The organism is Nocardioides ultimimeridianus (genome assembly GCF_054777895.1).
Genome location: NZ_BAAHAB010000004.1, coordinates 1 through 56184, shown reverse-complemented (window position 1 = coordinate 56184; position 56184 = coordinate 1). Strand labels below are relative to the sequence as shown.

Here is a 56184-nt window from a genome sequence, read left to right as displayed (position 1 = left end):
GGGGTCATCGAGATCCGCTGAGGTCAGCCGGCCGTGGTGATCGAGTCGTCGGTGATGCCTGCTGCGCGGCGGGCTGCCAGGCGCCGCTTCTGCGGCTCGACGGTGTAGCGCGGGTCCTTCGCGGAGTGCAGGCCGGCCTCGAACACCCCGAACCGGGTGAACGCCGAGGCGGTCATCAGCGCGAGCCCCGAGGCCACCGCGACGGGCCGCGACCGTCCGGCGAACAGCGAGCCGACGCCGCCGGCGATCGCCAGCCGCTCCGACCACTTCAACAGCCTTCCGGGCGTGCCGTGGTGCAGGGGCTCGAGCAGCACCGGGTCCATCCGGCTCTCCATGTACTTCATGGCGATGATGTCGCCGACGACGCCGAGCTGCGCCAGCCGACGGGCCGGGCCGGTCTCGGCGACCGGCGTGGTGATCATGGCCAGACCGCCGGAGGCCAGCGACGCCGAGCTGATGAAGACGAACGGCAGGTCGCGGTGCGCACCGTTCCAGGTCGGTACGGCGGTGTCGGCGAGCAGCACGGCCGTGTACCCGGCCAAGGGCGGACCGAACAGCCCCGCCTCCAGGCCGGCCGGGCCCTCGATGATCCGCAGCAGCCTGCGCAGCGGGCCGAGCGGCAGCCGCTCCCCCATCATCCGGTCGACCTCGTTCGCCACGGCCCCGCTGAGGCCGAGGCTGAACGCGGTCAGGATCCAGGACCCGACGCTCATCGGCGAGGTGACCTTGAAGGTGCGCAGCATGTTGTAGAACCGCGAGGGCTTGCCCAGGTCGGCGACCAGGGCCGCTCCGGAGATGCCGACGGCGGTCATCGCGCCGAGCCGGGCGTTGCGGCGCAGGGTCTCGCGTCCCGTCAGCTGCGCACCGGCGGCGATGACGCCCGAGCCGCCGGCGACGCCACCGACGAACAGATAGAGCGCCACCGGCCACTCCCACGGCGGCGGCTTGACGATGTTGTGCCCGTAGTAGGAGCTGAACTCGACGGGCGGGACCATCGACTCCTCGTGGTTGCCGTTGCCGCCGGAGCGGAGGCCGGCGGCCCGCTTGCGCATGCCGCCGCGCCGCTTGCGCGGCATCTCCGGCGGGCGGACGCTGTCGTACGGCGAGGTGCTCATCGGCGGCCCTTGAGGAAGGAGAGGGTGGCTGCTCCGACCATGCCCAGCATCGCCATCCCGGCACGCTTGTACATGGTCGTCAGGTCGGCGGTGCAGACGCGCGGGTCCGGCGGCAGACCGTAGACCTCCGGCTCGTCGAGGAGCAGGAAGACCGAGCCGATGCCGCCGACGCCGTCGAGCTCGTTGGCGCCGTACAGGCGGGCCTCGGTCATGCCCTGCGCGTGCAGCTCGGCCACGCGCTCGCGGGCCTGGGCGACCATGTCGTCGTGGTCGCCGAACTTGATGGAGGTGGTCGGACAGGTCTTCGCGCACGCCGGCGTCTCGTCGTCGAGCAGCCGGTCGTAGCACAGCGTGCACTTCTGGGCGACGCCTCGCTTGGGGACGTCGGGCTGCTCGCCCTTGCGCTGGCCCTCGCGGGTCGTCGGCGCCGCCGTACCGTCGCTGCGTCGCTCCACGACACCGAAGGGACACCCGCCCACGCACGTCCCGCAGCCGTTGCAGACGTCGGCCTGGACGACGACGGTGCCGAACTCGGTGCGGAACAGCGCTCCCGTCGGGCACACGTCCAGGCAGCCGGCGTGCGTGCAGTGCTTGCACACGTCGGAGGCCATCAACCAGCGGAACTCCGGGGTGTCGGGCACGTACGGCTCGGAGCCCGCCTCGGTCGGCGTCCGTGCGCCCGCGCCGTCGGCGGCGCGCAGGGTGGGCATCCCCAGCTCGACCAGCGCCCGCCCCGACGCCTTCGCCTCCGCGATCCGCTCGGCGCCCTGCTCGATGAACGCCACATGCCGCCACGTCGAGGCGCCCAGCGCCTGGGTGTTGTCGTAGGACCACCCGGTCAGCTCCAGGTCACCGTCGCGCGGGTTCTCATTCCACTGCTTGCAGGCGACCTCGCACGCCTTGCAGCCGATGCAGATGGAGGTGTCGGTGAAGAACCCCTTGCGCTGGTGGTGGGTGTGCCAGTCGACGTCGGCGATCGGGTCGGTCGGCCCCGCGAGCTGCCCCATCAGTCCTCCTGTTCGACGTGCTCGGCATGCCGCGTGATGCGGATGTTGTCGGTCTCGATGGTGACTCCCCCGCGCTCCTGGTAGGCCCGGACCAGCGCGAGCAGGTCGGCGCCCTGCGGCCGGCGGCCGGCGATGACGTCGCAGGAGCCGACCTTCGACTCCTGGATCTGGGTGTTCGGGTCGAGCGTGACGCCGATCAGGTCGTTGGCGGCGTCGCCCTCGACGACCGCGTCGCTGCCCTGGCCCCAGTGGTAGGGCAGGCCGACCTGCTGGACCTCACGGCCGTTGATCGTCAGGGTCTTGACCCGCTCGGTCACCAGGACCCGCGCCTCGATGGCGGCACGCGGGGAGATGATCGTGGCCCACCCGCCGTTCTCGAGACCGCGCTCGGCGGCCAGCTCCGGGGAGATCTCGCAGAACATCTCCGGCTGCAGCTCGGCGAGGTACGGCGACCAGCGGCTCATGCCACCGGCCGTGTGGTGCTCGGTGAGCCGATAGGTCGTGAACACGTACGGGTAGACGCCGGCACCCGGGTCGCCGAAGCTCGGCGCGTCCAGGTTGTCCTCGCGGGCGAACATGACGCGTGTGGGTGCCTGCTGCTGACCGTAGAGCGCGTTGCCGACCGGCGACTCCTGCGCCTCGAAGTGCGTCGGCAGCGGGCCGTCGACCAGGCCGTGCGGCGCGAACAGCCAGCCCTTCCCGTCGGCCTGCATGATGAACGGGTCGTCGCCGGCGAGCGCGGCGGCACCGCCCAGGTCCGGGTCCGGCCGGGCGTGCGGCGCCCGGTCCACCGGGAAGTCCGGTACGTCGGGCCCGACCCAGCGGCCCTGCTCCTCGTCCCACCACAGGTACTTCTTGCGCTCGCTCCACGGCTTGCCGTCGGGGTCCGCGGAGGCACGGTTGTAGAGGATCCGGCGGTCGGCCGGCCACACCCACCCCCACTCGGACTGGGTGATGCCCGGTCCGCCGCCCGGCGTACGGCGAGCGGCGTGGTTGGTCGCGTCGGCGTACACGCCGGTGTAGATCCAGCAGCCGCCGGCGGTGCTGCCGTCGGGGCGCATCTGGGTGTACGACGTCAGGTTCTTGCCCTTGTCGGGACCGTCGACGTAGTAGCCGTTGATCTCCGACAGGACCGCCTCGGGGTCCGGGTTGCCGTGCTCGTCGAGCGGGTAGTCCCAGGTGACGTCGAGCAGCGGTCGATCGCGCTCGTCGGTGGAGCCGGCCAGCCGCTCGCGGATCCTGAGCCCGAGCTCGTAGAAGAAGTCGAGCTCGCTCTGGGCCTGGCCCGGCGGCTGCACCGCCTGGTGGCGCCACTGGACCATCCGCTGGGTCTGGGTGAACGACCCCGCCTTCTCCACGTGCGTGGCGGCCGGCATGAAGAAGACCTCGGTGGCGATGTCCTCGGTGCGCAGCTCACCCGACGCGATCTCCGGGCCCTCCTTCCACCAGGTCGCGGACTCGATCATGTTGAGGTCGCGCACGACCAGCCACTTCAGGTGCGACATAGCCAGCCGCTGCTGGCGGCTGTTCGCCGAGCCGACCGCCGGGTTCTGGCCCAGGATGAAGTAGCCGTCGACCCTGTCCTCGAGCATGTCGATGCACGTCTGATAGGTGCTGTGCGGGCCGTTGAGCCGGGGCAGGTAGTCGAAGCACCAGTCGTTCTCGGCGGTGGCGGCGTCGCCGAAGTAGGCCTTGAGCAGGCTGACGGCGTAGCTCTCGGCGTCGGCCCAGTAGCCCTTCTGCTTCTTGGACGCGATGCCGTCGACCCAGTCGCGGAAGGTGTCGTGCAGCCCGGCGGACGGCATCGGGAGGTAGCCGGGCAGCAGGTTGAACAGCGTCGGGATGTCCGTGGAGCCCTGGATGCTGGCGTGGCCGCGCAGTGCCATGATCCCGCTGCCGGGACGGCCGACGTTGCCCATCAGCAGCTGCAGGATGGCGGCGGTGCGGATGAACTGGGCTCCCTGGGTGTGCTGGGTCCACCCCGTCGCGTAGCCGAAGCACGTGGTGCGCTCGCGCCCGGAGTTGGCGGCGATCGAGTCGGCCAGGTAGGCGAACTCGGCGCGGCTGATGCCGCACATGCTCTCGACCATCTCCGGGGTGTAGCGGGTGTAGTGCCGCTTGAGGATCTGGAACACCGACCGGGGATGCTCCAGGGTCTCGTCGCGCAGGACGTTCGCATGCTCGAGCGAGGGCCCTCCGGAGCCGTGCTCGTCCCCCGCGGCCCGCTCCCCCGCGCTGGCGCCGTGCTCGACGTCGGCTCCGTGGTCCCGGATCGCGTCGCCCTCGGTGTCGTAGGCCCAGGTCGACCGGTCGTAGGTGCCGGTCTCCGGGTCGAAGCCGGAGAAGAGGCCGTCCAGGTCCTCGGCGTCGCGGAACTCCTCGTTGATGAGCGTCGCCGCGTTCGTGTAGGCGACGACGTACTCGCGGAAGTACAGCTCGTTGCTGAGCATGTGGTTGATCAGCGCGCCGAGCAGCACGATGTCGGACCCGGCCCGGATCGCGATGTGGCGGTCAGCGACGGCACCGGTGCGGGTGAAGCGCGGATCCACGTGGATCAGGCGGGCGCCGCGCGCCTTCGCCTCCGTCACCCACTGGAAGCCCACGGGATGGGCCTCCGCCATGTTGCCGCCCATCAGGACGATGCAGTCCGCGTTGGCCATGTCCTGCAGGGACTGGGTGGCGCCTCCGCGGCCGAACGAGGCTCCCAGACTGGGAACCGTGGCGGAGTGTCAAATACGGGCCTGGTTCTCGATCTGGATCGCTCCCGCGGCGGTGAAGAGCTTCTTGATCAGGTAGTTCTCCTCGTTGTCGAGGGTGGCCCCGCCGAGCGACGCGATGCCCATCGTGCGCCGCAGCTTGCGACCCTTGTCGTCGAGGTCCTGCCAGCCGCGGCGCCGGGCCTCGACGAAGCGGTCGGCGATCATGTCGATCGCGACGTCGCGGTCCAGGTCCGTCCACTCGGTGGCGTACGGCGCGCGGTAGCGGATCGTGGTGGTGCGCAGCGGGTTGTTGACGAGCTGCGCGCTCGAGGAGCCCTTGGGGCAGAGCCGGCCGCGCGAGATCGGCGAGTCCGGGTCGCCCTCGATCTGGATGACCTTCTCGTCCTTGACGTAGACCTTCTGCCCGCACCCGACGGCGCAGAAGGGGCACACGCTCTGCACGACCCGGTCGGCCGTCGCGTTGCGTGACTCCGTCGCCTTCGTCCGGGCGGACTGCACCGCAGGCCCACGGCCGAAGCGGTCACCCGAGCGCAGCTGGCGCAGGACCGGCCATTCGAGGGGACTCATGGACGCCATGGTTCGACACTAGCCGCGGCACGGTGCCGTGCAGAAGAGCGCCGTGGCGGGTTTGTCCGCAGCATCAAAGGCGGTTGTGAGCCCGCCGGCCCCGCGCCATGTTCACGGCGTACGACGCCGCGGCGAGCTCGGCGAGGGCGAAGGCGTCCGAGGTCGAGCGACCCGTCAGCTCCTGGATGCGGCGCAGGCGGTAGCGGACCGTGTTGGCGTGGCAGTGCAGCACCGTCGCGGCGGCCTCGGCGGAGCCGGCGGCGTCGAGGTACGCCGACAGCGTGTCGAGCAGCGCGTCGCGGTCGTCCGCGGCGAGCGCCAGCACGCTCCCCAGCACCTCCTCGGCCAGCCGGTCGCCCTCGGACGGCGACTGGGCCATGAGCGCCGCGAGCGGGCTGTCGGCGAACATCGTCACCCCGGTCGACCCCGCCGGTCGCATGGTGAGGGCCGCGCGGGCGAGTTGGAGCGCTCGCGGCGAGCCGCCGATGGCGCGGTAGCGCGGACTGACGCCGACGCGTGTCCGGGCGACGGAGCCGAGGATCTCGAGCATCTCCTCGACCCGTTTCTCCTGCACGGCGACGATGCCGAGCTGCAGCGCGGGCGTCAGCCGCCAGGCCGAAGCGATGTTGGCCGCCCCCAGCGCCGCCTCGATGCCCGGCAGCGCCTCCTCGGCGAGCCGGCGGGTCTCGGCGGCGACCACGACCAGGTCCCCGTCCGGCGGCAGCCCGAGCAGGGCCGCCGCGTCCCACGGCCCCGCCTCCGACGCGGTCTGGCCGGTGAGCACCGCCTCGACCAGCGCGCCACGTCGCCGCTGCTGCTTGAGCATCAGCTCGGCGGTCGTCAGCCGATAGGCCTCGGTCACCGCCACCGCGTGCTCGTCGGTCACCTGCCACACCCGGCTCGCGGCATCGAGCAGCACCGACTCCGACGAGGCGACGTCGCCGGCCCGCGCGCGGGCGACCAGTGCGTCCCACAGCGTCGCGAAGCTGATCCGGTAGGCCTGCAGGACCTCGGGCAGCGGAGCACCGTGCTCGGCGCGCCGGCGGCCGGTCGCCCTCGGCACCTCGAAGTCCAGCGGAGCCTCGGGATCGGCGAGCGCCGTGACCATGAACCGCATGTTCTGGTTGACCGATCGGGCCAGCTCCGCGGCCGAGACCAGGTCGCCGCTCGCGTACAGCGGGATCCGCTCGCGCACGATCGCGCAGGCCTGCGCGACGAGGACGGGCAGCTCGTCCTCGGCCCAGGCCGCCAGCTCGGCCAGCACAGGCTCCCCGACAGCACCCATCAGGACCACCTGGCATCGCACCGCAGCATGGCCGCGAATGTACCGCGTGGCGGACCCCTCCTCGGCGTACGAGAGACGTCGATGCCGACAGCGTCGCTTGTCCTCCCCCACAGTCCTCGACCGCAGCGATTCCGGGGCGCATGCGGGCCGTGATATCCCGAGGACATGCCCGACCACCACGTCGACGCGTCCGACACCGCTGCCGCCATCGGGTCGGGAGACGTCTCGTGCCTGGGTACGCCGCGGCTGCTCGCCTGGTTCGAGGCCGCGACCTGCGACGTGTCCCAGGCGCTCCTCGACGAGAGCCAGACCACCGTGGGCACGGCGGTCGAGCTCGAGCACCTCGCACCGTCGCCGGTCGGCAGCGCGGTGAGCGTCACGGCGACGATCCGCGAGCAGACCGCCCGCTGGATCGACTACGACGTGACGGCCGTGGAGCCGGTCAGTGGCCGCCTCCTGGCACGCGGGACGGTCACCCGCGCGATCGTGGACCGCAGGACCTTCCTCGACCGGCTCGGCCAGGTGGCTACGGACGGGTCCGATCGCGGATCACGTAGGTGACGACGAAGCCGCAGAGGACCCCGAGCATGGTGCCCAGTGCGCGGGTCTCGATCAGCTCCCGCACGCCGATCGGCGCGGCCAGCTCGGTCATCAGCATGATCATCGGGGTGAAGAAGCCGAGCGCGAGCGTGTAGCTCGCCGCCATGAAGAGCTCGGCGGGGAACAGCAGGACCACGACGGCCACCGCGAGGGACCGCGGACCCAGGCCCGATGCGAGCAGCAGCGCGGTGATGCCCAGCCCCGCGACGGTGCCCACGATGCGTTGCACCCCTCGCCAGAACCGGCCGCGCGGGTCGGCCGCGGCCAGCGTCACCGCGGCACCGGCGATCGCCCAGTTGACATGGCTCAGCCCGACGACGAGCGCCAGGCAGCCGGCGAGCGCCACGGCCACGGCGTACCGGACGGCGTGCAGCAGGGCCGCGGGCCGCGCCCGGACCCGTTGCTGCCGGAACGCCTGCGTCACCGCGCGCGGCGTGACCGGGTTGGCGTCACCGCCGGTGAGGCCGATGCCGATGGCGATCGCCGCGGCGGCGGCGGCGATGAGCCAGGCCGCGACCGGGTCCAGCAACGTCGGTGGCACGCCGGCCAGGGCGCCGAGCGCGAAGATCCCGTAGAACGGGCCTTCCGGGCGCAGCGCGAAGAAGTCGGCGACCAGCGAGCCGACGACCGAGTAGGCGGCCGCCGCGACGATCACCGTCGGCGCTCCGGCATGGGCGTGGGCCAGCAGGATCCCGACCGCGGTCCCGGTCAGCAGCAGCAGCGCTCCCTGCGACTGGTGCAGCAGCCGGACGACCCGCGAGTCGGTCCGGCCGTACATCCCGGTGAACGATCCGAACACCGCGTAGATGATGAGTGCCGGGCGGTCGAGGGCGACGAGGAACAGACCAGGGACGACGAGCCCTGCGGCCACCCGCACAGCGTGGGCCCGGTCGCTGGCCGAGACCCCGGGCCGCAGGCGGACGGCGCTCGTCATTGTTCTCACACCTTCTCGCAGTGCGGCAGTGGCGCCGATAGTGCCGTACGCCGCCGGGTGTCCGCCACCTCGTTGGCGGGTCGGACAACCGCCGTTGTCCCGCTCCTCGCCCCGCCGCTCAGCGGACCGCCGCCACGCCCTCCCCGGTCAGACCGGCTGCAGCCCGGCGATCTTCCAGGTGTCGCCGGTGTGCTGCATGGTGACCTCGACCCGGCTCCCGGAGACCGACTGGCGCTGGGCCTTGTTCGTGGTGGTCTGGGTGAGGAAGACGAGCACCACGACCTCGTCCGCGTCGCCGGAGACGACGCCGGCGCTGGAGACCTCGGCGTCGGTGCTGATGCCGTTCCTGGTGGCGGTCGGCCGGACGACGCTGGAGAGGATCTTGGCGTAGTCGGCGGCGAAGCTGCCCGTGGTCTGCTGGTTGGCGACCGCGAGGTCGGACGCGAGGCTCTCGACGCGGTAGGACAGCAGGGCCGGCACCCGGGTCTTCGCCGCGGCGAGCGCGTCGGTGCGGGCATCGGCACTCGCCTGGGCACCGCGGGCGCCGAGGAACGTGATCACGACGGCGGCCAGGGCGAGCGCGAGGACGGCCGCGATGGCGGCCGCGCGGGTACGCGGGTTGCTCATGACACCAGCTCCAGTCCCGACACCAGCCAGGTGCCGTCGGTCTTCTGCAGGCTGACCTGCAGTCGGTAGTTGCGCGGCTGCGCGGCGGCCGTGCTCCTGTTCCTCACCGTGCCGGCAGCGGCGACGATGACGGTCGCCCGGTCGTCGCCGTACGACGCGATGCCGGCCGAGACCACCGAACCGGTCGCCGACACCTTGTTGCTGTCGAGTGCCTTCCGCAGCCTCTCGGACTGCTTGCCGAGCTGTGCCTTGAAGTCGGCGGTGGCGCGACCCAGGAGCGTGTCGATGTCGGCCTGCGAGGTGGAGGCGTTGATGCTGATCAGCCCGGTCACCTCGGCGGACGCCACCGTGATCGCCGCGGCCCGGTCGTCCTGCTGCCGGTCCAGGTGCCACCAGGCATACCCGCGCCAGCCGGCGATGGCGAGCAGCGCGACGGCGACGACGCCGGCCGCGGTCTCCCGCCAGCGGCCGCGAAGGCCGCGCGCGGCGTCGCTCGGATCGAGCGGCGCGGTGCTGGAGGTGGTGCTGGAGGTGGTGCTGGATTCGGTCATGGTGTCGCTCACGGGGTCAGTCCCAACGGTCCGAGGACGAGGATCTTCCAGCTGTTGCCGGAGGGGGTGGTCGAGGTGCCGCGGCCCAGGGCCAGGTCGTAGGCGGTGGTCGCGGACGGGGAGACGAGCTGGCGCGCCCCGCGGAACCGGATCCCGCACGAGGACGGGAGCGGGCCGCGGGACGAGGAGTTCGGGCACGGCAGGTTGCGTACGCCGCGCACGACCATCGGGTTCGACGACGCGACCGCGCAGTGGGCCAGCGTGTCGACCTTGCGGGTCTCGCGCGCGGCGGGGCTGCGGCGCTCGGCCGGCGGCAGGTAGCCCGTCGTACAGGTGGCCGGGTCGTCGAACGTGGTGCGGATGTCGAGCTGGACGTCACCCTCGGCGGCCCGCGGGTTCACCGAGGACTGCAGCCGGGCGATCGTCGCCGGGTAGACGACCAGCGTCTCCTTCAGCTCGGGGAGGTAGGTCCGCAGCACCGAGGCGTCGGTGGTCAGGTTCGTCAGCAGCGTGGGCAGGATCGGCTGCAGGCTGTCGATCGTCGAGCTGAGCGAGTCGAGGCCCGGCGCCCCGTTCGCCAGCAGCCCGCGCAGGTCGCCGTCGTGCGTGGCGACCGCCGTCGACAACGCGTCCAGCGAGCGGGCGTAGGCGCCGGTGTAGCGGCTCAGCGCGACCTGGGTGCCGAGCACCGGCTGCAGCGAGGCGATCAACGAGGTGGTCGCGTCGACCTGCTGCTGCGCGGCGGCGAGCAGGATGCTGGTGGAGTCGATGACACCGCCGAGGTCGCGACCGGTGCCGCCGAGTCCCTGGCCGACCTCGTCGAGCACCCGGGTCGTCTGCTGCTTCGGCACCGACCTCAGCAGCGTGTTGAGCTTGTCGAGGACCGGGGTGATCTGGGGCATCTCGATCGCGCGGTCGGGCGGGATCACGGCGCCGTCGGCGAGGTACCGGCCGCTCTCGGTGCCGGTGCCGGTGAGGTCGACGTACTGCTCGCCGATCGCGGAGGTGCTGTGCAGCTGGGCGATGGCGTCGGCCGGGATCCTGGTGCCGTTGTCGATGCGCAGGACGGCGACGGTGCCGGTCGGCGACAGCTCCAGGGAGGCGACCTGGCCGACCTTGACGCCCTCGTAGGTCACCAGCGCCTTGGGGTAGAGACCGCTGGCGTCGTTGAAGTCGACCGAGACGTTGTAGACGCCGACGCCGACCATGGCCGGGATCCGGGCGTAGACGAACACCGTCATCCCGATGGCGAACGCGGCCAGGACCGTGAAGATCCGCAGCTGGTTCTTGACGAGTCTGGTGAGGAGCATCAGCACAGTCCGATCAGCTGGAGGAGGCAGGACGAGCCCGCCGGGGTGCTCGGCGTCGTGCTCGGCCCAGGCGTGGCCGACGGCTGCGGGGAGCGGTGCTTCCCGGCCCCGCTCGCCGTGCTGCCGGAGCTCGTGCCTCCGCTGAGCGGAGCCTGCACCGGGTCGGTGAGCTGGTTCGCGATCGGCAGCCCGCCGAGGAGCCGGCCGACGTCGGGCAGGCTCCCGGTGCGCAGGTCGAGGGTGAGGAACAGGTTCGCGTAGTCGCCGCGGACCGCGTTCGCGGTGGTCATCGCCGGGAACGGGATGGTCAGCCCGATCTTCAGCGCATCCGGCAGCCGGCTGCTGGCCTTGCCGAGGTTGGTCAGGATCGGGACGAGCGCGTTCACGTTGCCGAGCAGCGCCTGCCGGCTCGCGCGGACGACGCCGACCGCGCGGACGCTCGCATGGCCGGCCGCCGTGAGCGCCCGGACCAGTCGCACCCGCTCCTGCTCGAGGACCTTCAGGCCGGGGGCGATCCGGTCGATCGCGGTGCCGATCCGGTCCCTGTCGTCGCGCAGGCTGCTGCTGAGCCGGTTGAGCGAGTCGAGGGCGGTGACGACGGCACCCTTGTTGCGGTCCAGTACGCCGAGCAGCCGGTTCGCGTCCCGCACGAAGGCCCTGGTGTCGGGCACCCGCTGGTGCAGCGCGGTCGAGAGCTGGCCGGTGATGGTGCTGATCTGGGACAGGCCGCCGTTGTTGAGCAGCAGCGCGACGCCGCCGAGGACCTGCTCGGTCGAGGGGTAGCTGCCGGTCTGCGAGGCGGGGACCACGGTGCCGTCGGCCAGCCGGGCCGCGGAGCGCGCCCCGACCGGGTCGGTGACATCGACGTACTGGGCGCCGAGGAGGGTCTTCTGACCGATCGAGAACATCACGTCCTTCGACAGGGGCACGTCCTTGCGCAGCCGCAGGGTGACGACCGCCTGCCAGTCCTCCTCGTCGATGGAGGCGACGGTGCCGATGGTGACGTCGTCCTTCTGGACCGTGGAGTTCGGCACCAGGTTCTCGACCTGGTTGAAGTGGACGGTCACGGTGTAGCCGTCGCTGCCCACCCCCACCTGCCCGGGCAGGGTGTTGTCGTTCGGCTGGATCTGGCAGCCCGAGGCGGTCAGCCCGACGAGCACGACGCCGGCGGCGGCCCTGCGGCGCCAGCCGCGGAGGCCCCTCATCACTGGCCTCATCGCTGGCCTCCCGTTCCGAGCAGGCCGGACAGCAGCCCGTCCAGGCCCTGGGTGGTGCCCTGGACCGTGCCCCCGAGCCCACCGGACCCGCCACCCTTCGCCGTGCCCGGCCCCGTCGCGGTCGTGCCGCCGTGCGGGATGCCGGGGACCGACAGGCTGGACAGGCCGAGCAGCTTCAGCAGCGGCTGGAGCGCCGCCGAGCACTGGGCGGCGGTGCCACCCGATCCCATGATCGAGCCGCAGATCAGCTGCGGCACATTGTCGAAGTTGGCGAGCGCGGCGCGGGCGGTGATCGCCTGGTTCTCGATGATGTTGGACAGGTCGACCAGCGAGTGCGGTGCGACGTGCAGCACCCCGGCGAGCTGATTGGACCGCGAGGCGATCGTCGCCGCCGTGGTGTTCAGGTCACCCAGCGAGCGGGTCAGCCGGGCGCGGTGGTGCCGGAAGAACGTCCTGGTCGTGCGCAGCACGGTGCCCAGGTCACGCATGACGCCGGTGAGGTTGCGCCGGTTGGCGGCCAGGACGCCGCTGGCGCCGGTGAGCTGCTGGGTGAAGCCGCGGACCGCCGCGTCGTTCAGCGCGAGGTTGCGGGTGAAGGTGTTGAGGTTGGCGATCGTCGAGAACAGGTCGCCGCGCCCGTTGGACAGCGAGCTCGCGGCGCCGCGCAGCTCGCGGATCGCGTTGCGCAGCTGGGTCGCGTTGCCGTGTCGCAGGCTGCGGTCGATCGCGTCGATGGCGGTGGCGAGGGCACCCTTCCTGCCGCCCTGCGGACCGAGTGCGGTGGTCAGGTCGGTCAGCTGCTGCTTGACGGCGTCGAAGCTGAGCGGCACCGCGGTGCGCGCCTCCGGGATGGAGTCGCCGTCGCCGAGCCTCGGTCCGCCGGCGTACGCCGGGGTGAGCTGGACGAAGCGGCCGCTGACCAGGCTGGGCGACACGATGGCCGCCCGGGCGTCCTCGGGGATCGGCTGGCCGGAGTCGACCGACAGGCTGACGACCACGCCGCCGTCGGTCGGCTCGAGGGCCGTCACCTTGCCGACCTTGACCCCGAGGACCTTGACGTCGTCGCCGACGTACAGACCCTCGCCGCTGGCGAACGTCACCTTGATCGTGGTGGAGCTGCCGTCATGCAGCAGCTTGAACCCGACCACCGCGACGAGCAGCACCGCGGTCAGAGCCACGATCCGGCGCGGGGAGAGGATCCGGGCGAGCGCGTTCACTGGGTCACTCCCGAGATGATCGGTGCCAGGGTTCCCGGCGAGGTGAGGTTCTGGACGTAGGCGTCGAACCAGGGCCCGCTGCCGATGGCCTCGCCGAACGCCGTCGCGTACCCGCGCAGCCCGGTGATGGTGGCCTGCAGGTTCTTCCGGTTCCTGTTCAGTACGCCGAGCAGCCGGTCGAGCTCATCGAGGGCCGGCCCGAGGCGGCCGTCGTTCTCGGCCAGCACCAGGCGCAGCTGGTTCGCGAGCCGGCGCCCGTCGCGCAGCAGCGCCACGACGACGGACTGGCGGGCGGTGAGCTCGGCGAGCAGCGCACGGCCGGAGGTCAGCAGCGGGGTGATCTCCCTGTTCCTGCTGGCCAGGACGGCGGTCACCCTGTTGGCGTGGCCGAGCAGCGAGCGCAGGTTCGCGTCGTTGCTGGAGATCGCCGAGGACAGCGAGACGATGCCGCGCAGCGCCGGGCCGACGGAGCTCTGCGAGGTGTCGAGCGTCGTCGACAGCTGCTCGAGCGCTCCCTTGAGCTGGGACTTGTCGATCGCGGAGGTCTTCACCGTGAGCTCGTTGAGCGCGCTGGTGATGTCGTACGGCGAGGACGTCCGCTCGACCGGGATGGTGTCACCGGCCTGCAGGTCACCGCTGCCCGCCGGGACCAGCTGCACGCCGGCCCGCCCGAGCAGGGTGATGGTGATGATCGCTGCCGTGGTCTCGTCGCCGAGACGGAGCTTGCTGTCGGTGATGACGGCGTCGGCGACCACGTGGGTGCCCTCGATCCGGATCGAGCGGACCTTCCCGACCTGTGCTCCGGAGACCAGCACCACGTCGCCGGCCTTGAGACCGCCGGCCTCGGCGAACTCCAGGTGGATCACGTCGTTGTTGCCGATCAGGGGCAGCTTGTTCAGGTTGAGGCTGGCGAGCACGACCAGCACGATGACGAGCGTGCCGAGGATGCCGCGGACGGCGAGGCTGCCGGGCGTCTTCATCGGGCACACCTCGCAGCTCCGGACGACGCGACCGGGATCGTGCCGGGGATGTCGGTGAGCACCTGGACCCCACAGAGGTAGAAGTTGAAGAAGCTGCCGAACGAGGCCGTGTCCTGGATCAGCGCGTAGTGCTTCGGCAGCTGAGCGAGGACCTGGTCGAGGGTCCCGGCGTTCTTGTTGACGCCGCGCGCGGCGACCGTGAGCCGGGTCAGGTCGGTGCCGAGCCCGGAGCGCGCCGACTGCAGCAGCGTCGCGGCCTCGTTCGCCAACGGGACGATCTGCGTCGCTGCGCCGATGACCTGCTTGTCCTGGTGCTGCAGGCCCACGACGAGCCGGGAGAGGTTCGTGATCAGCCGACCGAGGGCGCCGCGGCGCTGGTCGACGGTGCCGAGCACGGCGTTGAGGTTGCCGATCACCTGGCCGACGACCTGCTCGCGCGACCCGATGGCGGTGGTGAACGAGGCGACGTGCTGGATCAGCGTGCTCACGGCGGACTCCTGGCCCTGCAGCACCTGCACCAGCTCGCCGGACAGCTCGTTGATCTGAGCGGTGCTCAAGCCCGCGAACAGCGGCTTGAAGCCGTTGAGCAGGTCGTCGAGGTCGAGGGCCGGCTTGGTGCGGGAGACCGGGATGGTGCCGCCGACCGCGAGCGGCGGCGCGTTGCGGTTGCCGGTGGAGAGCTGCACGACCCGTTCCCCGATCAGGTTCTTGTACTGGATGGTCGCGTCGGTGGCGGTGTTCAGGCGCTGGTGGTCGGCCACGCTGAAGGTGACGTCGACGGAGTTGTCGGGCTGCACCTCGATGTCCTGCACCTTGCCGACGTCGACGCCGGCGACCCGGACCTCGTCGCCCACCTTCAGGCCGGAGACGTCGTCGAAGACCGCGTGGTAGGAGTTCCGGCTCCCCGGTCGGTACGACGCCGTGATGATGCCGACCCAGACGGTGAAGATCGCCGCGACGAGCAGGAAGATCGTGAACTTGATCAGGTCGGCGCGTTCGCGCTTGCGCAGTGCGCTGCTGCCCCTCATCGCGCGCTCCCGCCGGCGAGCTGGCCGAACAGCGCGGTCAGCGAGTCCTGCCTGGTCGCGGTCGACGTACCGGTGGCATAGGGGTTGGCGCCGGTGCGGAAGCTGGTTGCGGGCCGCGCCGCCTCGCCCGGGGTGACGTAGGGCAGGCCGTAGCAGGCCGGGCCGCGATCCTCGCCGAGCGTCGGCAGATTCCCCGGGTAGGTGTACGGGTCGCGTCCGGGCACCAACCGGCTGATCGTCGTGACGCCGGGGTTGGTGCCGCCGACGGCCGCCTCGGCGAGCCGGTTCACCGACGCCAGCCCGAGGATCGTGCAGGGCAGCTCGGGCGAGTAGCGGGCCAGGACGGCGGTCACCGGCCGCAGCGTGGTGAGGCTGGTGACGATGCCGTGCCGGGTGAGCCCGAGGAAGGTGTCCGCCTTGCCGCTGAAGGAGGTGAGGCTGAGCTCGAGCGCCTGGAGCGAGGCCTGCTGCTGCACGAGGGTCTGCGACGTCGTACCGAGGTTGGCGAAGGTGTTCACCAGGTCGTGCTCGGAGCGCGCATAGGTGTCGACGACGTCGTCGGTGCGACCGAGGTCGGAGCTCAGCGTCCGCAGCGACGGGTTGAGCGAGCGCAGGTAGGTGTCGGTCTGGGTGATCAGGCTGCCGATCAGCTCGCCACGGCCGTCGACGGCGCCCGCCACCGCCGAGAGGGCCTGGTTGACCTGTGCCGGGTGGGCCGCGTTCAGCACCGCGGTGAGGTTCTCGAAGGCGTCGTCGACCTCCACGGTCACGTGGGTCGCGTCGATGACGTCACCGGCCGCCATCCTGGCGGTGCCCGCGCCGGCCGCCGACGTGAGCTGCACGTACTTCCCGCCGAAGGCGGTGGGCGGCACGATCTGCGCGGTCACCGCCGCCGGCACCCGGGCGACGTCGCCGGAGTTCATCGCGAGGCGTACGTCGACGCTCCTGCCGTCGGTCGTGATCGTGTCGACGTGACCGACCTGCACGCCGCGGTACTTCACCGGTGCGCCGTGCGCGAGCGTGAGCCCGGCGCGGCCGGTGTGCACGTCGACGGGGACGGTGGACTGGAACACGCCCTTGTAGCTCGCGATGGTCGCGGCGATGACGCCGGCGATGAGCAGGACGAAGACGATCCCGTAGAGGGTCTTGCGGTCGAGGAGATGCATGTCGCTCACCCCGCGATGTGGACCGACGGACCGCCCCAGATGGCGATACCGAAGACCAGGTCGACGAACATGGAGCAGATCAGGGCCGAGCGGACGGCGCTGCCGACCGCGCGGCCGACTCCGGCGGGACCGCCGCTGGCCCGGAAGCCGTGGTAGCAGCAGATCGAGACGATGACGAGCGCCATGATCAGCACCTTCAGGATCGACAGGAAGAGGTCGCTGGGGATCAGGAACGTGTCGAAGTAGTGCTGGTAGGTCCCGGGCGGCTGGTGGTAGCCGACCGTCACCACGAGCCGGGTCGCGAGCCAGCAGGTCATCAGCGAGATGGTGAACAGCGGCACCACCGCGATCAGCCCGGCCAGGATCCGGGTCGTCACCAGGTACGGCACCGACGGGACGGCCATCACCTCGAGCGCGTCGATCTCCTCGCTCACCCGCATCGCGCCGATCTGGGCGGTGAAGCCCGCACCGACGGTCGCGGTGAGCGCGACGCCCGCGATGATCGGGGCCACCTCGCGGGTGTTGAAGTACGCCGAGAAGAACCCGCTCAGCGCCGAGACGCCGATGTTGTCGAAGGAGGTGTAGGCCTGCAGCCCGACCTCGACGCCGGCCGCGGCGGTCAGGAAGCCGACCACCAGGACGGTGCCGCCGATCATCGCCAGCGCACCGGAGCCGAGGGCGACCTCGGCGAGCAGCCGGACGATCTCCTTGGGGTAGTGCTTGATCACCATCGGGAAGTGGCTGTAGGAGCGGCCGTGGAACGCGAGCTGGTCACCGAGCTCGCGCAGCGCTCCGGCCGGCCTGCCGATCATCTTGAGGGCCTTGCCGCCCATCTCCTTGCCCAGGGCGTGGTCGGACATCTCAGGCTCCCAGCTTCAGCTGCAGGAACAGCGCGCTGAGCACGCTGTTGGTGGCGAACAGCTGCATGAACGCGAACACCACGGTCTGGTTCACCGCGTCGCCCACGCCCTTCGGCCCGCCCTTGGCGTTCAGGCCGAGGTAGCAGGCGGTCAGGCCGGCGAGCAGCCCGAAGGCAGCCGCCTTGATCTCGGCCTCGAGGAAGTCGGGCAGCTGCACGAGCAGGGTCAGGTCGTTGAGGTAGAGCCCGGGCGTCGCGCCCTGGAGCACCACCGAGAAGAAGTAGCCGCCGAGCAGGCCGACCACGGTCACCATGCCGTTCAGCGCCACGCCCAGCAGCGTGGACGCCACGACGCGGGGCACGACCAGGCGCTCGATCGGGTTGATCCCGAGGGTCACCATCGCGTCGATCTCCTCGCGGATCTTGCGCGACCCAAGGTCCGCGCAGATCGCGGTCGCTCCCGCACCCGCGACCACGAGGACCGAGACGATCGGCCCGATCTCGCGGACCACCGCGACGGCCGCTCCCGCGCCGGCCAGGTCGACCGCGCCGATCTGGATGAGCAGCTGGTTGACCTGGAAGATGATCACCACGCAGAACGGGATCGAGACCAGCAGGCCGGGCACCAGCGACACCGTCGTGATGAACCACGCCTGGGAGATGAACTCCTGGAAGTGGAACTTCGTGGTGAACAGCGTCTTGAAGGTCCTGCCCACGAAGCCGTAGAAGTCACCGAAGGTGCTGAAGGTCTTGAAGATCATCGTGCCCTGGAACGCGTCCTTCGCGATCGCGCGGGCACCCGGGGACATCCCGGCGGGTCCGGACCGGTCGGCGACCGGTGGCGTGGTGGCGGTCACGAGCAGGCTCCCCCGCCGATGACGGTGAGCGGGAGCCGCAGGGCCGCCGGCGCGGTGGGCGGTACGACGGGGAAGCTGGGGCTGACCGCGCGCACGTCGGCGTACGTCGCGCCCAGCTCGGGACGGGCGTCCGGCTCGCCGTGGTTCGGCCACAGCGCCATCGCCCGCTCCGCCTGGGCGGTGATGGTCAGGCTCGGGTTGACGCCGAGGTTCGCCGAGATCGCGGCGCCGTCGACCACGTGCAGGCCCGGCTGGCCGTAGACGCGGTGATAGGGGTCGATCACGCCGGTCTCGGCGGAGTCGCCGATCGGGCAGCCGCCGAGGAAGTGGGCGGTCATCGGGATGTTGAAGATCTCGCCGGTGGTGCCGTAGGAGCCGCCGTCGATCTTGGTGCTGATCGAGCGGACGACCTCGTTGCCGACGGGAATCCAGGTCGGGTTGGGCTCACCGTGACCCTGCTTCGACGTGAGGCTGATCCTCGAGAGCCGCCCGAGCCGGCGCCTCTTCGGGAACACCGTGATCGAGTTGTCGCTGGTCTGCATGACCAGCGCGATGATCGTGCGCTCCGGCCAGCTGCCGAGACCGCCGACCGTGGAGAGCAGCAGCAGCGGGTGGCGCAGCGCCTGCCCGACCCAGCGCAGCCAGCGCGGACCGCGGCCCTCGCCGTCGGTCATCAGCGTCAGCAGCAGACCCATCAGGCCCGAGCCGTGGCCGTAGCGGACCGGCTCGACGTGCGTGACGTCGTCGGGGTGGATCGAGGAGGTGATGGCGACACCGTGGTGGAAGTCGTACTTGTCCTTGTTCCGCATCTTCGTGCTCGACGCGCACAGCGCCTCGGAGTTGGTGCGCGTGAGGTGACCGAGCCGCGACGAGAGGTGCGGCAGGTCGCCCGACCGCGCGCCGCCGTGCAACAGCTCCTGGGTCCCCCAGGTGCCGGCGGCCAGGACCACCTGCGCGGCGGTGACCGTCGCCGTCGTGCGACGCACCGACGCGCCGCTGCGGTGCGTCACCACGTCGTAGCCGCCCCCGGGACGCGCCACGATCGCGTCGACCGTGGTGCGCTCGCGGATCTCGGCGCCGGCCTTCTCGGCGAGGTACAGGTAGTTCTTCAGCAGCGTGTTCTTGGCGTTGTGCCGGCAGCCGGTCATGCACTCGCCGCACTCGGTGCACCCGGTGCGCTCGGGTCCGGTGCCGCCGAAGAAGGGGTCGGCGAAGGACGTCCCGGGCTGCTTGGTCCCGTCCGGGCCGAAGAAGACTCCGATCGGGGTCGGGCGGTAGGTGTCCCCCACGCCCATCTCGTCGGCGACCTGCTTCATGATCTCGTCGGAGGCGGTGACGGTCGGGTTGGTGACGACGCCCAGCATCCGCTTGGCCTGGTCGTAGTACGGCGCCAGCTCCTGCTTCCAGTCGGTGATGTGGGCCCACTGCGGGTCGGTGTAGAAAGCGTCCGACTTCGGCTCGTAGAGGGTGTTGGCATAGACCAGGGAGCCGCCGCCCACGCCGGCACCCGCGAGCACGACGACGTCGCGCAGCAGCCGGATGCGCTGGATCCCGAAGCAGCCGAGGCGCGGTGCGTACAGGAACTTGCGCACGTCCCACGACGTCTTCGCGAACTCCTCGTCGGCGAACCGGCGGCCCGCCTCCAGGACCAGGACGCGGTAGCCCTTCTCGGTCAGCCGGAGGGCGGTGACCGAGCCGCCGAACCCGGACCCGATCACGACGACGTCGTACTCGTGCTTCGACATGGTGCCTCCTGGCTCGGGCGGTGCGGAGCAGTCATCCCACCAGTGACGGTCACCACACGGCTTGGGGTCAGCGGCCAAACATTCACCTCGGCGTTGTCGGCCTGCACAGACGGCGCGATCGGCCGCGACCGATCGCCCCGGGATCCCCACCATCGGCCGAGCGGAGCGGTAGCGTCGCGCGGGTGGTGAGCAACGACGCTGTGCCCAGTGGCCTCGAGCCGTGGCTGTTGTCCTACGTGGCCGAGCAGGCCCAGCCGGCCCAGGTCGACGCCTGGGTGGAGCGGGTCACCGGGGCGATCCTCGCGGAGATGCCGGAGATCCGGCGGGTCGAGGGCCTGGAGGAGCTGCTGAGGGTCACGGTGCGCGAGCACTGGGTGGCCTTCCTCGCCGACTTCGCCCAGCCGGCGCAGCACTTCCGGCTCGTCGACGCCGCGCAACGGCTCTCGGCGACGGTCGCCCAGCTGCAGTTCCCGCTGGAGAACCTCATCCAGATCTACCGGGTCGCGCAGCAGGAGGTCTGGCGCTACGTCATCGAGGTCATCAAGGAGCTCGAGCGCGGCGACTTCGACCGCGCCGACCTGCTCATGTACTTCTGGAACCGGGCCGGGGTGTGGCTCGACAAGTCGATCAGCGTCTCGATCGAGATCTACCAGGCCGAGCGCACCAAGGTCCTGGCCGGGGTCGACGCCCGGCGCTACGACACCGTCCAGGCCGTGCTGGCCGGCCAGATGGACGACGTACGCCGGATCTCATCGGCCCTCGGCGGCTACCCGATCTCCGCGCACCACACCGCGATGGTTCTCGCGTGCGACGACGACGACGCCATCGCCCGGCTCGAGCAGGTGGCGCTGGATCTCGCGCGCAGCGTCGGCTCGGGCAACCCGCTGCTGGTCCGCCCCGGCGGCCGGCGGCTCTGGGTGTGGATCGCGACCCGCGACCCGATCAGCACCGAGACGCTCGTCGAGACCTTCCACGGCGTGGACCGCGGCGCCACGGTCGTGGGCGTCGGTACGCCGTCGCACGGTGTCCGCGGCTTCGCCGACAGCCACACCGAGGCCCTCGGGGCGCTGCAGGTCATCGGGACCCGGTCGGCCGCGCACATCAACGTGTACGCCGACGTGGAGCTGCTCGTCCTGCTCGGCTGCAGCGCCGGGGTGGATCGCTTCGTGGCGCGCATCCTCGGCGACCTGGCCGGCGAGGAGGAGAGCGCGCAACGGATCCGCGAGACCCTCGACGCCTACCTGACCAGCGGCGGGAACGTGGACGAGTCGTCGCGCCGGCTGATGGTCCACCGCAACACCATCCGGTACCGGCTCGGCCAGGCCGAGGAGCTCCTCGGCCGCCCGATCGGCAAGATCAGCACCGAGATCTCGCTGGCCCTGCGGCACCTGAGCGCCTTCCACCCCGACGGCTCGCTGGGGCAGTGACGTCCGGGCCGGCGGGCCGGAGCGCACCCGCCCCGGCCCACGGCTCAGCGTCCCCGCTCGTCCTCCACCATCGAGGTCAGGATCCGGCGCGCCCGCAGCGCGGCACGGTCGGCCTTGACGTTGAAGTAGCGCCGCGGCGTCGGGTCCTCGTCGAGGCAGCGCTGCATCGTCTCGAGCACGGCGATGTCGCGGTCGGCCATCTCGTGGAAGACGGCGGCCAGCGCCTGGCCCGCATCGGGCGAGACCGCGGGGCCGCGCCACGAGATCTGCAGGAAGACGTGGGTGGCGCCGTCGCGCTCCGGCGTGAAGCCGTGGCTGCGCACCAGCTCCAGCTCGGGGCCGTCGGGGCCGGTGATCGTGTAGGTCTGCTTGTGCAGGCCGGGGGTCACGAACGTGCCCGTCTCCGTCCGGCCGAACGACGCGGCGCTGTCGAGCCCGCAGACCTGGGCCTCCCACGGTGCCAGCGGCGCCTTGGGCAGCTCCCGGGTGTAGGACACCGAGACCTCGGAGACCTCCACCTCCTCCAGCGGCGGCAGCGCCTCGATGCCGGGCGGCACCATCTCGGGGTGCATCGCGAACACGTTGGTCAGGTCGAGGTAGTGCTCGTGCAGCAGCGGCAGGTCGGCGGCCACGGTGCGCCGCTCCCCCACGCTGCTCCAGCCGTCGCCCTGCAGCCAGGGTGTCGCCGGCGGCGTACGCAATCGCTCGCCGCCGGGCGTGCCGGTCCAGATCCAGACGAACGGCCCGCGCTCGACGACGGGGAACGCGCGCACCCGGGCGCCCGAGGGGACCGCGTCCTGGGAGGGCACCCGCACGCAGCGACCCGTCGCGTCGTAGGTGCAGCCGTGGTAGCCGCACACGATCAGGTCGCCCTCGCGGTGGCCGGCCGACAGCGGGTAGGGACGGTGCGCGCAGCGGTCCTCGAGCGCGGCCACCGAGCCGTCGGCGAGCCGGAGGAGCACGACGTGGGTGTCGAGGAGGCGTCGGGCGAGCAGGCCCGCGCCGACCTGGTCCAGCTCGTCGCTCGTGGCGGCGACGTACCAGCAGTCCTGGGGGTAGCTCATACGTCCAGCACCAGCTTCTTCGACAGGGAGCGGGAGACGCAGAGCATGATCGTGTCGCCACGCTCACGCTCGGTCTTGGACAGGATCGAGTCGCGGTGGTCGGGCGTTCCCGCGACCACGTCGACCTCGCAGGTGCCGCAGATGCCCTCCATGCAGGAGCCCAGCACGTCGACACCGGCCCGTTCGACCGCGTCGAAGATCGAGGTGCCCGCGGGCACCGTCACGGTCACCCCGGAGCGCGAGCACTCGACCTCGAAGGAGTCGAGCGCGTCCTCGGACGCCGCGACCGCCTTGGCCGCGAAGCGCTCGAGATGCAGGCTGCCGTCCGGCCACCCCGCACACCCGTCCTCGACGGCGTCGAGGAGCGGGCCGGGACCGCAGCAGTAGACCAGGGTGTCCGGCTGCGGCGTCCCGAGCACGGACTCGAGGTCGAGCAGGCCCTTGTCGTCCTGCGGCCAGACCGTCACCCGGTCGTCGCCCTCGAGCCGGTCGAGGAACGCCATCGACGCGCGGGAGCGGCCGCCGTACAGCAGGCTCCACTCGGCACCGCGCGCCTCGGCCGCCTCGATCATCGCCAGGATCGGGGTGATCCCGATGCCGCCGGCGATGAACTGGTAGCGCGGCGACGCGACGAGCGGGAAGTGGTTGCGCGGTCCGCGCACCCGCACGGTCGCGCCCTCGGTCAGTTTCTCGTGGACGTACGCCGAACCGCCGCGGCTGCCCGGGTCGCGGAGCACGCCGACCTTCCACGACGACTCGTCGGCGGAGCTGCCGCACAGGGAGTACTGCCGCGTGAGCGACGGGCTGAGGACGAGGTCGACGTGCGCGCCGGCGGTCCAGGGCGGGAGCGGTCCGCCCGCCGGGTCGACGAGCGTGAGCTCCACGATCCCGTCGGCCGCCTCCCGGCGAGCCGCGACCTGCAGGTCGAGCTCGCTCTCGGTGGTGCCGGTGACCCAGCCCTCGCGCGAGCCGTGCCGCGCGGGCGCAGCGGCGACGGACGGCTGCTCGGCGGGCCGGCGACGCGTGCTCTTCTGGCCCAGCGGCGTGAGGGTGACCATCATCTTGTCGTAGCCCCGGACGAAGTTCGACTGGACGTACTCGGGCTCCTCCACGACCTCGATGTCCTCGAAGCGCGCCAGCAGCTCCTCCCACAGGATGCGCAGCTGCAGCTCGGCGAGCCGGCTCCCCATGCACCGGTGGACACCGATGCCGAAGGAGAGGTGGTGGCGGGCGTTGGGACGGTCGATGATGAAGTCGTCGGGGTTCTCGAACGTGCGCTCGTCACGGTTGGCCGAGGCGTACCACATGACGATCTTGTCGCCCTTGCGGATGAACTGGCCGTTGAGGACGGTGTCCTGCTTGGCGATGCGGCGCATGTAGGCCAGCGGCGTCTGCCACCGGATGATCTCGGGGACGAGCTTCGCGATCAGGCCGTGGTCGGCCTTGAGGCGGTCGAACTGGTCCGGGAACCGGTTGAGCGCGTACACGCCGCCCGACATCGAGTTGCGGGTGGTGTCGTTGCCGCCCACCACCAGCAGGATGAGGTTGCCGAGGAACTCCATCGGCCGGTTGATCAGGTCCTTGGTGTCCTCGGACATCTGCATCAGGGTGATCAGGTCGTAGCCGGGCTTCTCCCCCGCGGCCAGCCGCGCGGCCTTGTCGTGCCAGAGGGCGCTGAAGCTCTGCGCCATGTCGGCGACGCCCCGGTACATCGCGTCGGTGTCGCTGTCGCCGCCGGTGGTCGAGGCGGCCGCGGCCGTCAGGTCGGTCCACTGCACGAGCTTGCGGCGCTGGTCGTAGGGGAAGTCGAGCAGGGTGGCGAGCATCCGCGAGGTCAGCTCGATGCTGACCTTGTCGACCCAGTCGAACGGCTCGTTGACGGGCAGGTCGTCGAGGACCTCCGCCACCCGCGAGCGGATCAGGCCCTCCATCTCCTCGAGGTTCTGGGGCGCCACGACCCCCTGGACGGCGCCGCGCTGCTGGTCGTGCCGCGGCGGGTCCATGGCGATGAACATCTCGATGTCCAGGCCCTCGGGCGGGGTGCCGATGATGATCTGCGGCTCCGCCGAGAACCGCTCGTAGTCCTTGTCCACGGTGACGATGTCGTCGTACCGGGTGATCGACCAGAACGGGCCGAAGGGGCTGTTGGCCTGGTAGTGGACCGGCGCCTCGTCCCGCAGCCGCTTGAAGTACGACGACCACTGGCCCTGGCGGTACAGGAAGGGGTTGCTGACGTCGATCTCGGTCAGCTCGAGCTCGTCGACGTCGGGGATCGTCTGCTCGACGAAGACCGGCTGCCGATCGCCGACGACCCGGCGCTTGGCGCGCTGGTACAGGTGCAGGCCCTGGACCTGCCGCTTCATCGGGATCGTCGCTTGGGCCTTGTTGATGACCTGGTCGAGAACGCTCATGGGTGCAACCGCCTTGTGGAGAGGATTCCTCATTCTGGTCCTCGACCACACCCCGGGATCTCGTGTTCTCCGGCAAGGATCGCGTCCGCGTTTGGACGCACGCACAAGCAGCCGACGCGGCCGCTCAGCCGTCGTAGTCGACCACCACGGCCGGCGTGATCGGGTGCGACTGGCAGGTGAGCACGTAGCCGTCGTCAACGGCGGCCGGGGAGAGCGCGAAGTTCTGGTCCATCGCCACCGACCCGAGCAGCACCTTGGCCCGGCAGGTGCCGCAGGCGCCGCCGAGGCAGGCGTACGGCGCCTCGATGCCCGCCTTCAACGCCGACTCCAGCACTGTGTCGCCCGCTTCGAGGGCCAGCTCCCGCTCCTGGCCGGAGAGCCTGACGGTGACGCTCGCGGAGCCGTGGCCGCCCGTGACCGGCCGGCTCTCGTAGCCGTGGAACAGCTCCACGTGCAGCCGGCCGGGCTCGACCTCGTGCTCCAGGAGGACATCGCGAAGGCCGGTGACCATCTCGATCGGGCCGCAGAGGAACCACTCGTCCACGGTCCTGGGATCGAGGTCCTTGCCGAGCCAGCCGGCCAGGCGCTCGCCGTCAATGCGACCGCGCAGCCGGGCCGGGTGCCGAGGGTCGCGGGACCGGACGTGGACGACCTCGAAGCGATCGGCGTAGCGGGACTCGAGGTCCGCGAGCTGCTCGCGGAACATGGTGCTGTCGGCGTCGCGGTTGCCGTAGACGAGGGTGAAGGTGCTGTCGGTCTCGACCTCCAGCGTCGTGGTCAGGATCGACAGGATCGGGGTGATCCCGCTGCCGGCCGCGATCGCGACGTAGCTCCGGGCGGCGAGCGGGTCGACCGGGGTACCGAACGAGCCGGCCGGGGTCATCAGCTCCAGGACGTCCCCCTCCTGCAGCTGCTCCCGTGCGTACGTCGAGAACGCCCCGCCCGGGATCTGCTTGACGCCGATCGCCAGCTCGCCCGACGTCGCCGAGGAGCAGATCGAGTAGTTGCGGCGTACTCCCTCACCGCCGAGGGAGGTGCGGACCACGAGGTGCTGCCCCGGCTCGAAGGCGAACTCGTCCCTGAGGTGCTCGGGCACGGCGAAGCGGATCAGCACGCTGTCGGCGGTCAGCCGCTCCACGCCGGCCACCGGCACGTCGTGGAAGACCGGGTGCGTCGCCGAGGACCGCCGGGCCCTCCGGAGCGGCAGGAGCGGGGCGAGCCTGCCGTTGAGGCGCTTCCACTCGCGGTAGTCCCGGGCGCTCAGCTGCTGGCCGAACACGGTTCCGATCGCCGCGTCCCGCTCCAGGTAGGCCTCCTCGTTGCGTCGCCAGGCCGCGACGTACCGGTAGAACGGGATGGAGGGGTGCAGGTGGTGGACCAGGTGGTAGTTCTGCGAGAGCAGCAGCGGGGTGAGGACCCATTCCGATCCGACCCGGTTCCGGGTCGCGCGGTACCGGTTGTCGCGCTGGGTGTCCTCGAGGTCGTGGTGGGGCAGCCAGTCGAACCACCACGCCAGGACGAACACGGCAATGCGCTCGGGGATGAGGTAGACCACCGCGAGCGTCCACAGGTGACCGGTCAGGGCGCACGCCGTCACGACCGCGGCGCAGCCGGCCAGCAGGACGCCGGTCTCGAGCAGCTCCGCCCGCGGCCGGCGGGTGGCGTTCCGGGCGACGAAGACGAGGTACGGCACGTCCATCACGGCGAACCGGAGCGGGAGCTGCCAGACCGGGGATCCACTCACGAAGTGGTCGGGGTCGTTGTCGCCGTCGTTGGTGTTGCGGTGGTGCTCGATGTGGATGAACGCGAACGACCGGAAGGAGATCACCGGCGAGACGATGAGCATCGCCACGCGCCCGAACGCGACGTTGACCCACCGGTGGGTGCTGATCGAGTAGTGCGCCGCGTCGTGGAGGACCGTGAAGGACACGAAGATCGCGGCGGCGGCGAGCCCGACGGTCACGGACACCGGGAGGGCCTCGTCCAGCGCTGCCCAGGTCGCCACCCCGAGGACCGCGAGCGCCGCCGTGAAGATGCCGACGATGGGCCAGGAGAGCGTGGGCACCCGCTCGCCGGGATCGGGAAGCGCGTGACGGGGAGGTGCGGGCTGCACTAGCGAGGCGGTCATGCCGGCGAACGTACGGCGGCGCGCTCCCCTTGGGATAGGGGTGCCGAGCCCACCAGGTGGTGCGCCGAGCACCAGGAGGGCCCGGGCGCTGCGGGCGCCGCCCTACGTGGGCCGGTCGGAGCCGTGCGAGGTCAGCACCGCCGGACCCAGGCCCTGCGCCAGGCGCAGGGCCGCGTGCAGCTCGACGACGCGCTCGGTGGTCGCCCGCCCGAGGCGCTCCTCGGCGCGCCGCAACCGGCGCAGGACGGTGTTGCGGTGCAACCCGAGCTCGCCCGCCGCGGCCGCGAGCCCACCCTGGGCGTCGAGCACCGCCAGCAATGCGGACCGCTCCTCGCCCTCACGCGCCCCGTTGGCCGCCAGCCCACCGAGCTCGGCGGCGACGAACGCCCGCGCCCGCGCGAGGTCCTGGCTCATCACGTCCACCAGGGCGAGCTCGGCGTACCAGGTCAGCGACGGGCCCCGGCCGGAGAGCTCGACGATCCGGCGCGCCCGCAGGGACTGCAGATGCGACTCGCGGAACCCGGGCGCCCCCTCCGCCGGCGTACCGACCGAGATCCAGACCGTCGCGGGGATCCTCGCGGCGAGCGACCCCAGCGGGCGGGACGCGAGGTCGCGCGGCCTCGCGGTGTCCAGCCATCCCCACAGTGCCCGAGCCCCGTCGGGCACCAGGAGGGGCGAGCCTCCGCCCAGGTGGGCGGCGACCGCCGCGCCGACCGGTGCGAGGTCGACATCGTCGCGATCGGTCCAGCACACGAAGCCGACCTGCCAGCCGGTGAGCCGGTGCGACAGGGTGCGCTCGGCCCGCTGCAGGTCCACCCGGTCGCCGGCGATCAGCGAGCGCACCGTGTCGGTCCTGGCCGCGCGGGCCTGGTGGGCGCGCCGGTCGAGCTCGGCGACGTACTCGAGGGCGACCTGGCTCGAGATGCGGTCGATGTAGGCGAAGGCGAAGGCCTGCAGGTCGCGCACGACGTCGAGCGCGGTGGCCGGATCGTCGACGACCGAGACGATGTTGGGCACGAGCAGCTCGGTGAAGTAGGCGTGCCCCATCCGGTAGAACCGCAGCATCACGTCGACGCTGTAGCCGCGGGCCGCCATGGCCCGCGCGTGCTCCAGCGCGGTCACGGGCGCGGTCGCCGCGCTGACGTCGATGCCGTGACGGAGCATCGACAACGCCGCCTCGAGGTTCGAGGAGCACGAGCCGAGGGTCAGCCCGCGCAGCTCCGGGTCGGCGCCGGCCTCGGGGATGCGCTCGAGGATGTAGGACAGCATGCTCTCGGCGTAGGAGCTCACGTCCTCGAGCAGCTCGGCAGCGGTACGCCGCAGCGCGACGGTGACCTGCTCGGGCGGCTCCACAACCACGGAGTCTCGCACCGGCGTCGGCCCGGCGCGACGCCGGCGCGGCCGGCGACGCTCAGAGCGTCGGCTACTCGGTGTCGTCGTCGCAGGAGTCGCCGGTGGCGGACACACAGGTGTCGCTGCCGTCGCCGCCGTCCTCGGCGTTCTCACCCTGGTCGTCGCTGAGGGAGTCGTCGCCCTGGCCACCGGACAGCGAGTCGTCGCCCTCGTCGCCGTCGAGCTGGTCGTTGCCGGACCCGCCGCGGAGGGTGTCGGTGCCGAGGCCGCCGCTCAGCGAGTCGTCGTCGGCGTTCCCGTCGAGCACGTCGTTGCCGGCCCCGCCCAGCTCGTCGTCGTCGCCGATGCCTCCGATGACGCGGTCGCTGCCGGCACCCCCGAAGATGTGGTCCCGCCCGGACCCACCGCAGATGATGTCGTTGCCGCCCCCGCCGCGCACGGTGTCGTTGCCGCCCCGCGCGACGATCACGTCGGCGTGGCTGGTCCCCCGGAGCACGTCGCTTCCGGCAGTGCCGACGATGGTGGCCGCATGCCCACCGCACGTGGGCGTCGTGCGCTCGGCCGTCGCGTGCACCGCGGCGGGGTGAGCGATGAGGACGAACAGCGCAGGCGCAGCCAGCGCCGCGAGAGCATGCCTCGGCATAGGGAACTCCAGAAGGGCGTGATGGATGCAACCGTCCGCCTTGCCCATCGGCCATCCGCCGGGACACCTGAGCCGTTGCGTCGGCGTGCCCGAACAGACCCCGCTGCGCCGGCTCAGTGAGCGCCCGGGCCCCGTCGCACCAACTGCGCGACGCACTCGACGTGGTGCGTCATCGGGAAGAGGTCGAAGGCGCGCAGGCCCACCAGCTCGTAGCCGTGCTCGGCGAAGATCGCGACGTCGCGGGCGAGCGCGGCAGGGTCGCAGGCGACGTACGCGACGGCACGCGGGGTGCGGGCGACGACCTGCTCGACGACGGCGCGCTTGGCGCCGGTGCGGGGCGGGTCGAGGACGACGAGGTCGACATGACCCTCCGGACGGGCGCCCAGGACGGCGGCGACATCGCCGGCCACCGCCTCGACGCCGGGGCAGTTCGTCTCGGAGAGCGCCGAGGCCTCCCGGTCGCCCTCGATCGCCGTCACGCGGCCGGAGGGGCCGACGGCGTCGAGCAGGAAGCGGGAGAAGAGCCCCACGCCGGCGTACAGGTCGAGGGCGGACTCCCCCGGCTCCGGCCGCAGTGCGTCGAGCACCGCCCCGACGAGGGCCTCCGGCGCCCCCGGGTGCACCTGCCAGAACCCGCCGTCGGCGACCTCGAAGCCCACCCCCCGCACCGAGTACGACGGGCCGGCGGGCGCCTCGAGGAGGCACTCCTCGACCTCGACGACGTCGTGGGAGCGGTGCAGTCGCATGCCGCGTGCACCCCCGGGCAGGCGCACGTAGCGCTGGCGCGTGCGCCAGCCGAGGCCGTCGCTGTCGCCCGGCACCGGCTCGACCACGACCTCCAGGTCGAGGCCGGCCAGCCGCTGCAGCTGCTCGCGGACGACCGCGGCCTTGAGCGAGCGCTGCGCGGGCAGCGCCACGTGCTGGAAGTCGCAGCCGCCGCAGAGCCCGGGGCCGGCGTACCGGCAGGGCGCCTCGACGCGATCGGGCGACGGCGAGAGCACCTCGACGGCGTCACCCCGCCAGAACCGGTCGCCCTCGGTCCCCTCGGTGATCTCGACGACCACCCGCTCCCCCGGCAGCGCGTGTCGCACGAAGACCACCCGCTGGTCCTCGCCCACCGGGACCCGCGCCACGCAGTGGCCGCCGTGGGCGACCGGGCCGACCTCGACCTCGAACCGCTGCCCGACGACGGACTCGCCGCGGGCGGTCCGCTCGCGCGGACGACGCGACGGCCGCCGGGGACCCCGGCGGCTCACCGGCGCGACCGGAGACGGCCGCTGCGCAGGTCGCCGGGGTGCACGCGCTGCTCCTCGCGCTCGGTGCGCTCCAGGCCGATCTTCGAGGACTGCAGCTGGTAGGGCACCGAGGTGACCATGACGCCGGGCGTGAACAGCAGCCGGCCCTTGAGCCGCAGCGCGGTCTGGTTGTGCAGCAGGTGCTCCCACCAGCGGCCGACGACGTACTCGGGGATGTAGACGGCGATGACGCTGCGGGGGCTCTCGCGGCGGATCGAGCGGACGTACTCGACGACCGGCCGCACCACCTCGCGGTAGGGCGAGTCGAGCATCTTCAGCGGGATCCCCATGTTGCGGATCTCCCACTCCTCGGTCAGCTTCGCGGTCTCCTCCGGATCGGTGGAGACGTAGATGCCCTCGAGGGTGTTGGGCCGCGTGGCCTTGGCGTAGGCGAGCGCGCGCAGGGTCGGCTTGTGCAGCTTGGCGACCAGGACGATGGCGTGCACCCGCGTGGGCATCACCTTGTCCTCGTCGTCGGCGGCCAGCTCCTCGGAGACGTTCGCGTAATGACGCCGGATCGCCGCCATCAGCACCCAGAAGAACGCCATCGCCAGGATCGCGATCCACGCACCCGCCAGGAACTTCGTGATCAGCACGACCACGAAGACGGCGGCGGTCATGGTCAGGCCGGCGGCGTTGATGACCCGCGAGCGCTGCATCCGGCGGCGTACGGCCGGATCGGTCTCGCTCTTCAGGTTGCGCGTCCAGTGCCGGATCATGCCCAGCTGGCTGAGGTTGAAGGAGACGAAGACGCCGACGATGTAGAGCTGGATCAGCTTGGTGGTCTGGGCGTCGAAGGCGACGATCAGCACGATCGCCATGATCGCGAGGAACAGGATGCCGTTGCTGAACGCGAGCCGGTCGCCGCGCGAGCCGAAGGCGCGCGGCATGTAGCCGTCGCGGGCGAGGATCGAGCCGAGCACCGGGAAGCCGTTGAACGCGGTGTTGGCCGCCAGCACCAGGATCAGGCCGGTCACCGACACCACGAAGTAGAAGCCCGGCGGGAAGCCGGAGAACAGCGCCTTGGCGATCTGGGCGATCACGGCGTCCTGGACGGTGCCGTCGGGCAGCGGCTTGCCGTTGAGGGTGAGCCGGTGCATCTCGTCGGGGTCGACGTAGCGCAGCCCCATCTTCTGGGCCAGCACGATGATCATCATCATCATCGTCACGGCGATGGCACCGAGCAGCGCGAGCGTGGTCGCGGCGTTGCGGCTCTTCGGCTTGCGGAACGCCGGCACGCCGTTGCTGATCGCCTCGACACCGGTGAGCGCGGCACAACCGGAGGAGAACGCCCGCATCAGCAGGAAGACCAGGGCGATGCCGCCGAGGTCGCTGGTGCCGCCGTTCTCGGGGACGATGTCGAACTTCGCGCTCTCGACGTGCGGGAGGTGGCCGGTCGCCATCAGCACCAGGCCGAAGACGCCCATCCCGATGATCCCCGCCATGAAGCAGTACGTCGGAATCGCGAACGCCGTCCCGGCCTCGCGGATGCCGCGCAGGTTCATCGCCGTCAGCACCACGACGAGCCCCACCGCGAGCAGCTCGACGTGCTCGTGCAGCGCGGGTATCAGCGCCCCCGCGTAGTTCGCGCCCGACGAGATCGACACCGCCACGGTGAGGACGTAGTCGACCAGCAGCGCGGCGGCGACCGTCAGGCCGGCGTACGGACCGAGGTTGACGGTGGCGACCTCGTAGTCACCTCCGCCGGAGGGGTAGGCGTGCACGTTCTGCCGGTACGACGCGATCACGGCCAGCATGACCAGCGCGACCAGGATCGCGATCTTCCAGCTGAAGGCGTAGGCGCTCAGGCCCGCGATCGACAGCATGATGAAGACCTCGTCCGGTGCGTACGCGACCGAGGACAGCGCGTCGCTGGCGAACACCGGCAGTGCGATGCGCTTGGGGAGCAGCGTCTCCCCGAGCTGGGCACTGCGCAGCTTCCGACCCAGCAGGATGCGCTTGGAGAGATCGCCGACGCCCACGGGCCGAACCCTACGGCACCCTCTCGCCACCCCCATGGCCTAGGTTGATCGTGTGCACGTCGTGATCATGGGCTGCGGCCGGGTCGGGTCGACTCTCGCCCGCAGCCTCGAGGACCGCAACCACACCGTGGCCATCATCGACACCGAGCCCGACGCCTTCCGGCGCCTCGGTCCCGGCTTCAACGGCGACAAGATCGCCGGGGTCGGGTTCGACCAGCAGGTGTTGGAGAAGGCCGGGATCCGGAGGGCCGAGGCCTTCGCCGCGGTGTCCAGCGGCGACAACTCCAACATCATCGCCGCGCGCGTCGCGCGCGAGACGTTCGGGATCCAGTCGGTCGTCGCCCGGATCTACGACCCGGGCCGCGCCGAGGTCTACCAGCGGCTCGGCATCACCACCGTCGCCACCGTGAAGTGGACGGCCGACCAGGTGCTGCGGCGGATGCTGCCCGCCGGGGCCGAGCCCGACTTCCGCGACCCGTCCGGCACCATCCGGGTCGACCACATCACCGTCCCGGAGCCGTGGATCGGTCAGCTGATGATCGACCTGCAGATCCAGTCGGGCAGCCGCATCGCGTGGATCGACCGGCTCGGCGAGGGCATGCTGCCGACCCGTGAGACCCGCGTGCAGGAGGGCGACATGCTGCACCTGGCCATGCGCGAGGACAACGCCGCCCACGTCTACCAAGTCCTCGAGAACGGCCCGGAGGGTCACTGACATGCGCGTCGCCATCGCCGGAGCCGGCGCGGTCGGTCGATCGATCGCCCGCGAGCTCATCCAGAACGGTCACGACGTCCTGCTCATCGACAAGACGCCGACCTCGATCCGCCCCGAGCGGGTGCCCGCCGCCGAGTGGCTGCTGGCCGACTCCTGCGAGCTCTCCTCGCTGGAGGAGGCGCGGCTGGAGAACTGCGACGTGGTCATCGCCGCGACCGGCGACGACAAGGTCAACCTGGTCACCTCGCTGCTCGCCAAGACCGAGTTCGGCGTCCCGCGCACGGTCGGCCGGGTCAATCACCCCAACAACGAGTGGCTCTTCACCGAGGCCTGGGGTGTCGACGTCAGCGTCTCGACGCCGCGGATCATGTCCGCACTCGTCGAGGAGGCCGTCACCGTGGGCGACCTGGTGCGGCTGTTCGAGTTCCGCAAGGGCAACGCGAACCTGGTCGAGATGACACTCCCCACCGATTCGCCGTACGTCGGGAAGCCCTGCGGCCAGGTGCCGCTGCCGGACAACTGCGCGCTCGTCACGATCCTGCGCGACGGCCAGGTCTACGCACCGACCCCCGACCAGCCGGTCGAGGCCGGGGACGAGCTGCTGTTCGTCGTACCGACCGAGGCCGAGGACGCCCTGGAGCAGCTGCTCGCACCGGGCGCCCACCCGGGCAACTAGCGCGACCTCAGTCGGTCGCCGGCTCCAGCGGGGTCGCGTTGCGGGCGAGCAGCCAGACCATGGCGGCCCAGCTGCCGATCCGCAGCGGCCAGCCCAGCCCGTAGCGCAGGCCCGCGATGATGCCGACCGCGGTGCCCGCGCCGATCGTGCCTTGGTGGCCGAGCAGCCACACGGGGCCCTGCAGCAGCACCCCGATCGCCCCGGGCAGCAGCATCACCCAGGTCAGCCGGCTGCACAGCCGCACGATCTGGGGGTTGGCGTGCCACCCGATCGGGTCCTCGGTGGCCGCGCCCAGCATGAAGCCGAGCATCGGCCAGCGCACGAGGCAGCTCAGGCCCAGCACGATCGAGTAGCCGAGGCTGATCAGGATGCCGGGCAGGAAGTAGGCCAGCGCCTGGTCGTCGGCGCTGCCGCCGTGGCTGGCGGCCAGCCGGACGAAGATCCAGCCGATGCCGATGCTGAAGATCGCGTTGAAGACGTACTGGGTCGGGCTGCGCTGCACCAGGCGGACCACCAGCGCGGCCGCCGCGACCACGAGGCTGGCGATCAGCGCGATCTGCAGGTGCTTGGTCGGCAGCCAGACCGCCGTGAAGATCAGTCCGGGGATCGCGGCCTCGAGGATGCCGCGCCTGCCGCCGAGCGCGTCGGCGAGCTGGCGGCGTACGAGAGCCTCGACGGTGTCGACCCCGATGGGCTCCGCTGTCGCGTCGAAACCGGTCACAGGAGCTCGTAGCGCGGGTTGTAGATGATCCGCACCCCGTCGTGCACCCCGATCCGGCCGGTGACCTCGATCGACCGGCCGGGCTCGATGCCGACGATGCGGCGCCGGCCCAGCCACACGATGGTGATCGAGCCGCTGCCGTCGAACAGGTCGGCCTCCAGGGCGGGTACGCCGCCGCGCGGCCGCAGCGTCACCGTGCGCAGCTGACCGCGCAGGCGCACCGGGACGCGGTCGGCGGCCTCGGCCACGCACGCGCAGCCCGCCTCACGGTTGGCCTCCTGCAGGTCGCGCGCGTCGATCTCCTGGGTGTTGGCCCACTTGTTCAACGAGTGAAGGAGTCCGCGCTTCTCGCCCATGGTCCTACTCTTCCACCTGCTGCAAGCCCTCGGGCAGCTTCAGCGCGAGCGGCTCCCCGACCGGCATGGCGTGCCCGCCCCGGCGTACGGCGACCTGCGCCACGGCGTCGTCCCACGGCCGGGCGGCCTCGGCGTCCAGCGCCGGCGCACCGAGGAACGTCGCCCGCAGCAGCCACCGCGACCCGTTGACGCCCACGACCCGGGAGACCTGCTGCGCAGGCGTGCCGTCGGGCTGCTGGACGGTCAGCTCGCAGAGCAGCTCGGTGCCGAACCGGCCCTCCCGCTCGGTGGCGGTGCCGCCGAGCCGCGAGGTCTCGGCCGCGATCTGCGGGCGGATCTCGCCCCACAGGTCGCCGTTGCGCGGCGCCGCAAAGGCCCGCAGCTCCACGGCACCCTGCTCACCCGCGAGCAGCACGGCCCGCACCTCGCCGGTCTGCTCGTCGACCTGCAGCCGCAGGTCGTTGCCCACGAAGGGCGCGATCAGCAGCGACCCCAGGTCGACGCGCTCGATGCCGTCCTCGGTCAGGTCCTCGACGTCGTACGGTCCCGACGGTGCCGACCGGTCCGCCGCGGCGGTGCCGCTGTCGTCGCTGTCGTTCACTTGGTCGCCTCCACATGTCCTCCGGCCGCGCGCGGCATGTCCGCGCCGACCCCGGTAGAACCGTAACCGCCCACCCCACGCACGCTCACCGGAAGGTCGTCGACGGCGATGAAGCGGGCGCGCTCGAAGCGCTGGATCACCAACTGCGCGATCCGGTCGCCTCGGTTGAGCTCGATCGGCTCCACCGGGTCGTGGTTGATGAGCAGGACCTTGATCTCACCGCGATAGCCGGCGTCGATGGTGCCGGGGGTGTTGACGATCGAGAGCCCGTGGCGCGCCGCCAGGCCGGAGCGCGGGTGCACCAGCGCGACGTACCCGTCGGGCAGGGCGATCGCGATCCCGGTCGGCACCAGCGCCCGCTCCCCCGGCGCCAGCCGCACGTCGACGGTCGTGACCAGGTCGGCCCCGGCGTCGCCGGGATGGGCGTACGTCGGCAGCGGCAGCTCCGGGTCCAGGCAGCGAACGGCGATCTCCAGATCAGGCGTCTCGGGCACGCACGGAACCCTAGGGCACGAGCGCGCAGCGGCGAATGGGATCATTCCCCTCGTGAGCGGCGCCCCGGACACCTACCACGAGCGCCTCGGCGTTCCGCTGCGCTGGTGGGCCCAGGGCACGATGGCCGTGGCCATCCTGTGGCTGACCATCGTGGTCGCCGTCCCCGGCCCGACCGCGTGGATCGCCACCGGGCTGGCGTTCGCGCTGCTCGCCGCCTGCCTGTTCTGGTACGGCGATGCGCGGGTCATCGTGTCCGACGGCTGGTTCCAGGCGGGCCGCGCCCGCATCGAGACGGCGTACGTCGGCGACGTGACCGCCCTCGACGCCGAGCAGACCCGGCTGGTGGCCGGCCGCGACGCCGACGTACGGGCCTTCCTGGTGCTGCGGCCCTACCTCAAGCGGGCCGTGCGGGTCGAGATCGCGGACCCCACCGACCCGACGCCGTACTGGCTGGTCAGCTCGCGCCACGCCGAGCGGCTCGCGAGCGCCCTGACGGCGGCGCGCACCTCGCACTGACCCGCGCGCCGTGCCCTAGGCTCGGACCATGGGCAAGAAGAAGCAGAGCAAGGGCGACAGCTCCAAGGTCTGGTCCTTGATGGCACTGGTCTCGGGTCTCGGCGGCGCGATGGTGGCCAAGAAGGGCCTCAACGCCGGCTGGAAGGCGGCCACGGGCAAGCAGCCGCCGGAGAACCCCGCCGACCCCGACGTGCAGCTGCGCGAGGCGGTGGCCTGGGCGGCCGCGAGCGGCACCATCGTGGCGCTGATCAAGATGCTGATGCAGCGCCGGGCCGCGAACTACTACCTGAAGTCCACCGGCGAGCTCCCGCCGCCGCTGCGCAAGGACTGAAGACCGAAAAGCAGTCGGGCCCGTCCACACGGACGGGCCCGGCTCTGCTTTTCGCGCGGCAGCGCGGCGGGAGGCGACTCCGGCGGAATCCTCGCCGCAACCGGCCTACGGGACTGTAGTGACCGCCGGCGGCGCCGGAGACGCGCTCGCGCCATCAAGCACAGTCGCGGCAGATCATCTTCTTCGGGTCGGCCAGCTGCGACCGGTGGTGGACCAGGAAGCAGCTCATGCAGGTGAACTCGTCCTCCTGCTTCGGCTTGACCTCCACCGCGAGCTCCTCGTGGGACAGGTCAGCGCCGGGAAGCTCGAAGGACTCGGCCGCCTCGACCTCGTCCTCGTCGACCTTGCCCGAGTTCTTGTCGTGGCGGCGCGCCTTGAGCTCTTCGATGCTCTCCTCGGACTGCTCGTCCTCGTTCTTGCGCGGCGCGTCGTAGTCGGTTGCCATGACGTGTCCTCTCCCTCGTCTGCCCCGAGGTTGTTGCCCTCAGCGCGGCAGATTGTGCACTATCCGGCGTCGGGTTGCGACACCGGTGTCTCGCGTGTCCCGAAACAGCGCCGGCGCGCAGGCTATTCCCGGCCGAATCCAGCGTTTCCGATGGCGTCGCGCAGTTCCTCGAATCCGTGAGCGGGACCACACACGACGAGGTCGTCCCCGCCCGCTCCGCGGAACACCTCCAGGCGCGCGCCGGCCATCCGGGCGATCAGCCCGCCGGCGGCGTAGTCCCAGAGGTTGACGCCCTCCTCGGCGTACCCATCGGCCTGTCCGGCGGCGACATGACACAGCTCCAGGGCACACGATCCGTGCCGCCGGATGTCGCGCACGTGCGGCAGCAGCCGCGCCACCGCGGCGCCCTGGAGGGCACGGACCTCGGAGCGGTAGGAGAAGCCGGTGAGCACCAGTCGCTGGCCCAACGGCGCCGGAGGACGTACGCCGAGGACGGCACCGTCGCGGCTCGCCAGCCCGGTCTCGGTGTCGGCGGCGTACAGGTGGCCCTTCGCGACGTCCAGCACCGCGCCGGCCACGACCTCGCCGTCGACCTCGGCCGCGATGGAGACCGAGTACTCCGGCAGGCCGTAGAGGAAGTTCACCGTGCCGTCGATCGGGTCGACGATCCAGCGGACCCCGCTGCTGCCGTGGACGTCGTCGCCCTCCTCGCCGAGGATCGAGTCGTCGGGGCGGGCGGCGAGCAGCAGGGAGCGGATCAGCTCCTCCGCGGCGCGGTCCGCGACCGTCACCACGTCGACGTCGCTGGACTTCGTCGCGGCGACGCCCACCGTGCCGGCGTACTTCTCGATGAGGGCGCCGGCCTGCTGGGCGACCTCCTCGGCGAGCGCCCGGAGCGCGAGCGGCGAGGTCATGAGCGCGGGAGGCAGCAGCCGGCCGGCCGGCGGCACCGGGGACCGGACAGGGCCAGCTCGCGGAGGCCTGCCACGAACCGCGGGTCGGTGCCGGCCGTGCCCGCACGGCGGGCGGGCAGGCCGAGCTCCTCGGCGGTCGCCATCGCCTCGGTATCGAGGTCGTAGACGACCTCCATGTGGTCGGAGACGAAGCCGACAGGGACCATCACGACCGCGGCCGCGCCCTCCGCCGCCAGCTCGCGGAGCCGGTCATTGACGTCGGGCTCGAGCCAGGGCGTGCGGGGGGATCCGGAGCGCGAGCAGAACACCAGCTCGTGCGCACGCTCCACGCCGGTCGCCGAGGCGACGTCCGTGGCGACCCGGGCGGCGACCTCGAGGTGCTGGGCGAGGTAGCGCCCGCCCTCGGGACCGCTCTCCTCGTTCATCGCGCTCGGGATGGAGTGGGTGACGAACACCAGGCGGGCCGCGTCGCGCACCTCCTCGGGCAGGTCGGCGAGCGCCGCCACGGTGGCGTCCACCGACGCCGCCACGAAGCCGGGGTGGTCGTAGTAGGCGCCGACCTTGTCGATGGTGAGGTCGGTGCCCTCCGGGAGCGCGGCGAGGGCGGCCTCGATGTTGTCGTGGTACTGCCGGCAGCTGCTCCAGGAGGAGTACGCCGAGGTGGTGACACACGCGACGCGACGGACCCCGTCTGCGGCCATCCGGGCGACCGTGTCGGCCAGGTAGGGATCCCAGTTGCGGTTGCCCCAGTAGACGGGCAGGTCGACACCGTTGGCGGCGAGGTCGGCCTCGAGGGCGGCGATCAGGGCGCGGTTCTGGTCGTTGATCGGGCTGCGGCCACCGAACTGGAAGTAGTGGGCCCCGACCTGCTCGAGCCGCTCGCGCGGAATGCCGCGGCCCCGGGTCACGTTCTCGAGGAACGGGACGACGTCCTCGGGCTTCTCGGGCCCCCCGAAGGACAGCAGCAGGATCGCGTCGTACGGTTGCCCGGACGGGGGCGGAGCACTGGTCACGCGACCATCGTAGGGAGGACGGGGGCACAGCCATGTACCGCCGTATCTTCACCCGGGCGACGGTGTCCTTCAGCGTCGCGAGTCTCGTCGGGCGGCTCCCCATCTCGATGATCGGGCTCGGGATCGTCCTCCTCGCCCAGCACACCACCGGCTCCTACGCCGTTGCCGGCTCGCTGTCGGCCGCCGCGATGATCGCCAACGCCGTCTTCGCCATCCCGCAGGGGCGGCTCGTCGACCGGCTCGGCCAGGGCGTCGTGCTGCGCGTCGCGATCACCGTGTGGGGTGCTGGACTGGCCGGCGCGATGGCGAGCCTGGAGTCCGACTGGCCGCGCTGGACGGCGTACGTCCTGGCCGCGGTGTCGGGCGCCGCGCTGCCCTCGGTGGGGACCTGTGCGCGCGCCCGCTGGGCGCACACGCTGGCCGGTGACGAGTCGGCGCTGCACACGGCGTTCTCGTTCGAAGCCGCCGTCGACGAGGTGGTGTTCATCATCGGGCCGGTCGCCGTCACCCTGCTCGCGACCGGGGTGGACCCCATCGCCGGCCTGGCGGCGGCGCTGCTCGCCGGGCTCGCCGGCACCTACGGCTTCGCCTCGCTGCGAGGCAGCGAGCCGCCCGCCCATCCCCGGTCGTCCGGGTCCGCGGCGCGGGCGCCGATCCCGTGGGCGGCGATCGGTGTGCTGACCGTGCAGACCTGCGCGCTCGGGGTGCTGTTCGGCGCGGCCGAGGTGGTCACAGTGGCGTTCGCCCAGGAGCACGGCCACGCGTCGGTGGCGGGACTGCTGCTGGCCTGCTGGTCCACGGGCAGCCTCGTGGCCGGCCTCCTCTCGGGTGTGTACGCCGGACGCGTCGACCAGCGCACGATGCTGTGGATCGGCGCGCTCGGGATGTCGGTGTCCTCGGCTCCCCTGGTGTGGATCCCCTCGATCCCGTGGATGGCGGTCGCGCTGCTGATCGGCGGCGTCACGATCTCGCCGACCATGATCGCGGCGATGTCGCTCGCGAAGCAGGCGCTCCCGAGCAGCCGGATGACCGAGGGCATGGCCTTCCTCAACACCGGCCTCGCCCTCGGGGTCGCTCCCGGCGCCGCCGTCGCGGGGATCGTCATCGACGCGCACGGCGCCTCGTCGGCGTACCTGGTCTGCGTGGCCGGCAGCGTGATCGCCCTCCTGGCTGCGCTGGCCGTCCGGATGCCGACTAACGTCGGCGAGCATGAGCGAGCAGAGCAGCTGGCGTAGCTGGTCGGGCCTGGAGCGGGCCGACGGCCTGCGGGTGGTGACCCCGGCGTCGGCCGAGGACGTGGCCGCGGAGGTGCTCCGCGCCCGGGAGGCCGGCGAGACCGTGAAGATGCCCGGCACCGGGCACAGCTTCACCGGCATCGCCCGGCCCGAGCACACCCTGCTGCGGCCGCAGGGTATGACCGGGATCGTCGCGGTGGACCGCGAGGCCATGACGGTGACCGCACGCGCCGGGACACAGCTCAAGGTGCTCAACGCCGAGCTCGAGGGGCTCGGCCTCAGCCTGCACAACATGGGCGACATCGCCGAGCAGACGCTGGCCGGCGCGATCTCGACCGGCACCCACGGCACCGGCGGTCGCGCCGCCGGCCTGGCCGCCCAGGTGGTCGGGCTGGAGCTGGTGACCGGCGCCGGCGAGGTGCTGCGCGCCTCGTCGACCGAGAACCCCGACGTGCTCGACCTGGCGCGGGTCGGCCTCGGTGCGCTCGGCGTGATCACGACGATCACCTTCGCCGTGGAGCCGCTGTTCCTGCTGCGTGCCGAGGAGCGCCCGATGGCGTGGTCCGAGGCGATGGCGTCCTTCGACGAGATGGTGGCCGGCGCGGACCACGTCGACATGTACTGGTTCCCGCACTCGGACCGGATGCTGACCAAGCGCAACACCCGCCTCGGGACCGACCTCGACCGAGCCGAGCCGCTCCCCCGCTGGCGCGCCTGGCTCGACGACGACCTGCTGTCCAACACGGTCTTCGGCCTGCAGACCGCGGCGCTCAACCGGGTCCCACGCGCCATCCCCGCCGCCAACCGCTTCGCCGCCCGCCTCCTCGGCCCGCGCACGTACGCCGATGTGGCCCACCGGGTCTTCACCACCGAGCGTCGCGTCGTCTTCCGCGAGATGGAGTACGCCGTCCCGCGCGAGGCCGGCCTGGAGGTGCTGGCCGAGTGCCGGCGGGCCTTCGAGCGCTCCGGGCTGCGGGTGTCGTTCCCGGTGGAGATCCGGGTCGCTCCCGCGGACGAGGTGCCGCTGTCCACGGCGTACCGGCGCGACTCGCTGTACCTGGCCTTCCACACCCATCGCGACGCCGACCATGCGGCCTACTTCGCGCTGATGGAGGCGGTGCTGACCGCGCACGAGGGCCGGCCGCACTGGGGCAAGCTGCACACCCGGACCGCGTCCGACCTGGAGACGCTCTACCCGCGCTTCGGCGACTTCCTGGCAATGCGCGACCGGCTCGACCCCGATCGGGTCTTCGCCAACGCCTACCTGCGCCGCGTGCTCGGGTAGCCGGCTACCAGCGGCCGTTGTCGACCAGGCTGCGCGAGCCCGGCGCGATCGCGTTGAACAGCCGCAGCGAGCCGCGCCGCCCGAGCGGGGCGGCTGCGTCGGGGTAGAACGACAGCACCGACACCGACGCCGGCGCGAGCTCCATCGCGAACACCGCCGACAGTTCCGCGCCCATCGCGTGGGCCACCAGGGTCTTGATCGGCGTGACGTGCGAGACGACGAGCACGGTCTTCCCGGCGTACGTCGCCAGCAGCCGCTCCAGCCCCGCCAGCACCCGTGCCTCGACGTCGCGGAAGCTCTCGCCGCCGGGCGGGGGCACCGAGAGGTCGCCCAGCCAGCGGTCCAGGCCGGCCTTGTCGCGCTCGGCGACCTCGGCGAAGGTGAGCCCGTCCCACTCGCCGAACTCCATCTCGGCGAAGCCGGGCTCCTCGAGCACGTCGAGGCCGAGCGCCTCGCCCGCGATCGCCGCGGACTCGCGGGTGCGCCGGACCGGCGACGCCACGACGGCGGCCACCTTGTCGCCCAGCCCCCGCAGCCAGACGGCCGCCTCGGCGACCTGGGTGCGGCCCTCGTCGGACAGGCCGGGGTTGTCGCCACCGAGCCCGCCGGAGAACCGCCGCGCGGTCGTGTGCGGCGTGACGCCGTGGCGCAGCAGGATGACGGTGGTCGGAGCCGCCAGCACGGTCGCCGGGCTCTCGATCTCCTCGACCAGCGACTCGTCGGCCGCCGCTATGGTCACGCCCGACCGCAGGCCGTCCAGGGCCTCGTTGGCGAGCCGGTCGGCGTGGGAGTTCTCGGCCCGCGGCACCCAGGTGTACGTCGTCCCGGCCGGCGCCAGCGCCTTGGCCTCGGCGACCAGCGGCTTCATCGACGGGTGCTTGACCTGCCACCGCCCGGCCATCTGCTCGACGACGAGCTTGGAGTCCATCCGGACCTCGACGGTCGCGTCCGGGGCGAGCTCGGCGGCGAGCCGGAGGCCCGCGATCAGACCGGAGTACTCCGCCACGTTGTTGGTGGCCACGCCGATCGTCGTACCGTCCTCGGCGATGACCGCGCCGGTCGCGGCGTCCTTCAGGACGGCGCCGTACGCCGCCGGCCCGGGGTTGCCGCGCGACCCGCCGTCGGCCTCGATGACGACCGCGTCGGTCACAGACCCGACTCGGCGGTCCGGACCAGGATCCGCGAGCACTCCTCGCAGCGCACGACCTCGTCCTCGGGCTTGCTCCGGATCGCGCCCAGCGCCCGCGGGTCGAGCGCGATCATGCAGCCGGTGCACTGCCGCGCCCGCAGCAGCGCCGCCCCGCCGCCGCGGCTCTCGCGGATCTTCTCGTAGAGCGCCAGCAGGTCCGCCGGGACGCCCGCGACGACCGGGGCGCGCTTCGCGTCGACCTCGGCCAGCCGCTCGCGCAGCTCGCCCGCCCGCTCGTCGCGCGCGGCGACCAGCACCGCGATCCGCTCGTCGATCGTGGCGAGGTCGGACCGCAGCGCCGCGAGGCCGGTCTGCGCGGTCTCGAGCTGCTCCATGACCTCGATCTCCTCGTCCTCGAGCACGGAGATCCGCCGCTCGAGGGTGGCGAGCTCGTGCTGCATCCGCTCGAGGTCCTTGGGGTTGGCGATCAGGCCGGCGTCGATCCGGTCCTGGTCGCGCTTGCGCCGGGTCTTGACCTGCTCGACGTCGGCATCGGCCTTGGCCTGGGCCGCGGCGAGGTCGTCCACCACGATCTGCTGGTCGCGCACCCAGCCGTCGGTCTCGGCGCGGCGCTGGGCGAGCTCGGCGAGCTCGGCCGCCTCGGCCGGGTGCGACAGCTGGTGCCGCAACTGCGCGGCCTGGGAGTCGATCTCCTGGAGCTCCAGGAGGGTCAGCTGCGCACTCGGGTCGGCCTTCATAGCCTCATTGTCCAGGGGTCCGTCGTCACGTCGCTCACCCGGGTGTCCACCTCGTCGCCCAGCGCCTCGGCCAGGCGGGACGCCACGACCGGCAGCCAGGTCGACTCGGCGGCCCAGTGCGCGACGTCGACGAGCGCCGGACCGCCCTTCTCCACGAACTCGGCCGCCGGGTGGTGGCGCAGGTCGCTGGTCAGGTAGACGTCGACACCGCTGCCCGCCATCCGGTCCAGCAGGAAGTCGCCGGCTCCCCCGCACACCGCGACCCGGCGCACCGCTCGCTCCGGGTCGCCCGCGACCCGGACGCCGTGCGCGGTCGGCGGCAGCGTCGCGGCGACGTGCTCCGCGAAGGCCTGCAGGGTCGTGGCCTCGACGTTGCCCATCCGGCCGGTGCCGGTGGCGACGATCCCGGGATCGGCCAACTCCACGACGTCGTACGCCGGCTCCTCGTAGGGGTGCGCCGCCAGCATCGCCTGCACCACGGCGGGCCGCAGGTGCCGCGCCAGCACGACCTCGATGCGCACCTCGTCGACCGTCTCGAGCTCGCCGACCGTGCCGATCATCGGCGAGGCGCCCTCCAGCGGCCGGAACCGGCCCTGCCCCACCCCCGAGGTGAACGAGGCGTAGTCGTAGTCGCCCACCCGCCCGGCTCCCGCGTCGCCCATCGCCGCGCGGACCGGCGCCGCGGCGTCGGTCGGCACGAACACGGTGAGCTTGTCGAGCGGCTCGGCGGGCGTGGCGATGATCGGGCGCAGGTCGGTGATGCCGAGGGCCACGGCGAGGGCCTCCGAGACGCCGCCGACGGCCTGGTCGGCGTTGGTGTGCGCCGTGAGCAGGGCGCACCCTGCTCCGGCCAGGGTCGCCAGGGTGCGGCCCTTGGGCGTGGTGGCGGCGAAGCCGTTGACCGGCTTGAGGAACAGCGGGTGGTGGACCACGAGCAGGTCCGCCTTCCAGTCGGCGGCCTCCTGTGCGACCTCCGGCGTGGGGTCGACGGCGAACAGCACCTTCTTGACCGACTGCTCGGGATCGCCGTACACCAGACCGACGGCGTCCCAGGACTCGGCCGTGGCGGGCGGGTACCACCCGTGGATCAGGTCGACGACGTCCTTCAGGGCGGGCATGGGTCCACCCTATTGAGTCCGCCTCAGTCGGCGAGCACGAACCGGTCCCCCTCGACGATCGGTACGACGGTCCCGTCGGCGTGGATGCCCTCGATCTCGACCTCCGGGCTGCCGATGACGACGTCCACGTGCGTGGCGGACTGGTTGAGGCCGTCGGCGACGCGCTGCTCGGGCGTCATCTCGGTGCCGTTCTCCCAGGCGAAGGAGAAGCCCGTCCCCCAGGCGATGTGCGAGCCGACGTTCTCGTCGAAGAGCATGTCCTTGTAGACCAGCCCGGTGCTCCGCACCCGCGAGGAGCCGTCGACGATCGCGATCTCCCCGAGGTGCCGCGAGCGCGGGATCAGCTCGAACTGCTGCTGCACCTCCTCCTCCCCGCGCTCGGCCGAGGCGCCGGTGATCGTTCCGTCGCGCAGCTCGAGCTCGAGGCCCTCGACCATCGCCCCCATCGAGATCAGGAAGAACGGCGCGGTCGTCCGGATCCTTCCTTCGGCCCGCCGCCAGTCCGGGGAGAAGAAGACCTCCTCGGTCGGCATGTTCGCGACGAACTCGACGCCGTCGGCGTTGGTCATCGCGCCGGCCGTCCACAGCGACGCCGGCGACACGCCGGCGGTCAGGTCCGTGCCCGGTCCGCGGTAGCGCACCTTGTCGAAGCCGCGCGCGTTGAGCAGGTCGCGGCGGCGGTGCAGCCCGGCGATGTGCTCACGCCAGGCGGCGACCGGGTCGTCCTCGTCCAGGCGCATCGCGACGGCGACCGCATCCCAGAGCGCCGCGACGTCGGAGACGCCGACGCTGGCCGCCCACCCGGGCGTGGGCGCACCCACGACGGTCCACGCGACCTCGTTCTTCGTCACGATGCCGGACATCTCGGTGATGAGGGCCGTCGGCGCCGACCGGGCCAGTCGCGCGGGGTCCAGACCGTCCATCAGGCCGGGGTGCGGGTTGCCGGTCAGCCGGATGGAGGCGGGCCGGTCCTCGTGCCAGGCACGGATGCCCTCGACCTGGTGCGGCAGCACCCGGCCGAGCTGGTCGTCGGGCGCGAAGCGCACCTGGTCGCGCTGCAGGTAGGGGTCCTGGTACTCGATCGAGACGTGCGACGCCCCGACCCGGTACGCCTCCTCGGCCAGCGCCCGGGCGACCGGCGCCTGCTCCGGGACGCCCATGATCACCACGCGCTGCCCGACCTGGACGTTGACCCCGACCCGGATCACCAGTCGTGCGTAGGCCTCCAGCAGCTTCTCGTACGGCTCACCCATGGCACCCATACGAGCACGGTCGCACCGCCACCGCATCGGGGCAACACCCCGGAAACCGGGGATGGACCGGCTGCGGGGAACGGTGGACGCAGAGGGACTCGAACCCCCGACATCCTCCTTGTAAGGGAGGCGCTCTACCAGCTGAGCTATGCGTCCGAAAGCCCGCTCACCCTACCGGCGGGGGCCGGGGACCTCCGAACCGGCGGCGGACGATCGGCCTCGCCGGAGCCACGCAGCGGGTGCGCAGGGTAGTCCGATCGATCGGGGCGCCTAGTCACTTCGAGTCATTTTTCGGCGAATTCGCCGGATTCGGTTGGCGCGCCCGCACGACGCCACTAATCTCCTGCCTATCGAACCGCTGGTGACCCGAGACGCCGGCGGTTCGATCTTTTTTCGCTCCGTACGCCGACGGCTCAGCCGGCCGCGTCGAGCCGGCTGATCAGCTCCTCGACGTCGCGCGCGGCGCCCATCGGGTTGTGCACGGCCCAGCTGATCCGGCCGGCCTTGTCCACGACGTACGTCGAGCGCCGCGGGCAGCCGGACCGCTCGTCGAGGACGCCGTACGCCGACGCCACCGCACCGTGCGGCCAGAAGTCGCTGAGCAGGCCGAAGTTGAGGCCGTCGGAGTCGGCGAAGGCGCGCAGTGCGTAGACCGGGTCGCACGAGATGGCCAGCACCTCGGTGTCGAAGGTCATCAGCTCGTCGAGGCGGTGCCGGATGGCGCCGAGCTCGCCGGTGCACACCCCGGAGAACGCGAACGGGTAGAAGACCAGCGCCACGGCCTTGCGCCCGCGGAAGTCGGACAGGGTCGTGTCCTGACCGAACTGGTCGCGCAGCGTGAAGTCCGGGGCCTCGGCACCGATGGCCAGCCCGAGATCGGCGGGATCGCTCATTCGCGGTCGACCAGCTCGCGCTTGAGCACCTTGCCGGTGGCGTTGCGCGGCAGCTCGTCGAGGAACACGATCTCGCGCGGCACCTTGTAGCGGGCGAGGTTCGCCCGGACCCAGTCCTTGAGCCCGCTCTCGGTCACCGCGTCGTTGCTGCGGACCACGAACGCCCGCAGCCGCTTGCCGAACTCGTCGTCGTCGACCCCGATCGCGGCACACTCCACGACGCCGTCGTACTGCGCGAGGCAGTCCTCGACCTCCTTGGGGAAGACGTTCTCGCCACCGGAGACGATCATCTCGTCGTCGCGGCCCTCGACGTAGAGGCGGCCCTCGGCGTCGAACCTGCCGACGTCGCCGGAGGACATCAGCCCGGCGACCATCTCCTTGCCGCCACCGCCGGTGTAGCCCTCGATCTGCAGGTCGTTGCCGACGAAGATGCGCCCGGACTGGCCGACCGGGACCTCGTTGCCGTCGGCGTCGAGGATCTTCACGATCGTGGCGTGCGGGAGCCGCCCGGCGGTGCCGGGGGCCTCGCGGAGGTCCTTGGGGTCGGCGATCGAGGCCCAGGCGATCTCGGTCGAGCCGTAGATCGAGTAGAGGTTCTCGCCGAACCGGTCCATCCACCGCTCCGGCAGGTCGCCGGGCAGCGCGGATCCCGAGGAGGCGACGGCCTTCAGGTTCGGCAGCGGGTAGCGGTCCAGGGTCTCCTCGGGCAGCGCCATGATCCGCTGCAGCATCACCGGGATCACCGCGAACGAGTCGCACTCGTGGTCGCGGAGCAGGCGCAGCGCGTCCTCGGGGTCGAACCGGCGGCTCAGCACGAGCGTGGTGCCGAGCAGCATCGAGAGCTGGTAGTGCGCGAAGCCCCAGGTGTGGAACAGCGGGGCCGCGACGTGGCAGCGCCAGCTGCTGCGCAGCGGCATCCGGGACAGCAGTGACACGGCCGCACCGACACCGCCCTGGGGGCGGGGTGCGCCCTTCGGCGTACCGGTCGTGCCGGAGGTGAGGATGATGGTGCGCCCGGTGCCGCTCGGCGGCGACAGCTCCTCGTCGGAGCTCGCGCCGATCATGCCCTCGAGGGTGTCCGGACCGGGCTCACCGTCGGTCCAGGCGATCACCCGGTCGGCGATGTCGGCGTTGCCGAGCAGACCGGAGAACTCCTCGTCGTACACCACGACGCGGGGCTTCTCGCGAGCGAGCACGTCGGCCAGCTGCGGGCCGGCGAACGCCGTGTTCAGGTACAGCACGTCCGCGCCGAGCTTGCTGATCGCGATCGACGCCTCGACGAACCCGCGGTGGTTGCGGCACATGACCGCGACGCCGTCGCCCTCCCCCACGCCGCGGGCGCGCAGGCCGGCGGCGAGTGCGTTGGTACGCCGGTGCAGCTCGCCGAAGGTGAGCGACCCGATCTCGTCGATGATCGCGAGGTCGTCGGGGGCGCGCAGGGCGACGGTCTTGAACCCGCCTGCCGGGTGCGGGCCCCACTGGTAGAGCGCGGTCGCCATGCCGGCGAGCACCTTCGGCGAGTACAGGCGCACGATGCCGGACTCGGTCAGGATCTTCAGGCTGACAGCGGCGTCGCGGGCCTTGCCGGTGACCTTCTCGGTGAACCCCTCGGTCAACCCCTGGGTGAACTTTGCCATGGCGGGACTCCCGTCGACGCGACTCTGCGGACGGGCTGACGCTATCTGCAGACGCTCAGCCCAGGGACTTGGGGGCGACGAGACGAGACGCCGACCACTCCTTGCTCACCGTCGCGGTCGTGGTCTGCGACAGACCCGCGATCGGCGCGGCCTCGGCGATGTCGGCGGGGTCGACAGCCCCCGGTCGCCCGACCTTCGGCGTCAGCAGCCAGATGAAGCCGCCACCGACCAGGTCGGTGAGCGCGTCGACGAGCCCGTCGACCAGGTCGCCGTCGTCGCTGCGCCACCAGAGCAGGACCGCATCCACGACGTTGCCGTAGTCACCGTCCACCATGTCTCCGTCGATGGTGTCCTCGATGGCGATCCGGATCTGGTCGTCGGTGTCCTGGTCCCAGCCGAGCTCCTGGACCACCAGGCCCTTGGTGAAGCCAAGTCGGTCGCCGATCCCGATCGGGGTCGTTCCGCCTCCGGCGGTGGAAGTCACGGTGTTCCCAGCTCCTGTACGTCGTGGTTGTTGCGTCGTCGTTCTGTGTCCCCGATCCCGGGGTCCGACGGGGGCGATGCGCCCGTGTGTGGAGTAGTCCAGCGGACAAAGGGTGTGCGATGCAAGCGCAGCGCCCAACTCCGCCGCCGCGTCGCGGGCCGCGCGGCCGAACCGACGAGTCCATTTCGGCTTCGCGGCCGGAGTGCAACGATGGGTGACGTGACTCACGACGCCACGTCCGGTTCGGCCCCCTCGGTCATCCACGAGGGCCTCCCGACCCAGCTTCCCGACATCGATCCTGACGAGACCCAGGACTGGATCGCCTCCTTCGACTCCCTGGTCGACGAGCGGGGACGCGAGCGCGCCCGCTACCTGATGCTGCGGCTGCTGGACCGCGCCCGGCAGAAGCAGGTCGGCGTGCCCGGGCTGCGCAGCACCGACTTCATCAACACCATCCCGCCCGAGCGCGAGCCCTGGTTCCCGGGCGATGAGGAGACCGAGCGCCGGATCCGCGCCTACATCCGCTGGAACGCGGCCGTGATGGTCTCGGACGCGAACCGCCCCGGCCTCGAGGTCGGCGGGCACATCGCGACGTACCAGTCCAGCGCCAGCCTGTACGAGGTCGGCTTCAACCATTTCTTCCAGGGCCGCGAGCACCCCGGCGGCGGCGACCAGATCTACATCCAGGGCCACGCCTCCCCCGGCATCTACGCACGCGCCTTCCTCGAGGGCCGGCTCACCGAGCAGCAGCTCCTGGCCTTCCGCCAGGAGGTCCAGCACGGCCCCGGCGCCGGCCTGCCGTCGTACCCCCACCCACGGCTGATGCCGGACTTCTGGGAGTTCCCGACCGTCTCGATGGGCCTGACCGGCATCAACTCGATCTACCAGGCGCGGTTCAACCGCTACCTGCACGGCCGCAGCATCAAGGACACCAGCCAGCAGCGGGTGTGGGCGTTCCTCGGCGACGGCGAGATGGCCGAGCCGGAGTCGCTCGGCGCGATCCGCGTGGCGGCGCGCGAGGAGCTCGACAACCTGGTGTGGGTCGTCAACTGCAACCTGCAGCAGCTGGACGGCCCGGTCACCGGCAACGGCAAGATCATCCAGGAGCTCGAGGCGAACTTCCGCGGCGCCGGCTGGAACGTCATCAAGGTCATCTGGGGCCGTGAGTGGGACGAGCTGCTCGCCCGCGACGTCGACGGCGTGCTGGTCAACCAGATGAACACCACCCCCGACGGCGCCTTCCAGACCTTCTCCGTCGAGGACGGCGCCTACAACCGCGAGCACTTCTTCGGCCCCGACCCGCGGCTGCGCAAGATGGTCGAGCACATGACCGACCGGCAGATCGAGAAGCTGCCGCGCGGTGGGCACGACTACCGCAAGGTGTACGCCGCCTTCGACGCCGCCACCAAGACCGTCGGCCAGCCGACGGTGATCCTGGCCCACACCATCAAGGGCTGGACGATCGAGGCGCTGGAGGGCAAGAACGCGACCCACCAGATGAAGAAGCTCAAGCTGCCCGATCTGCTCAAGTTCCGCGACCGGCTCTACCTGCCGATGAGCGACAAGGAGATCACCGAGGCCTACGAGGCCGACCACACCGCGCCGTTCTTCCATCCCGGGGCGAACCACCCCGACATCGAGTACATGATGGAGCGGCGCCGCCAGCTCGGCGGCTCGATGCCGGCGCGCAAGGTCGAGCCGCGGATGCTGAAGCTGCCCGGCGACCCGGTCTACGCCGAGCTCAAGAAGGGCGCCGGCAAGACGAAGGTCGCCACCACGATGGCCACGGTGCGGCTGCTCAAGGACTGGATGAAGGACCCGGAGATCGGCCCGCGGATCGTCCCGATCGCGCCCGACGAGTTCCGCACCTTCGGCATGGACTCGATGTTCGCGACCGCGAAGATCTACAACCCGGCCGGCCAGAACTACGTCTCGGTCGACCGCGCCCAGCTGCTCAAGTGGGTCGAGTCCGAGCACGGTCAGCTGCTGCACGAGGGCATCAGCGAGGCCGGTGCGCTCGCCTCGGCGACGGCCGCCGGATCGGCGTACGCCACGCACGGCGAGCCGATGATCCCGTTCTACATCTTCTACTCGATGTTCGGCTTCCAGCGCACCGGCGACTCGATCTGGGCGATGGCCGACCAGATGGCGCGGGGCTTCCTCATCGGCGCCACGGCCGGTCGCACCACGCTCACCGGCGAGGGCCTGCAGCACGCCGACGGCCACTCGCCGCTGATCGCCGCCACCAACCCGGCCGTCGTGCACTACGACCCGGCGTTCGGCTACGAGGTCGGGCACATCCTGCGCGCCGGCCTGGAGCGGATGTACGGCGCCACCGAGGCGCACCCGCACGGCGAGGACGTCATCTACTACATGACGGTCTACAACGAGCCGGTCCCGCAGCCCGCCGAGCCGGACGACGTCGACATCGACGGCATCCTCAAGGGCATGCACCGCACCGAGTCGGTCGGCGAGAGCGGCCCGAAGGTCCAGCTGCTCGCCTCCGGCGTCGGCTACCCGTGGATCAGCGACGCCGCACGCATCCTGGCCGAGGACTGGGGCGTGGCCTCCGAGCTGTGGTCGGTCACGTCCTGGAACGAGCTGTCCCGCGACGCGATCGCGGCGGAGCGCTGGAACCTGCTGCACCCGGACGAGTCGCCGCGTACGCCGTACCTGACCGAGGTGCTGGCCGACATCGACGGCCCTGTGGTCGCCGTGTCGGACTACATGACCGCCGTGCCGCTCCAGATCGCGCGCTGGGTGCCCGCCGACTACCGGGTGCTCGGCACCGACGGCTTCGGCTTCGCCGACACCCGGGCTGCCGCCCGGCGGTTCTTCCACGTCGACGCCGAGTCGGTGGTGGTGCAGGCGCTGCAGGCCCTCGCCGACGCCGGTGAGATCGACCCGGCGCGGGTCAAGGAGGCCTCGGACCGCTACCGGATCGACGACCCGACGGCGGTGCGCGGCAAGGCGCAGGAGGGCGGCGACGCCTGAGCCGCGCCCTCCAGCAGCAGCCGGCGCCACCGCGCGCGGGAGTACGTCGCCGGCTTGGTGCGCGCGACCCAGTCGATGATCAGGTCGGCGAACTCGTCGGGGTGGTCCTTGTGCGGGAAGTGGCCGGCGTCGTCGTAGATGGTGACCTCGGCGGACGGCGCGATGTCGGTGACCTCGTGGGCGTGCTTGACCGGGATGACCCTGTCGTCGCGACCCCACACGACGTGCATCGGCATGTGCTCGGTCAGGTAGGCGCGGTCGCGCATCGACTGGACCTGCCCGCGCCAGTCGATCGCCGCGCGCACCAGGTGCACCAGTGCACGGCGGGCGCGCGGGTCGGCGAAGGCGTCGAGCAGGTCGGCGACCTCGCCGAGGTCCCGGGCGGCACTGAGACCGGTGTCGCGCAGCGCCCGCAGCGCGAGCTGCTCGGCCTCGCGCAGGCCCGGCATCGCCAGCAGTGCGCCGAGATAGGTCCAGCCGGGGAAGCTGATCGCCCGGATCAGCGGTGTGACCTCACGTCCCAGGCCACCCGGGTCCACGAGCATCAGTCGCTCGGTGCGCTCGGGGAACTGGTAGGCGAACTGCATGGCCACCCCACCGCCGAAGCTGTGGCCGACGACCGTTGCCTTGTCGTGGCCGAGGATCGTGAGCAGGTCGCGCATGCCGTTCGCGTAGCCACCGACGGTGTAGTCCGCGCGCGGCTTGTCGGACGCACCGTGGCCCAGGAAGTCCGGTGCGATGACCGTGAACTCCTCGGCGAGCCGCTCGATCACCGGGTCCCAGGTGCGGTGGTCGCAGGCCAGGCCGTGCAGCAGCAGCAACACCGGACCGGTCCCCCGGCGGACGTACGCGCGCCGGTGGCCGTGCACGGTCACGAATTCGACCTGCTCCATGTGAGCAGTGAAGCAGCCGGATGTTTCAGCGGTGAGTCATGGTCCTAGGCTCTGCCGGGTGACCACCGATGTGCCCGACGGCATCGCCGAGATCCTCGCCGAGGTCCTCGACATCGACTCCGCGACGGTGCGCCCCGACCAGCCGCTGGTCGGCCTGGGGGTGGACTCGCTGGCCCTGATCGAGGTCGTCATCAGCGTCGAGCAGACCTTCGGCGTCAAGATCCCCGGACCGGAGGCGCGCGGGCTCGCGACGGTGGCCGAGCTCACGTCGTACGTCGAGCAGCGGCTCGCCACGACCTGAGACCGCCCGACGGGTCGGGTCAGACGACCTGGTGCAGCCAGCGGACCGGGGCGCCCTCGCCGGCGTGCCGGAAGGTCTCCAGCTCGTCGTCCCAGGGCTTGCCGAGCAGCTTGTCGATCTCGTTCTCGAGGGTCGTCTCGCCCAGCGCGGCCCGTACGGCCGCGGCCTTGAGCCGGTCCTCGGGGATCATGATGTCGCCGTGGATCCCGGTCACGGCGTGGAAGACACCGAGGTCGGGGGTGTAGGAGTAGCGCGCCCCCTCGGTGGAGGAGGTCGGCTCCTCGGTCACCTCGAAGCGCACGTGGTTCCAGCCGCGCAGCGCCGATGCCATGGCCGCGGCGGAGCCGGCGGCACCGCTCCAGGAGAACTCGCAGCGGAAGGTGCCGGCCTGCGCCGGCTGCGGGATCCAGTCGGGGTTGACGGACACGCCGAGCACGCCGCCCACGGCCCACTCGATGTGGGGGCACAACGCGGACGGCGCCGAGTGGACGTAGAACACGCCCCTGGTAGCACTGTTGTGGGTCACCGCGGTCTCCTCGATCTTCCCTCCGGCGCGAGTTACGCCTTCCCCAGCGGTCTCGTACGGCGGTCGATCAGGAATCGAGAGTGACTCCTGTGTAGTTGTGATCCCTATTGTGGCTCAAGATCCGCCGGGATTCCAGCACCTGGCGCCGTCGGCGACCCGAATGTCATCAGCTCCTCCAGCACAGCGGTCGCGATGCCCAGCCCGCCGAGGTGCGACTCCCCCTCGATGACCGACAGGGTGGCGTGCGGCAGCCGTGCCACGACGTGCTCCCCGTGGGCGAAGGGGACGATGTGGTCGGCGTTGCCGTGCCACCACCGGACGGGGACCTGGACGTCGGCCAGCGCGAAGCCCCAGTCGCGCGTGAAGAGCACCAGGTCGGCGAGCGGCGCGGACATCTGGTGCCGGCTGCCGTTGAGCAGGTCGTCGAGGAACATCGCCTTGAACTCCGGCCGGGCCAGCAGCTGCTTGTCACCCGCGGGCTGCACGGCGGCGTACAGGTCGAGCGCGGGGCTGGCCAACGGCCGCACGACCCTGATCGCCGAGGTCAGCGCGACGCCGGCGGGTATGCGCGCCGCCGCCAGCAGCGGAGCGCACTTCACGGCCAGCTGGATGATGCCCCCGTCGGCCGCGTCGGGCCCGCGTGTGGGCGCGACCCCGCCGAGCACTCCGACGGCATGGACCCGGTCGGGCAGGGCGGCCGCTGCGGCCAGCGTGTAGGGGCCGCCGCCGGACAGGCCGATGACGCGGACCTTGTCGATGCCCAGCGCGTCCAGGAGCAGCTCGAAGTCGGCCGTCCAGTCCAGGACGTTCGAATACAGGTACGGCGTCGAGGTGCCGATGCCCGGGCGATCGATCCCGATCAGGCGCAGGCCGTTGTCCTCGGCGTACGCGCGCGCCTCGAACGGGATCTGCCGGCGGGCGCCGGGCGTCCCGTGCAGCCACACCAGCGCATCGCCCTGCGCCGCACCGTGCTCGGCGAAGCTGAGGCGTCGGCCGTCGCGCACGGCGACGCTGCCTTCCAGGACCGGACGCTGCACCATGGCCAGGAGTGTGGCATGTCGGCACGCGACGCGGGCACGATCCCACCGCCTGCCCACCACCTGAGCGGGCGCTGCTCGCATAGGCTTCGGCCATGCAGCAACGCAGCGACGACGCGGCCCTCGAAGCGCCCCACCTGCCGCGTCCGCGACGCCAGTCCCGGATCTGGCGTTGGCTGGCGCCCGCAGGGGCGATCGCGCTGCTCGTCGGGTGGGTCGCCTGGTACGTCACCACCCCGCCCGAGCTGCAGACCGACGACCAGGACAAGCCCGCGACCGGCGTCGTCGGCCACGACCTCTACGTCGGCATGTTCACCGCCGGCAGCGACTTCCATCGCGCCATCCACATCTCCGGGGTGAAGGTCCACGCCACGGCCTCAGCGAACTTCGAGGTCACTCCCCTGCTGTGCCACCAGGGATCGATCGACGTCACGACCGACCCCACCGCCTTCTGCCGCAGCATCGACGACCCGGCGGGCCAACGCCTGGGCGCCGGCGACTCGATCCTGCTCAAGCTGCACAGCGACACTCCTGTGGTCGCGGACATCGACCGGATCCAGATCGCCTTCCAGGAGGGACTGCGCTGGGGGACACAGCCGGCCGGTCATGCCGGCGCGACGGTGTCCTTCGTCGACCACCAGGGCTGAGCTAAGGGCGCTACTGGCCGAGCTGCTTCTCGAGCGCCTCGGCCCGGTCGGCGGCGTCGGTCAGCTCCTCGCTGTCGATGGCGTTCGTGCGGTGGAACCACGCGAGCGCGTCGTCGAGACGACCGGCCTGCTCGAGGGTGTCGGCGTACGCGTAGCGAAGCCGCACGACCCACGGCTCACGGCTCTTGTTGTTGAGCGGCGCGAGCTCGAGCGTGCGCAGGGCGGCGTCCATCTGCCCCAGGTCACGTCGGGCGCCCGCCTCGACGATCGTCATCTCCGCCTTGGCCTCGGTGGGGAACCTCGCCACCGAGGGGCTCTTGGCCAGCTCGATGGCGCGCTTGGCGTTGCCGAGGGCGCGGTGGCAGTCCGCCATGATCGGCAGGTACGCCGTGGCGCCGTTCATCCGCTTCGCAGCGCGCAGCTCGGCGAGCGCCTCGGCGTAGTGACCGGCGGCGTACGCCGTCTCGCCGGCGGCCTCGCGCACCACAGCGATGCGGGGCGCGCGAGCGCGCGCGGCCAGGGCGTGCTGGTACGCCGTCTCCGGCTCGCTGTCGATGAGCTCGCCCGCAGCCACCAGGTGGCGCGCGACGCGCTGACCCAGCTTCTCCGGGATTCCGCGCAGCTGCGCGCGCACCGAGGCGTCGAGCTCCTGCCCGGTGATCTCCTCGGGCAGCGGCGGACCGTCGTAGACCGCCTGGTCCTTGGTACGCGGACCCGGCTCGGAGGCGACGCGACGCTGAGGCCGGCCGGCGCCACCGCGCCGGTCGTCGCCGGGCTTGCCCGAGCCGCCGCGCCGATCGTTCGATGCCTTGCCCGAGCCGCCGCGACGCTCACCGGTGGGCTTGCCGCCCTGCCGGTAGGAGCCCTTCGCCGACGGGCCGCCGTCGGAGCCACGCTGACCCCCGGTCGAACGGCCGGTCGCTGGCCTCGAGCTGGAACCCTGAGCACTCGGCTTGCGGGGGCCGGTGCGACGGCCACGGTCCTCGGACACGACGATCTCTCTTCTGCTGTGTAGACACGAAAAAGCAACGCAGGGGCCACTCTAGCGAGTGGCCCCTGCGGCAATGTTTGTCCGGCGGCGTCCTACTCTCCCACAGCGTCTCCACTGCAGTACCATCGGCGC

53 protein-coding genes and 1 tRNA gene (1 of these 54 only partly in view) are annotated in these 56184 nt (G+C 71.6%); 12 read left to right on the top strand and 42 right to left on the bottom strand.

Annotation, left to right across the window (positions count from 1 at the left end):
* Positions 1–21, top strand: partial view of a selenide, water dikinase SelD gene (selD, locus tag ACYU8V_RS02665; RefSeq protein WP_460844940.1) — the 3' end only. It extends 963 nt beyond the left edge of the window; only the last 21 of its 984 coding nucleotides appear in the window; its start codon lies beyond the left edge, outside the window; it ends in the stop codon at positions 19–21.
* Between the two features lie 2 nt (positions 22–23).
* Here selD and nrfD read toward each other — a convergent pair whose 3' ends face one another.
* The 4 genes from nrfD to ACYU8V_RS02645 form a co-directional block, all read right to left on the bottom strand.
* Complete coding sequence (gene nrfD, locus ACYU8V_RS02660) at positions 24–1115, bottom strand: NrfD/PsrC family molybdoenzyme membrane anchor subunit (RefSeq protein ID WP_460844938.1); 1092 nt, start codon at positions 1113–1115, stop codon at positions 24–26.
* The gene (locus ACYU8V_RS02655) at positions 1112–2122 is read right to left on the bottom strand and encodes a 4Fe-4S dicluster domain-containing protein (RefSeq protein ID WP_460844937.1); all 1011 of its coding nucleotides are present in this window, start codon (positions 2120–2122) and stop codon (positions 1112–1114) included. Before ACYU8V_RS02655 ends, nrfD begins: the two co-directional genes overlap by 4 nt.
* On the bottom strand, positions 2122–5418 hold the full coding sequence (fdh, locus tag ACYU8V_RS02650; protein WP_460844935.1) for a formate dehydrogenase: 3297 nt from the start codon (positions 5416–5418) through the stop codon (positions 2122–2124). The genes ACYU8V_RS02655 and fdh overlap by 1 nt, the downstream gene beginning before the upstream one ends.
* Before the next feature lie 64 nt (positions 5419–5482).
* Positions 5483–6694 carry a PucR family transcriptional regulator gene (locus ACYU8V_RS02645; protein ID WP_460844934.1) on the bottom strand — a complete coding sequence of 404 codons (1212 nt, stop codon included), beginning with the start codon at positions 6692–6694 and terminating at the stop codon, positions 5483–5485.
* A gap of 165 nt (positions 6695–6859) precedes the next feature.
* Here ACYU8V_RS02645 and ACYU8V_RS02640 point away from each other — a divergent pair, with 165 nt between their 5' ends.
* Entirely contained in the window at positions 6860–7255 is a 396-nt protein-coding gene (locus tag ACYU8V_RS02640) for a thioesterase family protein (protein ID WP_460844932.1), read from the top strand.
* Here the strand turns inward: ACYU8V_RS02640 and ACYU8V_RS02635 are convergent.
* The 12 genes from ACYU8V_RS02635 to ACYU8V_RS02580 form a co-directional block, all read right to left on the bottom strand.
* Positions 7221–8165 (bottom strand): FUSC family protein, encoded by a 945-nt coding sequence (locus tag ACYU8V_RS02635; RefSeq protein ID WP_460844930.1) that lies wholly within the window; start codon positions 8163–8165, stop codon positions 7221–7223. The two genes, ACYU8V_RS02640 and ACYU8V_RS02635, sit on opposite strands and share 35 nt — an antisense overlap.
* A 210-nt stretch (positions 8166–8375) precedes the next feature.
* Entirely contained in the window at positions 8376–8855 is a 480-nt protein-coding gene (locus ACYU8V_RS02630; protein ID WP_460844928.1) for a hypothetical protein, read from the bottom strand.
* Positions 8852–9406, bottom strand: coding sequence for a hypothetical protein (locus ACYU8V_RS02625; protein ID WP_460844926.1), 555 nt, complete (start codon positions 9404–9406; stop codon positions 8852–8854). The genes ACYU8V_RS02630 and ACYU8V_RS02625 overlap by 4 nt, the downstream gene beginning before the upstream one ends.
* Before the next feature lie 8 nt (positions 9407–9414).
* Entirely contained in the window at positions 9415–10716 is a 1302-nt protein-coding gene (locus ACYU8V_RS02620) for an MCE family protein (RefSeq protein ID WP_460844925.1), read from the bottom strand.
* Entirely contained in the window at positions 10716–11921 is a 1206-nt protein-coding gene (locus tag ACYU8V_RS02615; protein WP_460844923.1) for an MCE family protein, read from the bottom strand. The genes ACYU8V_RS02620 and ACYU8V_RS02615 overlap by 1 nt, the downstream gene beginning before the upstream one ends.
* Before the next feature lie 8 nt (positions 11922–11929).
* Positions 11930–13150 carry an MCE family protein gene (locus ACYU8V_RS02610; RefSeq protein WP_460844922.1) on the bottom strand — a complete coding sequence of 407 codons (1221 nt, stop codon included), beginning with the start codon at positions 13148–13150 and terminating at the stop codon, positions 11930–11932.
* Entirely contained in the window at positions 13147–14130 is a 984-nt protein-coding gene (locus ACYU8V_RS02605; RefSeq protein ID WP_460844921.1) for an MCE family protein, read from the bottom strand. Before ACYU8V_RS02605 ends, ACYU8V_RS02610 begins: the two co-directional genes overlap by 4 nt.
* On the bottom strand, positions 14127–15158 hold the full coding sequence (locus tag ACYU8V_RS02600; protein ID WP_460844919.1) for an MCE family protein: 1032 nt from the start codon (positions 15156–15158) through the stop codon (positions 14127–14129). The genes ACYU8V_RS02605 and ACYU8V_RS02600 overlap by 4 nt, the downstream gene beginning before the upstream one ends.
* Positions 15155–16324, bottom strand: coding sequence for an MCE family protein (locus tag ACYU8V_RS02595; RefSeq protein WP_460844917.1), 1170 nt, complete (start codon positions 16322–16324; stop codon positions 15155–15157). Before ACYU8V_RS02595 ends, ACYU8V_RS02600 begins: the two co-directional genes overlap by 4 nt.
* A gap of 5 nt (positions 16325–16329) precedes the next feature.
* Entirely contained in the window at positions 16330–17184 is an 855-nt protein-coding gene (locus ACYU8V_RS02590) for an ABC transporter permease (protein ID WP_460844916.1), read from the bottom strand.
* A gap of 1 nt (position 17185) precedes the next feature.
* Positions 17186–18040 carry an MlaE family ABC transporter permease gene (locus ACYU8V_RS02585; RefSeq protein ID WP_460844915.1) on the bottom strand — a complete coding sequence of 285 codons (855 nt, stop codon included), beginning with the start codon at positions 18038–18040 and terminating at the stop codon, positions 17186–17188.
* Positions 18037–19785 (bottom strand): FAD-dependent oxidoreductase, encoded by a 1749-nt coding sequence (locus ACYU8V_RS02580; RefSeq protein WP_460844913.1) that lies wholly within the window; start codon positions 19783–19785, stop codon positions 18037–18039. The genes ACYU8V_RS02585 and ACYU8V_RS02580 overlap by 4 nt, the downstream gene beginning before the upstream one ends.
* 182 nt (positions 19786–19967) lie before the next feature.
* Between ACYU8V_RS02580 and ACYU8V_RS02575 the strand changes: the two genes are divergently transcribed.
* Positions 19968–21212 (top strand): PucR family transcriptional regulator, encoded by a 1245-nt coding sequence (locus tag ACYU8V_RS02575; RefSeq protein ID WP_460844912.1) that lies wholly within the window; start codon positions 19968–19970, stop codon positions 21210–21212.
* A gap of 44 nt (positions 21213–21256) precedes the next feature.
* Here ACYU8V_RS02575 and ACYU8V_RS02570 read toward each other — a convergent pair whose 3' ends face one another.
* The 7 genes from ACYU8V_RS02570 to ACYU8V_RS02540 form a co-directional block, all read right to left on the bottom strand.
* Entirely contained in the window at positions 21257–22276 is a 1020-nt protein-coding gene (locus ACYU8V_RS02570; RefSeq protein ID WP_460844910.1) for a Rieske 2Fe-2S domain-containing protein, read from the bottom strand.
* Positions 22273–24687 (bottom strand): cytochrome P450, encoded by a 2415-nt coding sequence (locus ACYU8V_RS02565; protein ID WP_460844909.1) that lies wholly within the window; start codon positions 24685–24687, stop codon positions 22273–22275. The genes ACYU8V_RS02570 and ACYU8V_RS02565 overlap by 4 nt, the downstream gene beginning before the upstream one ends.
* Before the next feature lie 124 nt (positions 24688–24811).
* Positions 24812–26815, bottom strand: a complete 2004-nt coding sequence (locus ACYU8V_RS02560) for a fatty acid desaturase (protein ID WP_460844907.1) — start codon at positions 26813–26815, stop codon at positions 24812–24814.
* A 102-nt stretch (positions 26816–26917) separates the two neighbouring features.
* The gene (locus tag ACYU8V_RS02555) at positions 26918–28174 is read right to left on the bottom strand and encodes a helix-turn-helix domain-containing protein (protein ID WP_460844906.1); all 1257 of its coding nucleotides are present in this window, start codon (positions 28172–28174) and stop codon (positions 26918–26920) included.
* A 64-nt stretch (positions 28175–28238) separates the two neighbouring features.
* The gene (locus ACYU8V_RS02550) at positions 28239–28811 is read right to left on the bottom strand and encodes a calcium-binding protein (protein ID WP_460844904.1); all 573 of its coding nucleotides are present in this window, start codon (positions 28809–28811) and stop codon (positions 28239–28241) included.
* 113 nt (positions 28812–28924) lie between these two features.
* A complete protein-coding gene (locus tag ACYU8V_RS02545) occupies positions 28925–30067 on the bottom strand; it encodes a class I SAM-dependent RNA methyltransferase (RefSeq protein WP_460844903.1) in 1143 nt (380 codons plus the stop codon).
* Entirely contained in the window at positions 30064–32088 is a 2025-nt protein-coding gene (locus ACYU8V_RS02540; RefSeq protein WP_460844902.1) for an APC family permease, read from the bottom strand. Before ACYU8V_RS02540 ends, ACYU8V_RS02545 begins: the two co-directional genes overlap by 4 nt.
* Before the next feature lie 52 nt (positions 32089–32140).
* On the opposite strand from ACYU8V_RS02540, the gene ACYU8V_RS02535 reads away from it, so the two are divergent.
* Positions 32141–32803: a potassium channel family protein gene (locus tag ACYU8V_RS02535; protein WP_460844900.1), complete on the top strand. Its 663-nt coding sequence runs from the start codon at positions 32141–32143 to the stop codon at positions 32801–32803.
* Position 32804: 1 nt separating this feature from the next.
* A complete protein-coding gene (locus ACYU8V_RS02530) occupies positions 32805–33479 on the top strand; it encodes a potassium channel family protein (RefSeq protein WP_460844898.1) in 675 nt (224 codons plus the stop codon).
* 7 nt (positions 33480–33486) lie between these two features.
* On the opposite strand, the gene ACYU8V_RS02525 is transcribed toward ACYU8V_RS02530, so the two are convergent.
* From ACYU8V_RS02525 to dut, 4 genes are read right to left on the bottom strand one after another with little or no spacing between them, the layout of a single operon-like run.
* Complete coding sequence (locus tag ACYU8V_RS02525) at positions 33487–34200, bottom strand: DUF3159 domain-containing protein (RefSeq protein WP_460844897.1); 714 nt, start codon at positions 34198–34200, stop codon at positions 33487–33489.
* Positions 34197–34556, bottom strand: a complete 360-nt coding sequence (locus ACYU8V_RS02520; protein WP_460844896.1) for an OB-fold nucleic acid binding domain-containing protein — start codon at positions 34554–34556, stop codon at positions 34197–34199. Before ACYU8V_RS02520 ends, ACYU8V_RS02525 begins: the two co-directional genes overlap by 4 nt.
* 4 nt (positions 34557–34560) lie before the next feature.
* Positions 34561–35157 carry a DUF3710 domain-containing protein gene (locus ACYU8V_RS02515; protein ID WP_460844894.1) on the bottom strand — a complete coding sequence of 199 codons (597 nt, stop codon included), beginning with the start codon at positions 35155–35157 and terminating at the stop codon, positions 34561–34563.
* Positions 35154–35651, bottom strand: coding sequence for a dUTP diphosphatase (gene dut, locus ACYU8V_RS02510; protein ID WP_460844892.1), 498 nt, complete (start codon positions 35649–35651; stop codon positions 35154–35156). The genes ACYU8V_RS02515 and dut overlap by 4 nt, the downstream gene beginning before the upstream one ends.
* 52 nt (positions 35652–35703) lie before the next feature.
* Between dut and ACYU8V_RS02505 the strand changes: the two genes are divergently transcribed.
* Together ACYU8V_RS02505 and ACYU8V_RS02500 are read left to right on the top strand one after the other, a co-directional pair.
* Entirely contained in the window at positions 35704–36168 is a 465-nt protein-coding gene (locus tag ACYU8V_RS02505; protein ID WP_460844891.1) for a DUF3093 domain-containing protein, read from the top strand.
* Positions 36169–36196: 28 nt separating this feature from the next.
* Positions 36197–36499 carry a DUF4235 domain-containing protein gene (locus ACYU8V_RS02500; RefSeq protein ID WP_460844890.1) on the top strand — a complete coding sequence of 101 codons (303 nt, stop codon included), beginning with the start codon at positions 36197–36199 and terminating at the stop codon, positions 36497–36499.
* A 154-nt stretch (positions 36500–36653) separates the two neighbouring features.
* Here ACYU8V_RS02500 and ACYU8V_RS02495 read toward each other — a convergent pair whose 3' ends face one another.
* The 3 genes from ACYU8V_RS02495 to ACYU8V_RS02485 form a co-directional block, all read right to left on the bottom strand.
* Positions 36654–36944 (bottom strand): DUF4193 domain-containing protein, encoded by a 291-nt coding sequence (locus ACYU8V_RS02495; RefSeq protein ID WP_460789587.1) that lies wholly within the window; start codon positions 36942–36944, stop codon positions 36654–36656.
* 122 nt (positions 36945–37066) lie between these two features.
* Positions 37067–37858: an inositol monophosphatase family protein gene (locus ACYU8V_RS02490; protein WP_460844889.1), complete on the bottom strand. Its 792-nt coding sequence runs from the start codon at positions 37856–37858 to the stop codon at positions 37067–37069.
* On the bottom strand, positions 37855–38871 hold the full coding sequence (locus ACYU8V_RS02485) for a ferrochelatase (RefSeq protein ID WP_460844888.1): 1017 nt from the start codon (positions 38869–38871) through the stop codon (positions 37855–37857). Before ACYU8V_RS02485 ends, ACYU8V_RS02490 begins: the two co-directional genes overlap by 4 nt.
* A gap of 32 nt (positions 38872–38903) precedes the next feature.
* Here ACYU8V_RS02485 and ACYU8V_RS02480 point away from each other — a divergent pair, with 32 nt between their 5' ends.
* On the top strand, positions 38904–40106 hold the full coding sequence (locus tag ACYU8V_RS02480) for an MFS transporter (protein ID WP_460844887.1): 1203 nt from the start codon (positions 38904–38906) through the stop codon (positions 40104–40106).
* Positions 40081–41391 (top strand): D-arabinono-1,4-lactone oxidase, encoded by a 1311-nt coding sequence (locus tag ACYU8V_RS02475; RefSeq protein WP_460844886.1) that lies wholly within the window; start codon positions 40081–40083, stop codon positions 41389–41391. The genes ACYU8V_RS02480 and ACYU8V_RS02475 overlap by 26 nt, the downstream gene beginning before the upstream one ends.
* A 4-nt stretch (positions 41392–41395) precedes the next feature.
* Here the strand turns inward: ACYU8V_RS02475 and ACYU8V_RS02470 are convergent, their stop codons facing one another.
* The 8 genes from ACYU8V_RS02470 to ACYU8V_RS02435 all read right to left on the bottom strand — a co-directional run bounded on the left by ACYU8V_RS02470 (position 41396) and on the right by ACYU8V_RS02435 (position 48630).
* Positions 41396–42541, bottom strand: a complete 1146-nt coding sequence (locus ACYU8V_RS02470) for a bifunctional RNase H/acid phosphatase (protein ID WP_460844885.1) — start codon at positions 42539–42541, stop codon at positions 41396–41398.
* On the bottom strand, positions 42538–43278 hold the full coding sequence (locus ACYU8V_RS02465; protein WP_460844883.1) for a zinc ribbon domain-containing protein: 741 nt from the start codon (positions 43276–43278) through the stop codon (positions 42538–42540). The genes ACYU8V_RS02470 and ACYU8V_RS02465 overlap by 4 nt, the downstream gene beginning before the upstream one ends.
* Complete coding sequence (locus ACYU8V_RS02460) at positions 43275–44396, bottom strand: Nif3-like dinuclear metal center hexameric protein (RefSeq protein ID WP_460844881.1); 1122 nt, start codon at positions 44394–44396, stop codon at positions 43275–43277. The genes ACYU8V_RS02465 and ACYU8V_RS02460 overlap by 4 nt, the downstream gene beginning before the upstream one ends.
* Before the next feature lie 23 nt (positions 44397–44419).
* Complete coding sequence (locus ACYU8V_RS02455) at positions 44420–45649, bottom strand: aminopeptidase (RefSeq protein WP_460844880.1); 1230 nt, start codon at positions 45647–45649, stop codon at positions 44420–44422.
* Between the two features lie 83 nt (positions 45650–45732).
* Positions 45733–45805: transfer RNA gene (locus ACYU8V_RS02450), tRNA-Val, on the bottom strand.
* A gap of 257 nt (positions 45806–46062) precedes the next feature.
* A complete protein-coding gene (locus ACYU8V_RS02445) occupies positions 46063–46542 on the bottom strand; it encodes a peroxiredoxin (RefSeq protein ID WP_460844878.1) in 480 nt (159 codons plus the stop codon).
* On the bottom strand, positions 46539–48179 hold the full coding sequence (locus ACYU8V_RS02440) for an AMP-binding protein (RefSeq protein WP_460844876.1): 1641 nt from the start codon (positions 48177–48179) through the stop codon (positions 46539–46541). The genes ACYU8V_RS02445 and ACYU8V_RS02440 overlap by 4 nt, the downstream gene beginning before the upstream one ends.
* Positions 48180–48234: 55 nt before the next feature.
* Positions 48235–48630 (bottom strand): DUF3052 domain-containing protein, encoded by a 396-nt coding sequence (locus ACYU8V_RS02435; protein ID WP_460845664.1) that lies wholly within the window; start codon positions 48628–48630, stop codon positions 48235–48237.
* A 243-nt stretch (positions 48631–48873) separates the two neighbouring features.
* Here ACYU8V_RS02435 and aceE point away from each other — a divergent pair, with 243 nt between their 5' ends.
* The gene (aceE, locus tag ACYU8V_RS02430; RefSeq protein ID WP_460844875.1) at positions 48874–51657 is read left to right on the top strand and encodes a pyruvate dehydrogenase (acetyl-transferring), homodimeric type; all 2784 of its coding nucleotides are present in this window, start codon (positions 48874–48876) and stop codon (positions 51655–51657) included.
* On the opposite strand, the gene ACYU8V_RS02425 is transcribed toward aceE, so the two are convergent.
* Positions 51597–52550, bottom strand: a complete 954-nt coding sequence (locus tag ACYU8V_RS02425) for an alpha/beta fold hydrolase (protein ID WP_460844874.1) — start codon at positions 52548–52550, stop codon at positions 51597–51599. The two genes, aceE and ACYU8V_RS02425, sit on opposite strands and share 61 nt — an antisense overlap.
* Before the next feature lie 58 nt (positions 52551–52608).
* Between ACYU8V_RS02425 and ACYU8V_RS02420 the strand changes: the two genes are divergently transcribed.
* Entirely contained in the window at positions 52609–52851 is a 243-nt protein-coding gene (locus ACYU8V_RS02420; RefSeq protein WP_460844873.1) for an acyl carrier protein, read from the top strand.
* 19 nt (positions 52852–52870) lie between these two features.
* On the opposite strand, the gene ACYU8V_RS02415 is transcribed toward ACYU8V_RS02420, so the two are convergent.
* Together ACYU8V_RS02415 and ACYU8V_RS02410 are read right to left on the bottom strand one after the other, a co-directional pair.
* Entirely contained in the window at positions 52871–53377 is a 507-nt protein-coding gene (locus ACYU8V_RS02415; protein ID WP_460844872.1) for a DUF3145 domain-containing protein, read from the bottom strand.
* Positions 53378–53481: 104 nt separating this feature from the next.
* Complete coding sequence (locus ACYU8V_RS02410) at positions 53482–54417, bottom strand: alpha/beta fold hydrolase (RefSeq protein WP_460844871.1); 936 nt, start codon at positions 54415–54417, stop codon at positions 53482–53484.
* Positions 54418–54509: 92 nt separating this feature from the next.
* On the opposite strand from ACYU8V_RS02410, the gene ACYU8V_RS02405 reads away from it, so the two are divergent.
* The gene (locus tag ACYU8V_RS02405; protein WP_460844869.1) at positions 54510–55061 is read left to right on the top strand and encodes a hypothetical protein; all 552 of its coding nucleotides are present in this window, start codon (positions 54510–54512) and stop codon (positions 55059–55061) included.
* Between the two features lie 10 nt (positions 55062–55071).
* On the opposite strand, the gene ACYU8V_RS02400 is transcribed toward ACYU8V_RS02405, so the two are convergent.
* On the bottom strand, positions 55072–56052 hold the full coding sequence (locus ACYU8V_RS02400; protein WP_460844868.1) for a tetratricopeptide repeat protein: 981 nt from the start codon (positions 56050–56052) through the stop codon (positions 55072–55074).
* Between the last annotated feature and the right edge of the window lie 132 nt (positions 56053–56184).

What these genes read in the sequence shown, in the direction of transcription:
- ACYU8V_RS02500 (WP_460844890.1), top strand. Translation starts at nt 36,197, where the DNA reads ATGGGCAAGAAGAAGCAGAGCAAGGGCGACAGCTCCAAGGTCTGGTCC.
- ACYU8V_RS02630 (WP_460844928.1), bottom strand. Translation starts at nt 8,855, where the DNA reads ATGAGCAACCCGCGTACCCGCGCGGCCGCCATCGCGGCCGTCCTCGCG.
- ACYU8V_RS02520 (WP_460844896.1), bottom strand. Translation starts at nt 34,556, where the DNA reads ATGGGCGAGAAGCGCGGACTCCTTCACTCGTTGAACAAGTGGGCCAAC.
- ACYU8V_RS02595 (WP_460844917.1), bottom strand. Translation starts at nt 16,324, where the DNA reads ATGCATCTCCTCGACCGCAAGACCCTCTACGGGATCGTCTTCGTCCTG.
- ACYU8V_RS02565 (WP_460844909.1), bottom strand. Translation starts at nt 24,687, where the DNA reads ATGAGCGTTCTCGACCAGGTCATCAACAAGGCCCAAGCGACGATCCCG.
- ACYU8V_RS02570 (WP_460844910.1), bottom strand. Translation starts at nt 22,276, where the DNA reads ATGAGCTACCCCCAGGACTGCTGGTACGTCGCCGCCACGAGCGACGAG.
- ACYU8V_RS02560 (WP_460844907.1), bottom strand. Translation starts at nt 26,815, where the DNA reads ATGACCGCCTCGCTAGTGCAGCCCGCACCTCCCCGTCACGCGCTTCCC.
- ACYU8V_RS02620 (WP_460844925.1), bottom strand. Translation starts at nt 10,716, where the DNA reads ATGCTCCTCACCAGACTCGTCAAGAACCAGCTGCGGATCTTCACGGTC.
- ACYU8V_RS02455 (WP_460844880.1), bottom strand. Translation starts at nt 45,649, where the DNA reads ATGGGTGAGCCGTACGAGAAGCTGCTGGAGGCCTACGCACGACTGGTG.
- ACYU8V_RS02600 (WP_460844919.1), bottom strand. Translation starts at nt 15,158, where the DNA reads ATGAGGGGCAGCAGCGCACTGCGCAAGCGCGAACGCGCCGACCTGATC.
- ACYU8V_RS02410 (WP_460844871.1), bottom strand. Translation starts at nt 54,417, where the DNA reads ATGGTGCAGCGTCCGGTCCTGGAAGGCAGCGTCGCCGTGCGCGACGGC.
- ACYU8V_RS02495 (WP_460789587.1), bottom strand. Translation starts at nt 36,944, where the DNA reads ATGGCAACCGACTACGACGCGCCGCGCAAGAACGAGGACGAGCAGTCC.
- ACYU8V_RS02460 (WP_460844881.1), bottom strand. Translation starts at nt 44,396, where the DNA reads ATGCCCGCCCTGAAGGACGTCGTCGACCTGATCCACGGGTGGTACCCG.
- ACYU8V_RS02425 (WP_460844874.1), bottom strand. Translation starts at nt 52,550, where the DNA reads ATGGAGCAGGTCGAATTCGTGACCGTGCACGGCCACCGGCGCGCGTAC.
- ACYU8V_RS02530 (WP_460844898.1), top strand. Translation starts at nt 32,805, where the DNA reads ATGCGCGTCGCCATCGCCGGAGCCGGCGCGGTCGGTCGATCGATCGCC.
- aceE (WP_460844875.1), top strand. Translation starts at nt 48,874, where the DNA reads ATGGGTGACGTGACTCACGACGCCACGTCCGGTTCGGCCCCCTCGGTC.
- ACYU8V_RS02615 (WP_460844923.1), bottom strand. Translation starts at nt 11,921, where the DNA reads ATGAGGGGCCTCCGCGGCTGGCGCCGCAGGGCCGCCGCCGGCGTCGTG.
- ACYU8V_RS02625 (WP_460844926.1), bottom strand. Translation starts at nt 9,406, where the DNA reads ATGACCGAATCCAGCACCACCTCCAGCACCACCTCCAGCACCGCGCCG.
- ACYU8V_RS02475 (WP_460844886.1), top strand. Translation starts at nt 40,081, where the DNA reads ATGAGCGAGCAGAGCAGCTGGCGTAGCTGGTCGGGCCTGGAGCGGGCC.
- ACYU8V_RS02580 (WP_460844913.1), bottom strand. Translation starts at nt 19,785, where the DNA reads ATGTCGAAGCACGAGTACGACGTCGTCGTGATCGGGTCCGGGTTCGGC.
- nrfD (WP_460844938.1), bottom strand. Translation starts at nt 1,115, where the DNA reads ATGAGCACCTCGCCGTACGACAGCGTCCGCCCGCCGGAGATGCCGCGC.
- ACYU8V_RS02605 (WP_460844921.1), bottom strand. Translation starts at nt 14,130, where the DNA reads ATGAAGACGCCCGGCAGCCTCGCCGTCCGCGGCATCCTCGGCACGCTC.
- ACYU8V_RS02445 (WP_460844878.1), bottom strand. Translation starts at nt 46,542, where the DNA reads ATGAGCGATCCCGCCGATCTCGGGCTGGCCATCGGTGCCGAGGCCCCG.
- ACYU8V_RS02440 (WP_460844876.1), bottom strand. Translation starts at nt 48,179, where the DNA reads ATGGCAAAGTTCACCCAGGGGTTGACCGAGGGGTTCACCGAGAAGGTC.
- ACYU8V_RS02550 (WP_460844904.1), bottom strand. Translation starts at nt 28,811, where the DNA reads ATGCCGAGGCATGCTCTCGCGGCGCTGGCTGCGCCTGCGCTGTTCGTC.
- ACYU8V_RS02465 (WP_460844883.1), bottom strand. Translation starts at nt 43,278, where the DNA reads ATGAAGGCCGACCCGAGTGCGCAGCTGACCCTCCTGGAGCTCCAGGAG.
- ACYU8V_RS02405 (WP_460844869.1), top strand. Translation starts at nt 54,510, where the DNA reads ATGCAGCAACGCAGCGACGACGCGGCCCTCGAAGCGCCCCACCTGCCG.
- ACYU8V_RS02490 (WP_460844889.1), bottom strand. Translation starts at nt 37,858, where the DNA reads ATGACCTCGCCGCTCGCGCTCCGGGCGCTCGCCGAGGAGGTCGCCCAG.
- ACYU8V_RS02480 (WP_460844887.1), top strand. Translation starts at nt 38,904, where the DNA reads ATGTACCGCCGTATCTTCACCCGGGCGACGGTGTCCTTCAGCGTCGCG.
- ACYU8V_RS02645 (WP_460844934.1), bottom strand. Translation starts at nt 6,694, where the DNA reads ATGGGTGCTGTCGGGGAGCCTGTGCTGGCCGAGCTGGCGGCCTGGGCC.
- ACYU8V_RS02640 (WP_460844932.1), top strand. Translation starts at nt 6,860, where the DNA reads ATGCCCGACCACCACGTCGACGCGTCCGACACCGCTGCCGCCATCGGG.
- ACYU8V_RS02590 (WP_460844916.1), bottom strand. Translation starts at nt 17,184, where the DNA reads ATGTCCGACCACGCCCTGGGCAAGGAGATGGGCGGCAAGGCCCTCAAG.
- ACYU8V_RS02655 (WP_460844937.1), bottom strand. Translation starts at nt 2,122, where the DNA reads ATGGGGCAGCTCGCGGGGCCGACCGACCCGATCGCCGACGTCGACTGG.